Source organism: Rhodococcus sp. IEGM 1341, assembly GCF_030056895.1.
Taxonomy (GTDB): domain Bacteria; phylum Actinomycetota; class Actinomycetes; order Mycobacteriales; family Mycobacteriaceae; genus Rhodococcoides.
Map to the genome: position 1 here is coordinate 1 of NZ_JASHKV010000014.1, position 56,426 is coordinate 56,426.

Consider the following 56,426-nt stretch of genomic DNA (forward strand, 5'->3'; position numbering starts at 1 on the left):
GTCCGTCGCTCTGACTCGACAAAAGTTACGCCACCAACCACACCAACGCAAATCGGCAGGTCGACCCATGCTCTCGGCGTATTCGCGCAGCTCGGCCCCGGGGCGTCGGGTCATCGCGCCCACTACACGCTCCAGGGTGCGCGTGTGATGCCAGCCACAGTCCGAACCTTCACTGCGGCAACATCGTTCACCCCCGAGTCGCGTTCCGGCGCACACCGTCCACGTGCTCCGGCACCGCAATGTCCCCCGCGAGATCTGCGGCAGGTTCGGCGTCGCCGAGCGCCTCCCACACCGGAACAACTCCGGCCCATACGTCTCCCCGCTCGATGTCGAGGTCGTCGTCGACCGGTCCACCTGACCGCGACTTCACCGATGCCTCGTACATCGAAAGCGCCAGAACCGCGGTGGCTGCAAGCTCTTTCCGAGTATGTGAACGCAGGTGAATGCTTCTTCCGGGGACCACCTGGTCGACGATCGCGTCCAATGCTCGAATCCGTTCGTCGGTGTCCTCCACTCGGCGAGGTCGTCCGACCACGACGGCGCTTCGATAGTTCATCGAATGATGAAATGCCGATCGAGCCAGGACGAGCCCGTCGACGACAGTCGCAGTGACGCAGATGTCCTGATCCGGAGCGTCGATCATGCTGCGTGATGCCACTGATCCATGCAGATACAGCGTGCCTTCCCTGTCCGGACCGGCGGGATCCACGCCGAACACGGTAGGTACGACGCGCGGCACTCCATCCACGATCACGCCGATGTGGCATATGCGCGCCGAGCGCAGTACGTCGAGCAACGCTGCGCGTTCGAGGCCGGCGCGATGCCTCCCCCGCATCACTACCGTTCGCGCTGTCGGGGAAAGAGGCACGTCGTCGACTGTCATGGTTTCCAGGATGCGGGACGAGTGGCCTTTCGTCATGGTCCAATAGAGCTGCTTTTGTTCAGGCCACTTCGACGCGGATACCGAAAGAGACCACAACCCCATGCTCCCGATCTCCCTGTCGATCACCCTCGATCGCGCCGACGCTCGGACGTTGCCCGTCCAACTGGCGGATCGCATCCGGTCCGCAATCGACGACGGAGACCTGCAGCCCGATTCTCGATTACCCAGCACCCGAGCACTTTCCGTCGATCTTGGCATCGCGCGTGCAGTCGTGGAGAAGGCTTACGAACAGCTTGTCGCAGAAGGTTGGCTCGATGCCCGACGCGGTTCGGGTAACTATGTCCGACGCATCCCCCGCGCACCTCGATCGATTGCGATGGCGTCGAGCGCACACACCACACCACGAACACCCCCGCGGATATCTCTCCGTCCGGGAATCCCGTGGACTCCGCCCTCGGCATCCGATGCCTGGAAGCGCGCGTGGCGCGACGTCGGCGGCACACCGCCTCCCGGCGACTATCCCGATTCCGCCGGCACGCTCGAACTGAGGACTCGCGTCGCCGATCTACTCCGCCGCGCCCGCGGGCTGCACACCACACCGGCGTCGATCGTGATCACGACGGGCAGCATTCACGGCCTCGACCTGGCCCTGGGTGCGCTTTCCGCTGCCGAGTCGGTCGAACACGTTCTGGCACTGGAGAATCCAGGCTACAAATCCGCCGCTGCGCTCGCGACGCATCGCGGGTGGTCCTTGCACGACGTCCCCGTCGACCGCGATGGCCTGATCGTCGAACAACTCGACTCGACTCCCCCACGAACACCGGCCGTGTACGTCACGCCGTCGCATCAATATCCGACCGGCGCATTCATGCCCATCGGCCGTCGACGCGCGCTGGCGGACTGGGCTCGCAGCAACGATTCCATCATCATCGAGGACGACTACGACTCCGAATTCCGTTACGGCGTAGCACCTTTGCCCACCGTAGCCGAATTGGCACCCGACCGGACCGTGTACCTCGGCACCGTATCCAAGACCCTCGGCGCCGGGGTTCGTCTCGGCTGGATGGTTGCGCCTGAGTCGATGGTCGACCGCATCTCGACAATGCGCCGCGCGATCGTCGATCATCCCTCGGTTCCCGTCCAGCATGCGATGACGTCCATCTTGCGCGACGGCGAATGGGACAGAGCCGTCCGAACGGCCCGGCGGCTCTATCGAGCCCGCGACCGCCTGGTCGCGGCCGCGCTGGCCAGGTTCGGCGAACTTCGCGGAGTCGGAGCCGGCCTGCATACCGTGTTGATACTCGACACTGCCGCAGCGCGCGACGTCGCTACCTCTTGCGCCGCGAGGGGCGTGGACGTACCGACGCTCGAACACTCGACCCGCTCGCACACAGCCCGGGGTGGGATCGTCGTCGGATACGGGTCCGCCTCCAACGACGAATTGGACTATGCGATAAGCATATTGGTCGAGGCGCTGGAAGCTGTGCTACTCAGCTGACCCGCTCGATGCTGCCACCGAGTGCACTCAGGTTCTCCACGAATCGCGGATAACCGCGATCGATGTGGAAGACGTCGTGCACCTCCGTCGTACCGTCGGCCACCAGTCCCGCGAGAACCAAGCCGGCCCCGGCCCGAATATCGGAGGACCACACCGGTGCGCTGGACAGCTGTGGCACACCGCGAACCACGGCGTGGTGGCCGTCGGTGCGCGCGTCGGCCCCGAGCCTGATCATCTCCTCGACGAACCGGAATCGTGCCTCGAAGACGTTTTCGGTGATCATCGACGTACCGTCCGCGACTGTCGCAAGTCCGATTGCCATCGGCTGCAGGTCGGTCGGGAACCCCGGATACGGAAGCGTCGCAAAATTGACCGCTCGCGGTCGCTCGTGTTGCACGACGCGGAAGCCGTCGGGCTCGCTGGTGACCTCGGCGCCTGCGGACCTCAATTTGTCCAGCACCAACGACAGGTGCTTGGGGTTCACACCGCGGACTCGCACGTCCCCACGAGTCATGGCAGCGGCGATTCCCCACGTGGCGGCGACGATGCGATCGCCGATCACCCGATGGGTCGTCGGCTTCAGCGCGCTCACACCACGAATGGTCAAAGTCGAGGTGCCTGCACCTCGGACGTCGGCACCCATCTCGTTCAGCATGTTGCATACGTCGACGATGTCCGGCTCACGCGCGGCGTTGTCGATCACCGTCTCCCCGGTGGCCAGGACTGCGGCCATCAAGATGTTCTCAGTGGCACCGACGGACGGAAACGCCAGTCTGATGTTCGCGCCGCGCAATTCGTCTGCTTCCGCAACGACACATCCGTGTTGGATCTCGCTGCGTGCCCCGAGCAATTGAAGACCGGACTGATGCATGTCGAGGGGACGCGACCCGATCGCGTCTCCGCCCGGCAGTGCGACGACAGCTCTCTTGCACCGCGCAACCAGCGGCCCCAGCACGCACACCGAAGCTCGGAACTGGCGAACCGCCGCGAAATCGGCGTGATACTTCGGCATGGCCGGAGTGGTGATGTGAACGACCGATCCCTCCAACTCGACCTCACAGCCGAGCCCGCGCAACACCTCCGCCATCAGTGGCACGTCCAGGATGTCGGGGCAGTTGGTGATCGTGCTGGTGCCCTCTGCCAGCAGCGCTGCCGCCATCAATTTGAGGACGCTGTTCTTCGCACCACCGACCGCCACCTCACCGACGAGGCGATTTCCACCGTTGACCAAAAAGCGTTCACTCACCTCGACAGCGTAGCCAGCGGGACCGGCCGACACCCGCGCGGTACCGTAGCGCGCATGGCCGTCCACCTCACCCGCATCTATACGAGAACCGGCGACGACGGGACCACCGGGCTGAGTGATTTCTCGAGGGTGTCCAAGAACGACGAACGACTTGTTGCCTACGCGGACTGCGACGAGACCAACGCGAGTCTCGGTGTGGTTCTCGCCCTCGGCAACCCGCCCGAATCGGTTCATTCGGTGATCCGCACCATCCAGAGCGATCTCTTCGACGCGGGGGCCGATCTGTCGACTCCGGTCGTCGAGAATCCGCAGTACCCGCCTCTGCGCATCGATCAGAGCTACGTCGACCGGCTCGAAGGCTGGTGCGACGAGTTCAACAAGGATCTCCCCGCACTGACGTCGTTCATTCTGCCGGGCGGAACGCCGCTGGGAGCGTTGCTACACGTGTCGCGAACGGTGGCCCGACGGGCGGAGCGGTCGGCATGGGCTGCGGTGCACGCGAGCCCGGAAACAACGAGTGCATTGCCGGCGAAATACCTCAACCGGCTCTCGGATCTGCTGTTCATTCTGAGCCGATACGCCAACCCCGAGGGCGACGTCCAGTGGGTTCCCGGGTCGAGCCGCGCTTCGAGCGACCCGACTACCGGCGACAGCTGATCAGGCCGCCGGTCGGCGGCGACGCGATCGGCCGGAGGGACGAGATTCGACCCAGGACAGGAAAGCGGTCAACGCACTTCTGTCGAGGGCGATCTCGAAATACTTACCATTGTCGGACAGTTCCAACACGGCGATGTCCGGTGTCATGATGTCGAACTCGGTGTCTCGTGGGGCTCGTCGATCACCCACGTGAATGTCCTGCCTACCCAGCCGATGATCGGGGCCGGGGCGAAGACTGGACAGCTTGAAGAAAACGAGAGTGTTGTCTCCGTACCGAATGATGCCGTGACGCCAACCGGCACCACCGTCCGTCGGCAACACCCGCATGATCGCGGCGGTTCCCCCGCGCCGTAGAACCATCAGACGGTACGCAAAAGCCGCGACGAGCCCTGCGAGCAGCACAACCAGAATGATCAGAACAATCAATCCGTAGTGCATCGCAGGTCTCGTCGCGGCTTCTCGTGAACCTAGGACCGCTCGACAGCGCGGACACGACCCTTGGCCACAGCAATGGCCTCGAGGTCGTCGCCGTTCTCTGCCACTACAGCCCGTGCCGCCTCGACATCGATGTCGTCGGCGAAATCGGCCGATTCTGCCAGCACGGTGACCGTCTTGCCGGTCACCGACAGGAATCCACCGTGGACGGCTGCGATGAGCTTTTCGCCGTCCGTGGTCGTGATCGACACCGTGCCGCCCTCGATCAACTGCCCGAGGACAGGCTCGTGGCCCAGCATGATGCCGATCTCACCTTCGGTGGTCTGAGCGCTGACAATGGTCGCGGTACCGGACCACAGCTTTTGCTCCACAGCGACCAGGGAGACCTCCATGCCGCTCTTCTCGGAAGAAGTCACGTCGGTCTACTTTCCGGCCATCTTCTTCGCGGCTGCCTCGACATCGTCGAGACCACCACAGCTGTTGAAGGCCTGCTCGGGAAGGTGGTCGTACTCACCCTTGGTGACCTTGTCGAATGCCTCGATGGTGTCGGAGAGCGACACGACCGAACCGGCCTCGCCGGTGAACTTCTCGGCAACGATGAAGTTCTGGCCGAGGAACTTCTGGAGGCGGCGTGCACGGCCGACCAGAACCTTGTCCTCTTCCTGAAGCTCGTCCATACCGAGGATGGCGATGATGTCCTGCAGCTCCTTGTACTTCTGCAGGATCCGCTTGACCTCGTTGGCGACGCGGAAGTGCTCCGCACCGACGATGCCGGGCTCGAGGATGCGCGAGGTGGAGCTCAGCGGGTCCACAGCGGGGTAGATACCCATCTGCGAAATCGGACGCGAGAGCTCAGTCGTCGCATCGAGGTGCGCGAACGTCGTGGCCGGAGCCGGGTCGGTGTAGTCGTCGGCGGGAACGTAGATCGCCTGCAGCGAGGTGATCGAGCGTCCACGGGTCGAGGTGATTCGCTCCTGGAGCTCACCCATCTCGTCCGCCAGCGTGGGCTGGTAACCGACGGCCGACGGCATACGACCGAGAAGGGTCGACACCTCCGAACCTGCCTGCGTGAAGCGGAAGATGTTGTCGATGAACAGAAGAACGTCCTGTCCCTGAACATCGCGGAAGTACTCCGCCATGGTCAGTGCCGACAACGCCACGCGCATACGCGTGCCGGGCGGCTCGTCCATCTGGCCGAAGACGAGGGCGGTGTCCTGGAGGACGCCCATCTCTTCCATCTCGAGGTGAAGGTCGGTGCCTTCACGGGTGCGCTCTCCGACTCCTGCGAACACCGAGGTGCCCGAGAACTCGCGTGCGATACGGGTGATCATTTCCTGGATCAGAACGGTCTTGCCGACACCGGCACCACCGAACAGACCGATCTTTCCGCCCTTGACGTACGGGGTCAGGAGGTCGATGACCTTGATGCCGGTCTCGAGGATCTCGGTCTTGCCCTCGAGCTGATCGAAGGCTGGTGGCTTGCGGTGGATGCCCCACTGCTCGCCGTCGCGGCCGAGTCCGGGGGTGTCCAGGCAGTCGCCAAGGGCGTTGAACACGTGGCCCTTGACGACGTCACCGACGGGAACCGAGATCGGCTTGCCCGAGTCGATGACTGCAGTGCCGCGGACGAGTCCGTCGGTGGGCTGCATCGAGATGGTGCGAACCAAGTTGTCACCGAGGTGCTGTGCAACCTCGAGCGTCAGGGTCTTGGCCACGGTCGGCAGAGTGATCTCTGCGTTGAGGGCGTTGAACAGTGCGGGAATCGAGCCGCGCGGGAACTCGACGTCCACAACGGGGCCGATGACCCGAACGACACGGCCGGACTGAGTGTCCGCTCCGCTCGCGTTCTCTTGGGCTACTGCTGCGGTCATTGCTTAGTCACTTCCTGCGCTGTCGGCCAACGCGTTGGCGCCACCGACGATTTCGCTGATTTCCTGGGTGATCTGGGCCTGCCGAGCCTGGTTGGCCTGACGGCTCAAGGTCTCGACCAATTCGTTCGCGTTGTCCGTCGCTGCCTTCATGGCGGTACGACGCGCCGCGGACTCCGACGCTGCTGCATCGAGCAACGACGCATAGATCCTGGTGCTGATGTACTTGGGCAGCAGCGCCGAGAGCAGAGTTCCCGCTTCCGGCTCGAACTCGTACTGTGCCTGCACATCTGCGGTCGGTGAGTCGCTCAGCGCATCCGCACCCATCTCGAATTCCTCGTCTGTGTACGAGATTTCGAGCGGTGCCATACGGCGAACTTCGGGCTTCTGCGTGAGCATCGACACGAAGCGGGTGTAAACGATGTGCAACTCGTCCACGCCCTCGACGGTGCCTTCACCGTTGGGAGCCTCGACCTCGGTGCCCGAGCCGGCCATGAACAGTTCGACCAGGTGCCTACTGGCCTTGGCCGCGTCGGCGTATCCGGGCTCCTGAGAGAAGCCCGTCCAGGCACCCTTCACGTCCCGCTCACGGAATGTGTAGTAGCCCAGGCCTTTTGCGCCGAGGACATAGATGACCGGATCCTTGCCCTGGGAGCGGAGCAGCTGGAACAGCTCCTCCGTCTCCTTGAGCACGTTGGAGTTGTAGCCGCCGCACATACCGCGGTCGCTGGTCACGACCAGAACCGCGGCACGCTTGGGCTCGGGTCGCTCGTTGAGCAACGGGTGATCGAGCGAGCTCGATGCACTCGCCAACGCGGAGAGCACCTTGGTGATCTCTTCCGCATACGGCTTCGATGCGGCAACGCGGGCCTGAGCCTTGGTGATTCGCGATGTCGCGATCAACTCTTGTGCCTTGGTGATCTTCTTGGTCGAGTTGACCGACTTGATGCGGGAGCGAAGCTCGAGAATGCTTGCCATCTAGCTGTTCACGCTCCCTTCTGTGCTCGTCTTGGCATCTGTCATCGCAGGCCTACTTGCTGACTGTCTTGCGAGTGACGTTGACCTGCTCCTGGCTGACCTCGTCGGCGTTCAGTTTGTCTGCCTCGGCCTCGTTGACGACGCGGTTGCCGTCCGAGTCGACGAATCCGGCCTTGAACTTCTCGGTCGCCTCGGTCAGTGCCTTCTGGTTGTCCTCGTCGAGAGCCTTGCCACCGGCAATGCTGTCGTAGACGCCGCTGGCGTTGCGGTGCAGGTCCTCGAGCAGCTCGGTCTCGAAGCGACGCACGTCGCCGACGGGAACCGAGTCGTACGTTCCCTGCCCTGCGAGCCAGATCGAGACGATCTGATCTTCGACGGCAACCGGGGCGTACTGATCCTGCTTGAGCAGCTCGACCAGACGTGCGCCGCGCTCGAGCTGAGCCTTGGAGGCCGCGTCGAGGTCGGACGCGAACGCAGAGAAGGCTTCCAGCTCGCGGAACTGCGCGAGCTCGAGGCGAAGAGATCCGGAGACCTTCTTCATGCCCTTGGTCTGTGCCGCGCCGCCGACTCGGGACACCGAGATACCGACGTTGATCGCGGGACGGACGCCCTTGTTGAACAGGTCCGACTCCAGGAAGACCTGGCCGTCGGTGATGGAGATGACGTTGGTCGGGATGTACGCCGAGACGTCGTTGGCCTTGGTCTCGATGATCGGCAAAGCCGTCAACGATCCGCCACCGAGCTCGTCGGACAGCTTCGCCGAACGCTCCAGCAGACGGGAGTGCAAGTAGAAGACGTCACCGGGGTATGCCTCGCGGCCCGGCGGACGACGCAGCAGCAGCGAGATGGCGCGGTACGCCTCGGCCTGCTTGGTCAGGTCGTCGAACACGATGAGGACGTGCTTGCCCTGGTACATCCAGTGCTGGCCGATGGCCGAGCCGGTGTACGGGGCGAGCCACTTGAAGCCGGCCGAATCGGACGCGGGAGCCGCGACGATGGTCGTGTATTCGAGTGCGCCCTGCTCTTCGAGTGCAGCCTTGACGCCTGCGATCGTCGAGCCCTTCTGGCCGATGGCGACGTAGATGCAGCGAACCTGCTTCTTCTCGTCGCCGCTCTCCCAGTTGGCCTTCTGGTTCAGGATCGCGTCGATGCAGACCGCGGTCTTGCCGGTCTTGCGGTCGCCGATGATGAGCTGACGCTGGCCGCGGCCGATCGGGGTCATGGCGTCGATCGCCTTGATACCGGTCTGCAGCGGCTCCTCGACGGGCTGACGCTCGAGCACCGAGGCAGCCTGCAGTTCGAGGGCGCGGGTCTCGGAGGACTCGATGTCGCCGAGGCCGTCGATGGGCTTGCCCAGGGGGTCCACGACGCGGCCGAGGTAGCCGTCGCCCACGGGGACCGACAGCACGTCTCCGGTGCGCTTGACTTCCTGGCCTTCTTCGATGTGCTCGTAGTCACCGAGGATGACGGCACCGATTTCGGTGGCATCCAGGTTCAGCGCGACACCGAGGACTCCGCCGGGGAATTCCAGGAGTTCGTTGGACATCGCCGACGGCAATCCGGACACGTGAGCGATTCCGTCGCTCGTGTCCGTAACCGTGCCGACCTCCTCGCGGGAAGACTCCGGTGAGTAGCTCGCGGTGAAGTTATCGATCGCGCTACGGATCTCGTCGGAGGAGATCGTCAGCTCCGCCATAGTGTTTCCTGCTCTTCCTTCAAATGATCGCGGGGTGAAATGTCTCGAAAGTCGAGACGCTTCTTCTCGTTACTGTGTCCGTGTCGGACTATTTGAGCGTCTTTCGCAATGCAGCGAGGCGGCCTGCCCCGCTACCGTCGATGACCTCGTCGCCGATACGAACGACAAGTCCGCTGAGCAGTTCGGTATCGACCTCTACATGCACCGTGACCTGCTTGCCGTACGTGCGGGTCAAGGTGGCCGTCAGCTTCTCGAGCTGACTGTCGCTCAGTGGTGCTGCGCTGCGGACGTGGGCAACCGCGCGGTCGCGCTGCTCGGCGGCCAGATCGGCCAGTCCGTTCAGTACGTCGGCGGGAGCAGCCTTTCGCGGACGCGTCACAGCCTGAACTGCAAGCGCCTCGGTGACCGCGGTGACCTTGCCGTAGAGCAGGCGACCGAGCAGTTCACGCTTGGCCTGCGCGGGCTTCGAGCGATCCGAGAGGGCCTGCTCGAGCTGCGGGTTTCCTGCCACGATCCGCCCGAGGCGGAACAGCTCGTCCTCGACCGTGTCCAACTGATCCTGATCGGCCGCGGCGCGAAGCAGAGCTTCACGTCCCAGCTCGACCAGCGAGTTCAGCAGGTCGCGAGCGGTGGACCAGCTTTCGCCGGCAGCGGCCTTGACGATCGTCGCCGTTGCACTCGACACCTGGCCGGAGAAGACCTCTCCGGCCAGATCGCTTCGCCGAACGCCCTCGACCGACGAGTCGGCGAGAGCGGTACGCAACGTGCGCTGCGCGTCGAGGGTCTCGACGACGGCGAACAACTCGGCACCGGTCTGAGCAGCGACGGCTGTTGCCTCGCCTGCCGACGCGGACCCCAGAGCTTCGTGGGCAACCGACCGCGTGCGGGCGAGTGCCTCACGAGAAGTTGCGTACATGGTTCGACTCACTTTCCGGATGCGGAGTCCGCGGTGACGGAATCCAACTCGTTGAGGAAGCGATCGATCGAACTGGAACGCTTCGCGTCGTCGGACAACTGCTCTCCGATGACCTTCTCAGCGAGTTCGACGGCCGTGCGTCCCAGATCTCCCCGAAGTTCGGTGACGATCTGCTGACGCTGAGCAACGAGCTGATTGTGACCTGCGGCCACGATCCGGTCGCTTTCTTCCTGCGCCTTTTCCTTCATCTCGGCGAGAATCGCCTGCCCCTGGGTACGCGCTTCCTCACGGATCTGCGCGGCCTCGGAACGGGCGTCGGCCAGCTGAGCGTGGTACTGCTCGAGAGCAGCCTTGGCTTCTGCCTGTGCCTCTTCGGCCTTCTTGATTCCGCCTTCGATGAGCTCGGAACGCTCAGCGAGAACCTTGGTGAAGCGCGGCACCACGTACTTCCAGAAGAGGAAGCCGATTGCCGCGACACAGACGATCGACCAAACGATGTCGTAGGTTGCGGGCAGAAGAGGGTTGTACTCCTCCCCCTCCGCCGCCAGCAACGTAATCGCGTTTGTCATCGCGCTCTCAGAGAATGAAGCCGGCGACGAGGCCGATCAGGGCGAGGGACTCGGTGAATGCGATGCCGAGGAACATGGTGGTACGGAGCTGACCGGCCAGCTCGGGCTGACGAGCGGTTGCTTCCATGTTCTTGGCGACGACGAGGCCGAGGCCGATGCCGCCGCCGATGGCTGCGAGGCCGTAGCCGATGGCGCCGTATCCGCTTGCGGTGATTTCCTGCGCCTGGGCCAGAACTTCAAGGCTCATTGGGTTTTCCGTTCCCTTTCTTCGGTCCACATCCGGGTGTCGGAGGTGGCGGTGTAGCTGGTTCGGTCAGTTGGTCGGTCAGTGCGAGTCGGCGTGCAGCGACAGATCGATGTAGATCGCCGTGAGCAGCGCGAAGATGTAGGCCTGGAGGAAGATCACCAGCATCTCGAACATCGTGAACAGGAAGCCCATGATGAGCGAGGGTGCTGCGAAGATCTTCAGCCCGGCCGACGCCTCGAAGAGGAAGAACTGGGTCGCGCTGAAGAACAGCACGAGCATGATGTGGCCGGCCAGCATGTTGGCGAGCAGACGCACCGTCAGTGTGAACGGACGGAGTACGAAGTTCGAGACGAACTCCAGCGGGATCAGCAGCACGTGCATCGCCGGCGGAATGCCCGGGATGACGATGGTGCCCTTGACGAACTTCCCGACACCGAACTTCTTGACACCTGCGTAGATGAACGCGACGTACGCGACCGCAGCGAGCACGATCGGTAGACCGATGCGGGCATTCGACGAGATGTTCAGAAACGGAATGACAGCGCTCGCGTTCACCGCGAACACCGTGAAGAAGATGGTCATGATGACGGGCAGGAATCGACGACCCTGTTCTTTACCGAGCACATCTTCTGCGACGTGGATCCGAACGAAATCGAGAGCGATCTCGCCGACGTTCTGAAGACCACGCGGAACGATCTTCGGGCTGCGGAGGGCAACCACCATGAAGATGATCAGAATCGCCGACATCAGGATGCGGATGAGCATCAGCCTGTCGAGCTCGAACGGGGTCCCCTCGAACAGCACCGCGGGAGGAAAGAAATCGGATAGTGACGGCGGACTGTATTCCGCAGCCAGGGTGGTGACGCTCAGCGGTCTCTCCCGTGTTCGGGCCGCAGCCGGGTAACGACTGCGGTTCGATCGGACAATGACGATCTATCAAGTCGACGAAAATCGGCTCGCAATCGTCAGAGGCTGAGGCCCGGTCTTCATCGGCCAAGCGTCTGTCGGGTGTCGGCGACTCACGTCGACTCGGCAACTCTCAGGGCGGAACCTTACGTTGCCGAAGTCGATGACTCCGGGCCTACTGTAAGGAAGCTCACGCTGACTGCTACCTGCGGGGGTCCAGTCCAGGGAAAAAGTCTCTTTCGTCCCAGTCTTGCCCACCGCTTGATGCAAACTTTATCAACAGAACTACGACGTTGTGTAGGCGGCCCTCAGCTTAACCGATTACGACAGGCTGTCGTACTACCGATCGTCGGTCTTGTCCTCGGTGGGAACGCTGTCCACGTAGGCGACTTTCGTCTTGACGACCCCGAAGACCTCCGCACCGAGCACGACCACGAGCGCTCCCAGAATCGTCAGCCCCAAGGAATACCGGTTGTAGAAGTCGGCGTCCTTGAGTGCGACCAACACGATCAGCGCGATCACCATCTTCACCAACCAACCGCCGAGAAGCAGTGCTCCGACTGCCGAGGCCGGAAAACGCGTGGTGAGCGCCACCGACAACGCCGTCGTGATGACGAAGCCTCCGCCGATGGCAACACCGATGAGGGATCCCCACAGACCAGGTGTTCCGGCCGCCGCGACGGCGATTCCGACGCTCACCACCGTGAGCACCACCAGTCCGATGAGTCCGTATCGAACCGCGGCGCGAAGCGGGGCGAATTGGTCGGGCATGGACTGCGGAGTGAAGGTCACAGTTGTCGAGGGTACCCAGCACGCGTCCGCGAACAGCCGACAGGATCAGCCGCCCCGTCGAACGCTTCGCGGTTCCGAGCCCTGCGATCGGTCCACCCGCAGCGTCGGCACAGCAGTGACGACCAGCGCGAACACCAGACCTGCGGCAACCAGAAGCACCACTATTCGGCGGTCCAGCAGAGACGACCCGACCGCCCCGAAGGCGAGGACACCGACCCACAGGTAGATCACCAGCACCACCCGGCGATGCGAATGTCCGATCTGCAGCAACCGATGATGCAGGTGCATCTTGTCGGGGCTGAAAGGACTCCGTCCGGCCCGGGTCCGGCGAATGACAGCCAGCAGCAGGTCGAGGATCGGAATGAGCATCACGGCTCCGACCAGCAGAAGCGGCGACAGCAGACCCAGCAGATCGCGTGGGCCGTACGCCGTCAACGGGATCCGCCCGGAGGCACTGGTCGAGATGGTGGCAAGCGTCAGACCGATGAGCATCGATCCCGAATCGCCCATGAAGATGCGAGCGGGCTGAAAGTTGTGCGGCAGAAACCCCAGGCACGCGCCTGCCAATGCCGCCGCGATCAGCGCCGGTGGGTAGACACCGACGTCGCCGCCCTGCTCCTGCAGCAACCCCACCGAGAAGATGCAGATCGCCACCGAGGAGATGAGCCCCAGACCGGCCGCCAGCCCGTCGAGTCCGTCGACGAAGTTCATCGCATTGACGATCACGACGGTGATCAGAACGGTCACCAGTCCGGCTTGCAGTTGGTCGAGCACCAGGGTGCTGCCGGGTTGACCGGGCTCGCCTCCCCACGGCTGGTACAGCACGACCCAGCTCACGCCCATGATGACGAGGACCCCGGCCGCCGTCACCTGGCCGACGAACTTGGTCAGGGCATCCAGACCCCATCGGTCGTCGATGACGCCGACCAGCACGATCACGAAGCCGGCAACCAGTGCGGCCGGAATGTCGCGGTTGTAGGCGACGTCGAATCCGCGAGCCAGTGCAGGCAGCTGTGACGCGAAGAGCAACGCAGCCAGCATCCCCACGTAGATGCCCACTCCCCCGAGCCTCGGGGTGGCCTGCACGTGGACGTCACGATCACGGGGAACCGCGACGGCACCGAACTTGACGGCCGCCACACGAACACCGCCGGTGGCGAAGAACGTGACCACCGCTGCGGTGAGGAACACCAGGAGCAGTTCGCGAATCGGTACGCCTGCACCCAGATTCGACTGAGCGAGCACGTCGACACTTTCGTCAAGGATGCCTCCCCGAGTGACGCTCATGCGCGGAGGCGTGCGGGATGGACAGCCATGTCAGGACGCTCCCGGGACCAGGCTTTCGGCGGTGACACCGAGAACCTCGGCAATCTTCTCGGTGGGAATGGCACCGACCCGCAGAATTCGTGCTCGATCGCTTGTCAGATCGATGATGGTCGACGCCACCGCGTGGTCGGCCGGTCCCCCGTCCAGGTACACCGCGGCCGAGCCGCCGAGCTGATCTCGTGCCTCCATCACGGTGGTGGCGGGTGGACTGCCGGAGATGTTGGCGCTGGACACTGCGAGCGGGCCGACCTCACGCAGCAGCTCGAGCGCGACAGGGTGCAGCGGCATCCGCAACATGACGGTGCCCTGGGCGTCGCCCAGATCCCAGGCCAAGGACGGAGCCTGCTGCACGACGATGCTCAGCGCACCGGGCCAGAAGGCACGAATCAAATCTCGGGTGCGTGGCCGGACACTCTGAACCAAGCCGTCGATGGTGTTCCAGGAGCCGACGAGCACGGGAACCGGCATATCGCGGCCCCTGCCCTTGGCGCGCAGCAGATCCGTGACAGCGCTGCCGTCGAATGCATCGGCTGCAATTCCGTACAGGGTGTCGGTAGGCATGACGACCAGTCGGCCGGATTTGAGGGCACCGCGGGCAGCGGTCAATCCAGCAGTGCGCGCGTCGGCTTCACGGCAGTCGTAGACGGTACTCACGGCACCTATCCTTCCACTTTCGATAACGAAGTGATGTCAGGTGTCGCCCGCCTGCCGTTCCCGTCGTCAGGCCTGGGCCGGGTGCGCCCGTGCGGCGACGACGAACCGGGGCCTACCCGACAGATCCGGATGTGCGGTGACCTCGGTGAACACTCGTCGCCGAGACAGCAGCGCCACCACCTCGCCGCCATTGGAGTCGTCGTGTTCGATAGCGACGCCGCCGCCGATCCGAAGCCAGCGGGCGATGTTGCCGATCATCGGTTCGATGACGGACAGTCCGTCCGAACCGCCGAACAGCGCCATGTGCGGATCGTGATCGATCACTTCGGGATCGAGGTCTGCCCCCTCCGGGATATAGGGCGGGTTTGCGACGATCATGTCGACAGCGCCGTCGAGTTCGGTCAACAGATCTCGTGCCGTGACGTCGCCGTGGTGCAGCGTGATCGGGGTATCGCCGTGGCCGCTGCACAGGTCGGCATTGCGCCGGGCCCATGCCAACGCCGACGGGTCGAGCTCGACGGCGTGGACGACGGCATCGGGCCGGGCGTTGGCGATCGCCAGTGCCAGTGCCCCCGAGCCCGTGCACAGATCGAGAATCACCGGCGGATGGTGGTCGACGTTTTCGAGGAACGCGAGTGCCCAGGCCAACAACAGTTCGGTTTCCGGCCGGGGTACAAACACGCCCGGCCCTACTTCGACGTCGATGTTGCCCAGGGAGGTCGTTCCCGTGATGTATTGCAGCGGAATACGTTTCGCGCGCTGCTCGACGGTTCGGAAGTACGCCTCGACGACCTCGGGTTCGACGAGAGGAACCAGACCGAGACGGCCGCGGTCCACGCCGACGAGGTGTGCGGCGAGCAGTTCCGCATCGACCCGTGGGCTCGGCACACCGGCAGCGTCGAGCATCGACGTTGCTTCGAGGATGGCCAGGCGTAACGGCTTGCGGCTCATTCGAACAGCCTGCCACGAGGCACCGACAACCCGGTCACACGCGTCCCAGCAACTCCGACTTCTTGGCGTGGAACTCGTCGTCGGTGAGGAAGCCCTTCGCGTGCAGACCCGCGAGAGCCTCGATCGCAGCCGTGATGTCGGAGATGTCCACACCTGACGGGTTGCCCTGAGGCGAATGGTTCGAGGACTGCGAAGACTGGTGCGACGAGGACGGTTGCGCGTAGGTCTGCGGAGCGGGTTGCGGCGTCGACTGGTTCTGCGAGTTCGTCCCGCCCGACTGCTGATCGACTCGAGGCAGGCTGCCAGCAGTGAACGTGCCGTACTGGCTGGTGAACTCCAGCGAGCCCGGTCCACCGCCCTGCTGTTGCTGGACTCCGCCGATGGAGTGATCGAGAGTGTCGTACACGGCCAGTTCGCCGCCGACCAACACCGCGAGGCGTCGAAATCCCGGGAACACTGCGTACTGCGAGCCGTTCTGGCCACCGCTCGAGCTCGGCGCACCGAGGTCCGACGGCCACCACGAGCCGCCGCCGAACGAGTTGCCACCGAACGAGCTACTGCCGGTCTCCCTGGGCGGGTACACCTGATGCTGCGACAGCACCGCCGACAGGTCTCGGCAGAGGCCGTCGACCCGGCTCTTGAGTCCGTGGTCGAACATGTTGCCCACCATGGTCATTCCGCCGCGCATCCACTGCCCACTGCCGCCGAGCTCGGGGATGTTGAACTGAGCCATGCTGCCGCGGCCGTTGTTGACCGCGTCGAGCATCGTGCGGACGGCATCGGTCGAGATGCCGTAGCGCGAGGACAGCTCGGACACGGCGTTCTCGCCTGCGGGGGTCAGGGCCTGGTTCATGTCTGGTGTGCCTCTCGGGCGCTGTTGCGGGGTCGAACCTGGCCGCCAGGGTATCGCACCTTTCGGTGCAGCAGCCCGGCGAAATCTGTAAAGCTATGTGCCGCAGCTACTCTGCTTGCATGCGCGCGTCGCGGTCCGCCTTGGCCAGCGCGTCGAGCAACGCATCCATCTCGCCGTCCAGAAGTGAGTCGAGGTTGTGTGCCTTGAAGCCGATCCGGTGGTCCGTGATGCGGTTCTCGGGGAAGTTGTAGGTTCTGATCCGCTCCGAGCGGTCGACGGTGCGCACCTGGCTGGCCCTGCCTGCCGATGCTTCTTCGTCGGCCGCTTCTTCTGCTGCTGCCTGCAGGCGAGCTGCAAGTACCTGCATCGCGCGTGCCTTGTTCTGCAGCTGAGACCGCTCGTTCTGACAGGTCACCACGATGCCGGTCGGCAGGTGCGTGATTCGGACTGCGGAGTCGGTGGTGTTGACGCCCTGGCCACCTTTGCCGGACGAGCGGTAGACGTCGATGCGCAGATCGGTTTCGTCGATCTGAACCTCTTCCACCTCATCGGGTTCGGGGTACACCAGGATGCCGGCCGCGGAGGTGTGCACGCGCCCCTGCGATTCGGTCACCGGTACCCGTTGCACGCGGTGGACGCCGCCCTCGAACTTCAGCCGGGCCCAGACGCCGTCGAGGGGATCCCTGGTCTTGATCGACAGCGTCGCGTCCTTGTATCCGCCCAGGTCCGAGACGTTCGCGTCGAGCACCTCGACCCGCCACCCGCGGCGTTCGGCGTAGCGCACGTACATCCGCGCGAGATCGGCCGCGAAGAGCGCCGATTCCTCGCCGCCCTCCCCCGACTTGACCTCCATCACGATGTCGTCGCCGTCGTGCGGGTCGCGTGGTGCGAGCAGGTCGGTGAGGGTCTGCTCGAGGTGCAACACGGTCGCCTCCAGCTCGGGAATCTCGGACGCGAACGAGGAATCGTCGGCGGCGAGCTCACGCGCGGCTTCGAGGTCGTCCTGCGCGGAGGTCAGCTTGGTGTGCGCGGACATGATGGGGGCCAGTTCGGCGAACCTCTTGCCTGCTCTGCGGGCCGCGGACGGGTCGTTGTGCAGAGCTGGGTCGGCGAGTTGCTGCTCGAGTCCGGAGTGTTCGGCGAGGATGTCGTCGATGGCCGAAGGCTTGTCTGTTCTCGCCATGTTGATGACTCACTCTCGAACGCCGGTGCAACTGAATGTGGACACAAAAAAGCCGACGCCCGTCCTGTGATGCACAGGACGGGCGTCGGCGAAACAGCTAGCTGTCTGCGTCGGCCTTCTTGCCGGCGCGCTTGCCGTAGCGAGCCTCGAAGCGAGCGACGCGACCGCCGGTGTCGAGAATCTTCTGCTTGCCGGTGTAGAAGGGGTGGCACTGCGAGCAGACCTCGACGCTGATGCGCTCTTTGTCGGTGGTGCTTCGGGTCTCGAAAGTATTGCCGCAACCACAGACGACTGTCGTCAGTGTGTAGTCGGGGTGAATTCCTGCCTTCATGGTGTCCTTACCGTTCTCTCTAGTGGTCGCCGGGTCGTCTTCGCCGATCGAAGACGTGAACCGGAACCGGACTCGGCCGTTGATTATGCCAGAGCGTGCATCTGACCTGCTAATCGCCGGTACTTCTGTGCCGACAGATGCTTACAACGCGCGCACCTGTCGGCTTGTTCCCCGGACGAAAGATCCGGGAAACAATTGTCAGTCGTTCGCCCCGCCCGGCGCAGTCTTGGAGACTTCCATCAGGAACTCGAGGTTGTTCTTGCTCTTCTTCAGACGGTCGACCAGCAGGTCGATGGCCTGGTGCGAGTCCAGTCCGGACAGCACGCGCCGCAACTTGTGTACGACGGCGGCCTCGTCAGGAGCAAGGAGCAACTCGTCGTGGCGGGTGCTCGACGGGTTGATGTCCACTGCCGGGAACACGCGGCGTTCGGCGATCTTGCGATCGAGCTTGAGCTCGGCGTTGCCGGTGCCCTTGAACTCCTCGAAGATCACGGTGTCACCGGTGGATCCGGTCTCGACCATGGCCGTGGCGATGATCGTCAACGAACCACCGTGCTCGATGTTGCGAGCCGCGCCGAGGAACCGCTTCGGCGGGTACAACGCGGTCGAGTCGACACCACCGGACAGGATTCGGCCCGATGCAGGCGAGCTGTTGTTGTACGCACGTCCCAAACGGGTGATCGAGTCGAGCAGAACCACCACGTCCTGGCCGGCTTCGACCAGACGCTTGGCCCGTTCGATCGCCAGCTCGGCCACCGCGGTGTGGTCGCCCGGCGGCCGGTCGAACGTCGACGCGATGACCTCGCCCTTGACGGAGCGCTGCATGTCCGTCACTTCCTCGGGACGCTCGTCGACGAGGATGACCATCAGGTAGCACTCGGGATTGTTGATGGCGATCGCGTTGGCGATGGCCTGAAGGACGCTCGTCTTACCTGCCTTGGGCGGGCTGACGATGAGTGCGCGCTGACCCTTGCCGATCGGCATCACCAGGTCGATGATGCGCGTGGTCAGGATGTTCTGCTGAGTCTCGAGACGCAACCGCTGGTTGGGGTACAGCGGGGTGAGCTTGCCGAACTCCGGACGCTTGCGCGCGGCCTCGACCTCTCCCCCGTTGACGGTGTCCAGACGCACGAGCGGGTTGAACTTCTGCCGCTGGCTGGACTGCTCGCCCTCGCGTGCCACCCGAACCGCACCGGTCACCGCGTCGCCGCGGCGAAGGCCGTTCTTGCGAACCAGGTTCATCGACACGTAGACGTCATTGGGTCCGGCGAGGTAGCCGGAGGTACGGACGAACGCGTAGTTGTCGAGAACGTCGAGGATGCCGGCTACCGGCTGAAGAACATCGTCCTCGCGAATCTCGGTATCGCGCTCGCGGCCACCGCCACCGTCGTTGCCTTCGCCACGGTCGCGTCCGCGACGGCGCTCACGGAACCGACGTCCCCGACGTCCGCGGCCTTCGCCGTCGTCGTCCTGGTTGTTGTCGCGGTTGTCGCGCGGACCGTTGTTGCGATCCTCGTTGCGGTTGTCGTTGCGACCGTCGCCCTGGTTGCGATTGCGTCCGCCCTGATTACGACCGCCACCGTCGCGGTTGTCGCGGTCACCCTGATTGCGGTTTCCGTTGTCACGGTTACCGTTCTCGCGATTGGAGCCGTCCCGGTCGCCTTGATTGCGGCTTCCGGAGTCGCGGTTCGCGTTGTCGCGGTTGCCGTCGGCGTCACGGGGTTCGCGTTCCGACCCGTCCTGGCGGTTGCGGTCGCCGCGACTACGGCGTGGGCGCTCGGTGGCGGCGCTGTCGCCGGTCTCGTCCGGCTTCTCCGCCTGCGGCGCGACTGCGGGCGAATCGGTCGCCGCGGAAGCGGATCCGGCCGAATCGTTGCTGTCGTCGAGCGGGAGTTGTTCGGGAGCACCGGCTCGCCGACCTGCGGCGCGACGTCCGCGTGTTCGGCGGCCCGTCTCGGGCGCGGCATCGGCAGAATCGCCCGATTGCGCCGCCGGCGCGTCCGAGGACGGCGCTTCTGGAGCCGACTGCTTCGGTGCCGCCTCGGCTGCGGGCCGATCTTCGACGACCGGCGCGGATGCAGCGGCGCGACGCGACTTGGGTGCGTCGGATTTCGGTGCGTCCGTCTTGGCCGGTGCGCTACCCGATTGACGCTCGGAAATCGCAGCGATCAGATCGCCCTTGCGCATCCCGGAAACGCTCTTGATACCGAGTTCACCAGCGAGGCTGCGGAGCTCGGTAAGAACCATTCCGGACAGGCCAGCACGTCGGCGTGACGTTTCGGGCGCAGAGATAAGTTCCGTATCGGTCACGGAGGTCCTTTCCTTCCCTCGCTCGCTCGATGCGCAGCCGAGGGTTCGTTCCGCAGTTCGGCGTTCTGCCGAGCTCGGATATTGCCGTTCATGTTCGACGCACCCCGTCGGCGACACCATCGATCCGGACCGCAGAGAACCACGGGAAGGATCGAGTCAGGAGCGTCACATCACTCGGACGTTTGAATCCCCCGAATACAGCGACCTGAATGCCCTGACGAAACCGGCGTCTGAAGCGCACGATGTACGGACAGGGTTCACCATAGCGCCGTTGTCCCCACTCGGCAAGAACCCTACTGCCGCGTTTGTCACGCGACGGTGACTCCGTCGGCCACGTCCAGGTCGAGCACCCGCCACCCCTCGGCCGATGCGGCCTCGCGCAGATCGGCCGGAAACTCCTCGGTGCACAGCGCCATGACCGTCGGTCCCGCACCGGACACCACGGCCGCGATGGACCGCGCGCGCAAGGTGGTTATCCAGCGAGTCGTGTCGGGTAACGCCTGGGCGCGCTGACCTTGATGCAGCAGGTCCTCCGTAGCGGACATCAACAGATCCGGGCGCTCGGTCAGCGCCACCACCGCGAGTGCACTGCGGCTGACGTTGAACGCCGCATCACGGTGGGGCACCAACTCGGGCAACAGTCCCCGCGTGTGCGACGTCGACGAGCGTTCGGACGGTACGAGCACGACGACCTTGATGCTCGGGTGCACCTCCAGCCGCACGGCTGCGTACTTCCGCGCCGTGACACTGGCATTGGGCGGTTCGCTCCACGACACCACCGCACCGCCGAGGCAACTCGCCGACGCATTGTCGGGATGACCCTCGAATTCCGATGACAGCTGGACCAGCTGACCCTCCGACAGCGCGAGCGACCGATCCACTTTCGCGGCCAGTGCGTTGGCGGCAGCGAGGCCCCCGACCACAGCCGACGCCGAGGAACCGAGCCCCCTGGAGTGCGGAATCACGTTGCGGCAGTGGACATCCAGGCCGTCGGCCCACACTCCGGCAGCTTCGAGCCCCCGCTCGATGGCGCGTACGACCAGATGCGTCGGTCCCCACGGCACGTCCGCCGAACCCTCACCGTCGACGTGAATCCGCAGTCCCGACGCGGTGGTCGTGACCTCGATCTCGTCGTACAGCCCCAAAGCGATTCCGAGACTGTCGAATCCGGGTCCGATGTTGGCACTGGACGCCGGGACGCGCGCGGTGACCGTGAGCCCGATGGGGAGTGTCGTCGTCATGGCCGGAGATTCCGTCAACTCAGGCCAGCTCGAGCGCAGCCGCGACAGCGACGGGATCGACCGAAATGGGTTCTACGACAGGCATTCCCGACAGCGCTGTATCAGGATCCTTGAGGCCGTTTCCGGTGACCGTGCACACGACGGTCAGGCCCGGTTCGAGCCAGCCTTCCTTTCGAGCTGCGAGGAGCCCGGCGACGCTGGCGGCGGAGGCCGGCTCCACGAACACGCCCTCGGTCTTGGCGATCAATCGGTACGCCTCGAGGATCTCCTCGTCGGTCGCGGCGCGGAATGCTCCGTTCGATTCTTCCTTGGCGTTGACGGCACCGTTCCAGGATGCGGGCGAGCCGATCCGGATCGCGGTGGCGATCGTTTCCGGATCCTTCACCGGCGCACCGTGAACCAGCGGAGCAGCGCCCGCGGCCTGGACTCCGAGCATCCGCGGCTTGCGTGTGGTGAGACCGTCACGGAAGTACTCCGAGTAACCGCGCCAGTACGCAGTGATGTTGCCTGCGTTGCCGACCGGCAGTGCGTGGATGTCCGGTGCGTCGCCGAGGGCGTCGCAGATCTCGAAGGCCGCGGTCTTCTGACCTTCGATGCGGACGGGGTTGACGGAGTTGACCAGACCGATGGTCGGGAACTCGGCCGTGGTCTTGCGGGCCAGTTCGAGGCAATCGTCGAAATTGCCCTGCACCTGAATGATCTTGGCTCCGTGCATGACTGCCTGAGCGAGCTTGCCCATGGCGATCTTGCCCTGCGGAACCAAGACGGCACAGCTCATTCCGGCCTTGGCCGCGTAGGCAGCTGCGGAGGCCGAGGTGTTGCCGGTCGAGGCGCAGAGAACGGCCTCCTGACCTCGGGCGAGCGCGTCGGTGACGGCCATGGTCATCCCGCGGTCCTTGAAGGAGCCGGTGGGGTTGAGTCCCTCGACCTTGAGATGCACTGTGCACCCGGTCAGTTCGGACAGGTGCCCGGCCGGCAACAGCGGGGTGCCGCCCTCGCGCAGCGTGACGGTCTTCCAATCCGGGCCGATCGCCAGACGCGAACGGTATGCCTCGATCAGACCGGGCCAGGGGGTGTGGACGCTCATACGGTGGTGCCTTCCAATCGGAGAACGCTGGCGACGTGAACGACGACGTCGAGCTGCTCGAGGGATGCAACGGTGTCGGACAGTGCGGAGTCGGCCGCGAGGTGCGTAACGACGACGAGCCTGGCTCCGTCACCCGAGCCCTGCTGACGCACCGTGGAAATGCTGACGTCGCGCTTGGAGAACTCGGCCGCCACGGTGGCGAGAACGCCGGGCTTGTCGGCTACCTGCATGCTGACGTAGTAGCGAGTGAGGATGTCACCCATGGGGGCCACCTTGAGCTTGGCGTACTTGGATTCGAGTGGACCCCGTCCGCCGTAGAACTTGTTGCGCGCGGCCATCACCAGATCGCCGAGTACTGCGGACGCGGTCGGCGCCCCGCCTGCACCCTGGCCGTAGAACATCAGGCGGCCGGCGGCCTCTGCTTCGACGACCACGGCGTTGAACGCACCGTTCACCGATGCCAACGGGTGGTTCAGCGGAACGAGCGCCGGGTAGACCCGAGCGGAGATTCGCTCCTTGCCCTTGGGCGTGACGATCCGCTCGCAGATGGCCAGCAGCTTGATGGTGCAGTCCAGGGATTTCGCGGTCTCGAGATCGTCCGAGGTGATCTTGCTGATGCCCTCGCGGTAGACGTCACCGGCAGTGACTCGCGTGTGGAACGCGATGGACGCCAGGATGGCGGCCTTCGATGCAGCGTCGTAGCCTTCGACGTCGGCGGTCGGGTCGGCCTCGGCGTAGCCCAGACGCCCTGCCTCGGCGAGGGTTTCGGCGTAGTCCGCGCCCGTCTCGTCCATGGCCGAGAGGATGAAGTTCGTGGTGCCGTTGACGATGCCGGCAACCTTGTTCACACGGTCACCCGCGAGGGACTGCATCAGCGGGCGGACCACGGGGATGGCTCCGGCCACGGCGGCCTCGAAATACAGGTCGGCACGCGACTTCTCGGCCGCGTCGGCCAGTTCCCCGGTGTACTCGGCCAGCAGAGCCTTGTTCGCCGTGATGACGGATTTGCCCTTCTCCAGGGCGGAGAGCACCAGCTTGCGGGGAATGTCGATGCCGCCGAGAACCTCGACGACGATGTCGACGTCGTCGCGGCCCACGAGCTCGGCCGGATCGTCGGTGAGCAGCTCGGCCGGAACTCCACGATCGCCGTCGACCCGACGCACAGCGATGCCCCGAATCTCCAGTGGCGCACCTACTCTCGCCTCGAAGTCGTCAGCGTTCTCGGTGAGGATTCGAACGACCTCGCTGCCGACGTTTCCGAGTCCGAGTACGGCGACGCCTATCGGCTTCGATGTCATGGCTGAACCTCCAAGCTGAGCAGATCTTCGATGGTTTCCCGCCGCAGGATCAGGCGTGGGTGCCCGTCCTTGACCGCAACCACAGCGGGCCGCGTCAGCAGGTTGTAGCGACTGGACATGGAGTAGCAGTAGGCCCCGGTGGCCGCTACCGCGAGCAGGTCACCCGGCCCGACGTCTGCCGGCATCCATGTGTTCTTGATGACGATGTCGCCGCTCTCGCAATGCTTTCCGACGACCCGAGCCACGACGGCCTCGGCATCGCTCGTGCGCGAGACCAGCCGACAGTCGTATTCGGCCTGATACAGCGAGGTTCGGATGTTGTCGCTCATGCCGCCGTCGACGCTGATGTAGCGCCTACGCGTCGACTTGTCGACGGTGACGTCCTTGATCGTGCCGACCTCGTAGAGCGTGACGGTGCCCGGTCCGGCGATGGCGCGGCCCGGCTCGACGGCGATCGTCGGGACCGGTAGACCCACTGCGGCGGACTCGGTCTCCACGATGGTGGTCAACTTCGCCGCGAGCTGCTCCACCGGCGGAGGATCGTCACTCGGCACGTACGAAATACCCATGCCGCCACCGAGATCCAGAGTCGAGATCTGCGCGGTCTTGTCGACGCCGAACTCCGAGACGATGTCTCGCAGCAGGCCGATGACCTTGTGCGCTGCCAACTCGAAGCCGTCGACCTCGAATATCTGCGAACCGATGTGACTGTGCAGTCCGACGAGGCGAAGGTTGTCGGCAGCGAACACGCGGCGGACGGCGTCGAGCGCAGAGCCGTCGGCGAGCGAGAATCCGAACTTCTGATCCTCATGCGCGGTGGCGATGAACTCGTGCGTATGCGCCTCGACACCGACGGTGATGCGAATGAGAACGTCCTGCACCACACCGGCCGCACCGGCGACGCCGTCGAGACGGTCGATCTCGATGTTGGAGTCGAGCACCACATGTTCGACGCCTGCGCGCACGCCCGCCTCGAGCTCGGCTACCGATTTGTTGTTGCCGTGCATGGCAATTCGGTCGGCCGGGAATCCGGCGGCCAACGCGATGGCCAGCTCGCCTCCGGAGCAGATGTCGAGTGAGAGCCCTTCGTCGGCCACCCAGCGTGCGATCTCGCCGCACAGGAAAGCCTTGGAGGCGTAGTGAACTCGTTCGGGTGCCCCGAATGCGGCGGCCATCTCACGGCAGCGCGAACGGAAGTCGTCCTCGTCGATGACGAACAACGGTGTGCCGTACTGCTCCGCGAGATCGGTGACCGACACTCCGGCGAGGCGGACGGTTCCGTCCTCACCGCGCTCGGCATTGCGGGGCCACACCTGCTCGGGCAGCGTCGTCATCTCCGACGCGTCGGCCGGGCGATGGGACATCGACTGCTTCGCGGGGGCGTCGGCATGCTTGGGTCCTGCCGGATGTGCGCTCACATGCGCTCCGGTGCGCTGACCCCGAGCAGTTCGAGGCCGTTGGCCAGGACCTGCCGGGTCGCGTTCCCCAACGCCAGTCGTGCGGTGTTCACAGGTCCGGGCTCCTCGTCTCCTTGTGGAAGTACTCGACACGCACCGTAGAAACGGTGGTAGGCACCCGCCAGCTCTTCGAGGTAGCGGGCGATCCGGTGTGGTTCGCGCAGTTCGGCGGCGCTGGCCACCACGCGCGGGTACTCGCCGATCGTCCTGATCAGCTCGCCTTCCTGCTCGTGGGTGAGCAGGCTCAGATCCGGTTCATCAGCAACGATTCCCAGTTCGGCGGCATTGCGCGCGAGTGAGGCCAGGCGGGCGTGGGCGTACTGGACGTAGTACACCGGGTTCTCGTTGCTGGCGCTCGCCCACAGGGCGAGGTCGATGTCGATGCTGGAGTCGACGGACGACCGAACCATGACGTACCGGGAGGCGTCGACGCCGATGGCTTCGACCAGGTCGTCGAGGGTGATGACGGTTCCGGCACGCTTGCTCATCTTCACGGCCACGCCGTCGCGCACCAGGTTGACCATCTGGCCGATCAGCACCTCGACGGTCGCGGGGTCGTCTCCGAACGCAGCTGCGGCCGCCTTGAGCCGTCCGATGTATCCGTGGTGGTCCGCTCCGAGCATGTAGATGCACAGATCGAAGCCGCGCTGCCGCTTGTTCTGGAAGTAGGCGATGTCGCCGGCGATGTAGGCGGCGTTGCCGTCGCTCTTGATGACGACACGATCCTTGTCGTCGCCGTACTCGGTGGACCGTAGCCACCAGGCACCGTCCTCCTCGTAGAGGCTCCCCGAGCTCTTGAGGTACTCGACCGACTTCTCGACCTCACCCGAGTCGAACAGCGAATTCTCGTGGAAGTAGACATCGAAGTCGACGCCGAACTCGTGCAGATTGGCCTTGATCCGGTCGAACATCAGCTGGGTGCCGATCGCTCGGAACGTCTCTTCCTGGGCCTCGGGGGCCAGCGCGAGCGCTTCCGGCTCCTGCACCAGCACCTGCTCGGCGATCTCGGCGATGTACTCGCCTGCGTAGCCGTTCTCCGGAGCGGGTTCACCCTTGGCCGCGGCGATCAGGGATCGGCTGAAGCGGGCGATCTGTGCGCCGTGATCGTTGAAGTAGTACTCGCGAGTGACCTCTGCGCCATGGGCGGTCAGGATCCGACCGAGCGCATCGCCGACGGCTGCCCATCGGGTACCGCCGAGGTGCACCGGCCCGGTCGGGTTGGCCGAGACGAACTCGAGATTGACCTTCTTGCCCGTCATCGAGGAACCGCTGCCGAAAGCCGCGCCTGCGGCGAGCACGCGGGCAACGATTTCGCCCTGTGCTGCAGCGGCCAGCCTGATGTTCAGGAATCCGGGGCCTGCGACGTCGGCGTCGGCGATGGCTGCGTCGGCAGCGAGAGCCTCCGCGAGCCAGCCGGCGAAGTCGCGGGGGTTGGCTCCGGCCTTCTTCGCGACCTGGAGTGCCACGTTGGTCGCGTAGTCGCCGTGCTCGGGATTTCGGGGACGCTCGACGGTCAGCTTCGCAGGGAGGACTGATGCATCCAGGCCGCGGTCGGCAAGCACCTTCGCGGCGGTCGCGTGAAGCAGTTCGGCAAGATCGGCGGGAGTCACAGGTAGCTATCCTATTGGCTGGTGCGCGGCGTACTCGCATCCACTGCCCGTCTGCCGGCGAGCAACCTCGGACTGCGCGGTCCGCGCAGGCTCTGAGCACGCTCTCAGGCAGAGAACGTACAGTGAGGGCGCTCTGCGCTGATGGTCATCGGACGATGCTGTCACCAGCAGATACGCATCACCAGCGCAACCGAACACCACCTTTCCTCGACTGAGAGAGCAACTACAGCGATGCCAACGGGTCCCGACAAAGGCAGTCAGAACAAGTCGGCTGCGAAGGCAGACAAAGCCATCAATGCAGCCAACAAGAAGTCAGCTCGCAAGAAGAAGGGCGGCGTGCCCACCGCGACGGGCAGGCAGATTCCCTGGCTGACAGTTGCCGGTGTCGTTGTCGTTGTCGGTCTCGTTGCGGGCCTCGGGATCAATCTGTATCCGAAGTACCAGGACCGCGCCGAGGCGCAGAAGTTCGCGCCGAGCGAGGCCAATCAGGATCCGTCGACCGGCATCGAGGGTGTCGCGATCCAGGAGTACCCCGCGGCTCTGCACGTCGGGCGCACACAGCGGGTCGCCTACGACCAGTCGCCGCCGTTCGGTGGACCGCACGATGCTGTGTGGGCCACCTGCACGGGAATCGTGTACCCCGAGGCCATTCGTACCGAGAATGCCGTGCACTCGCTCGAGCACGGTGCCGTCTGGGTCACCTACAACCCCGACGATCTGAACGAGGACCAGGTCCAGTCGCTGGCCGATCGCGTCGACGGTGAAACGCAGATGATGATGTCGCCGTACCCCGGCCTCGATTCCCCGGTCTCGCTGCAGTCCTGGGGCCACCAGCTCAAGTTGGACAGTGTGGACGACGAACGCATCGGCCAGTTCATCTCCGCCCTGCGCCTCAACCGTTTCGCCTACCCCGAGGTCGGGGCCAGCTGCGCATCGGTGCCGGGAACCGGTGACAACGCCTTCGACCCGGACAACCCGCCCCTGTTCGACGCCTCTGCACCCGGCGCGGACGCGGTACCGATGGACGGTGCCGGCATCACCCCCGATGCAAGCGAGACCGGCGGGACCGGCGGAGTTCAGCTGCCGAGCGATCTTCAGGTCCCCACCAACTGATGACCGAGCCGACGACAACCGACAGCGCGGACGCCACCGCGTCCGCCACCAAGCCGAGCCAGCGCACCGCGCTGGTTGCGCTGGCGCTGATCGCCGTCCTGGCGATCGGTTTCGCGCTGGGCTTTCTGGTGCAGAGTCCGTTCCGGGACGACAACACCGCACCTGCTGCGGACTCGGTGGACGTCGGCTTCGCGCAGGACATGACCGTGCACCACAACCAGGCGATCGAGATGGCGGCGGTGGCGTTGACCAACGCGCCGGATCAGGCCGTCAAGAGCCTGGCGTTCGACATGCTCACCTCGCAGCAGAACCAGGTGGGACAGATGCAGGGCTGGTTGGCCCTGTGGGACCGAGCGCCGATCTCGACCGACGGCTACATGACCTGGATGGCCGAGGACGACTCTCGCGCTCACTCGATGGGCGGGATGTCCATGGATCCCGGATCCTCGGATCCCACCAGGGCCATGCCCGGCATGGCCAGTTCCGCTGAGCTCGCCGCGCTTCGCCAAGCCACCGGCTCGGATGTCGACGTGATGTTCCTGCAACTCATGCTGCGCCACCACGAGGGCGGCCTGGCGATGATGGAGTACGCGCAGACTCACGCGCAGTCACCGGCGGTGATCAATCTGGCGAACTCCATGGTCGCCACCCAGACCAGCGAGTCGACGCTGATGAAGCAGATGCTCGCCGAGAAGGGTGCGCAGCCGCTGCCCGAGGGGTGATTTCGGCTCGGGTCGCGGATGCGCTAGTCTTTCGTACAGCCCAACAGGCACACCGGTTAGTCCGGTGCGCCCCCGTAGCTCAGGGGATAGAGCGTTCGCCTCCGGAGCGAAAGGCCGCAGGTTCGAATCCTGCCGGGGGCACACATCTTTCACGCATGTCACCGTCGTACGGTGGCTGCTCGAACGAGACGGTGGACTTCGATGTCCGAGAATCTCCCCCGAGTCGAGACCGTCGTCGACGACCTGTACTCACTCCCTCCCGCTGATTTCGTCTCGCATCGTGCGGCGTACGTCACCCGGTTCAAGAAGGCTGGCGACAAAGCCGCTGCCACCCGAATCGGTGCCCTGCGCAAGCCCACGGTCGTGGCGTGGTTGGTGAACACACTGGCTCGACGAGACGAATCGGCTCTGGCGGAACTGTTCGATCTGGGTGAGCAACTCGAACGAGCACAGCAGCGCGGCGACGGCCCCCGACTGCGTGAATTGTCCACTGCCCGAAGCACTTCGATACGCGCCCTGACCGATCGAGCAGTCTCGCTCGGACGCGACCTCGGGGCGACCGTCGGCGACAACGCAGCCCGCGAGATCTCCAACACCCTGAACGCGGCGATGGCCGATGCGGAGATACGCGACCGCGTCCGCGCGGGCAGAACCGTGGTGGCCGAAACGTACAGTGGCTTCGGGCCTGCGCTGCTCTCGATCGTGCCGGACTCGCCCGACGATGACGACGCCACCGCCGATGACGACCCGGTTTCTGCCGAGGTCGAGGACGACCGGGAGAAAACCGACGAAGCCGAACGAAACCGACTGCTCGCCGAACTCGAGTCGGCCGAATCCGATCTCGATACCGCGCGAACCGAAGTCGACGAAGCCCAAGCGGACACCGAACGAAAAGCGTCCGAACTGCGCAGCGCTGCAGAAGAAGTCGAGCGAATCGAGACCGAGCTGAAGGCTGCCGGAGCCCGCGCGCAGGCTGCGCGAGAAGCACACGAGGCCGGTGTCGTAAAGGCGGAGTCGACGGCGGCGGCACTCGAGGCAGCCCGCGCCCGGGTCGTCGAAGCCCGGTCGGCTCTCGACTCCCTGACCTGACCTACCCTGGCGGGGTGACCACACGCTGGCAAGCCGAGAACTCCGCAGACGATTCCGCGCGCTACATCGAGCGATTCGACCGCCTGGCCGAACGCGGCGTGGATCTGCACGGCGAAGCCCGCATGGTCGACGCGGTGGTCTCGCCCGCGTCGAGCATTCTCGATGCCGGATGCGGGACCGGCCGACTCGGTGTCGAGTTGGCCCGCCGCGGACACCGTGTGACCGCAGTGGATCTCGATCCCGTTCTGGCCGAGGCCGCTCGAGCACACCCCGAACTCGACGTCCATGTCGCCGATCTGACGACGCTCGATCTGGGCCGGACGTTCGACGCGGCCGTGGCAGCGGGCAACGTACTCGTCTTCATGAAGCCCGGTACCGAACGCACTGCGCTCCAACGCATCTGGGCACACCTGACCGAAGGCGGAGTGTTCGTCACCGGATTCGCCACCGATCGGGAGTACACCGTGGACATGCTCGACGAGGATCTGGCGGCGGTCGGCTTCGACCTCGAGCACCGATTCTCGACGTGGGATCTGCGGCCGTGGCGCACCGACGCGGACTGGGCGGTCACCGTTGCACGAAAGCCGGCCCTGCTGGCCTGACACGGCCTGAATCGAGCGACGGGATTCGATACCGAGGGTTGATTCGGACGCCTACGGGAAGACTGTGCGTCATGAAGGAACACATGGCGAAGCTGCGGGAATCGTTCTGGTTCATTCCCGCCGTCCTCGGGGTTGTCGCACTCGTCCTCGCGCAGGCTCTGGTGAGTCTCGATCGCTATCTGCTCGATACCCGGGTCGATCTGACGGGTTCGCTGCTCTACCACGTGGGTGCCAGTGGCAGCCGAGACATCCTCGGCGCCATCGGCGGGTCCATGCTCGGCGTGGCTGCGACGTCGTTCTCCATCACCATCTCCGTCCTCGCCACCGCCAGTTCCTCGTACGGTCCCCGCCTGGTGCGCAACTTCATGGCCGATCGCGGCAATCAGGTGGTGCTCGGCATCTTCGGTGCCACGTTCCTGTACTCGCTGATGGTGCTGCGGTCGATTCGCTCGATCGAATCCGACGGCTCGGTCTTCGTGCCGGACATCGCCGTCAACGTTGCCGTCGCACTCGCGGTGGTCGACGTGGGTGTGCTCGTCTACTTCATTCATCACATCGCGCAGTCGATCCAGGTGGCGACGCTGTCCGGCCGCGTCCGCGACGAACTGTCGGAGTCCGTCGACGCGCTCTACCCGCCCGAGCAACCCACCGATGCGGCGTCGGCAGAGGGCGTCGTCAAGCCGCCCGTCTACACCACGGTGCTGGCCGAGGAGTCCGGGGTGATCATCGACATCGACGAGGACGCCGTGCTGAACATCGCTGCCGACACCGACACCGTGATCGATGTTCATCGAGTGCCCGGTGAACATGTCGTTGCCGGTGAACCGCTCGCCGATGTTCTGGCCGATCGATCGGCGAACATCTCCGCCGACGCGGTCGGACGGGTTCGAGGGTCGTTCGCCATCGGCACCAGTCGAACACCGCGGCACGACATCGCTTTCGCCGTCGAGCAGATGACCGAAATGGCTGTGCGCGCCCTGTCGACGGGCGTCAACGACCCGTACACGGCACGCAACGCCATCGACGATCTCACGGTCGGACTGGTCGCGGTCGTCCAGCGTCCCAGGCCCTCCCGTGCTCGGTGCGGCTCCGACGGCACCGTTCGGGTGATCACCCGCCGCGTCGCGGTTCCGTCACTGATCGACCATGCCCTCGATGCGGTGCGGATCTACGGCACCGGCAGCCCCATGGTGGTGCAGGCCGGAATTCGCCTCGCCGAGCGAGTGGGTCGTGCGGCACAGGATTCCGAGAACGTCGACGCCGTACTGACTCAACTGGACTTGCTGGACCGCGCGTTGGCCTCCGGCGACACCGATACCGCCCGCACAGCCGAAGCCCGCGAGGAGATCTCGCTTGCCCGCGCCGCGATCACGGATCGGGTTCCGCTCGCAGTACCTCGCGTCGTCATTCGGTAGACGCCGGAACCGGACACCGTGGGAGGATGGTCGGTATGCCTGCACCGTCTCCGCTTCCCCTCGATCCCATTGCAGAGGCACACCGCCAGTGGACCAAACACGGATGGTCCGACGCCGCCGACGGTATGGCCGCGGTGACCTCGTTGATGCGCGCGCAGCAGATCATGCTCGCCCGGGTCGAGGAAGCGTTGAAGCCGACGGGACTGACCTTTTCGCGCTACGAGCTGCTGACGTTGTTGACCTTCACCAAGAACGGGGCTCTGCCGATGGCGAAGGCGAGCGCACGTCTGCAGGTGCATCCCACGAGCGTGACCAACGCTGTCGATCGTCTCGAGTCCGTGGGATACGTTCGACGCATCCCACATCCGAGCGATCGGCGCACCACACTGGTCGAAATCACCGAGCAGGGACGCACATTGGCCGTCGAGGCCACCGAGCGGTTGAACTCACTGGTGTTCGCACGCCCCGGTCTGGCACGGGACAAATTACTGACGCTCGTTCGGATCTTGGCGGAACTCCGTTCGGATGCAGGCGATTTCGACAGTGACGAGATCACTACATCGTTCTGAGTTCGATCGTGACTCGTCACAAGACAATGGCACACCCGTACCGTTCGTGGTGCAATTGCTCCAGGAACAGGTCGGAGCCGATCTGCTGAAGGGCGGGGCGGGGTGCTGGTTTTGGGGGTCGGGGCGGGTGCGCACGGCGCACGCGCAATTCTGACGTATCTGGACAGCCCCCACCGCACACCCATCGTGTCCAGGACGGTGCGCCGAGCCCCGGGTCAGTCGCTGTCCACCACGATCGCCACCGGCGTCGACGCCATCCACTCCATCGCCGCGACGATGTCGCTCCCGGTTCAGTTCTCCGCCATCGCCTATCGGGTTGCCACCGATCCCGGCTCGGTCGCCACCAGCGGTACGGCCCGCACCGCCTCGCTCGTTCCGGAAACCGCTGCGCAGGTGCGCTATCTGCGCTTCATCGGGCTGGTGCCCAATCACGGCGTCACTGTGTTGTGCGATATCGGAAGCACCGGAACCACTGTCACCGTCATCGACCTGGCGTCCACTCGCACCCTCATGACGCGGCGCACTGCCACGTTTTGCGGCGACGATCTCGATCACTCGGTTCGACGGCTACTTTCGTCCAACGGTGTTCGTATCGGAATCGACGCCAGCCGGTCCATCAAGGAGCAGCTGAGCGTCGACTCCGTCGTCAGCACCACCGATCCATCCGGTGCCGCGCGGCATGTGCTGACCCGACGCGACTTCGACGATCTGATCGCCGGACCGGTGCGGTACGCGGGCATGTTGGTGGAGCAGACCATCGAATTGTCCGGTGCCAGACCGCAGTCCATCGTCGTGGTGGGCGGCGGCGCGAACATCACCTCGATCGCGCGGTCACTCGAGCTGCGAACCGGCCTGACGACGCTGGTGCCGTCGATGCCGGAGTTGGTCTCGGCCCGCGGGGCCGCCCTCCTGTCCCCCGACAGGTAGAGCGACCCACAAGGCGACGCTACCGGTGCTGGAAGTTCGGCGTTCGCTTCTCGATGAAGGCCGACATGCCTTCCTTCTGGTCCTCGGTGGCGAAGGTCGAGTGAAACACGCGGCGCTCGAACAGAACACCCTCGCGAAGGCTCGACTCGAACGATCGGTTCACTGCTTCCTTGGCCATCATGGCGACCGGCAGCGACATCTCGGCGATGGTGGTGGCGGTCGCGATGGCGTCGTCGAGGAGATCCGCGACCGGCACGATGCGCGAGACCAGCCCTGCTCGCTCGGCTTCCTCGACCTTCATGTTGCGACCGGTCAAGCACATCTCCATGGCCTTGGCCTTGCCCACTGCACGCGTCAGGCGCTGCGACCCGCCGATTCCCGGAATAACGCCGAGCTTGATCTCGGGTTGCCCGAATACCGCGGTGTCCGAGGCGATCAGAACGTCGCACAGCATCGCGAGTTCGCACCCGCCGCCGAGTGCATAACCGGACACCGCCGCGATCAACGGCGTTCGAGCCGATGCCAATCGGTCCCAGGCGGCGAAGAAGTCGTCGAGATACACGTCCATGTAGGACTTGGGCTGCATCTCCTTGATGTCGGCCCCGGCCGCGAAGGCCCGTTCGGAACCGGTGATGAGAATTGCACCGATGTCGGAGTCCGCATCGAGTTCCTCGACCACCGAGACGACCTCGCGCATCAACTGAGAATTGAGCGCGTTCAATGCCTTGGGTCGGTTGAGCGTGATGATGCCGACGCGTCCCCGACGTTCGAGCAGAATGGTCTCGTAGTCACTCACAGGTCTGCTCCGTTCGAGCGCTCGCGGATGTCGTTGATGATGCCGGAGAAGTCGACATCGGTGCCGCCCCCGGTTGTTTCCTTGAAGCGAGCGTACAACTCGGCCGCCCGTAGGCCCAGAACACCCTCGACACCGTTGTCGCGCAGTGCATTGGCGGCCAGGCCCAGATCCTTGTCCATGAGCGCCGCCGCGAAGCCGGGCTTGTACTCGTTGTTGGCGGGGCTCGTCGGTACGGGACCGGGCACCGGGCAATTGGTCGTCAGCGCCCAGCATTGACCGGATGCAGTCGAGGCCACGTCGAACAACGCCTGGTTGCTCAGGCCGAGTTTCTCCCCCAATACGAACGCCTCGCTGATGGCGATCATCGACACTCCGAGAATCATGTTGTTGCAGATCTTGGCGGCCTGGCCGTTGCCCGCTGCGCCGCAGTGCACCACCTTGCGACCCATCACGTCGAGAACTGCTGCAGCAGAGGCGAAGTCCTCTTCGGAACCGCCCACCATGAATGTCAACGTTCCCGCAGCCGCTCCCCCGACACCACCGGAGACCGGTGCGTCCAGACTGCGGTGGCCTGCCTCGTGCACCAGCTTGTGCGCGGTGTGCGCGTCGGCGACGTCGATGGTCGAGGAGTCGATGAACAACGTGCCCGGCGCGGCGGCAGGCAGCAGGTCCGCGTACAACCCGAGTACCAGTGTGCCGTTGGGCAGCATCGTGATGACGATGTCGGCATCGGCGACGGCGGCCACGGCCGATTCGACCACGGTGACGCCGTCCTTCGTGGCCTGCTCGAGCGCGGCGGGCACCAGATCGAAGCCCTGCACCGTGTAGCCGGCCGCAGCCAGATTGGCGGCCATCGGTCCACCCATGTGGCCGAGGCCGATGAAGCCGATCGTCTTCTCGCTCATGACTGCTCACCTTCTGTGTGTGCGTTCGACAGGCCCAGTTCCGCGTCCCCGAGAGGTGCGAAGTACCGGTCGACGTCCTCGGGCCTGACGTCTGCCGACGTACGCGGTTGCCATTGCGGGTTGCGGTCCTTCTCGACCACCTGTGCTCGAATTCCTTCGACGAGATCGTGACTGCTCAGGGATGCGACCGACACGCGGTACTCCTCGTCGAGCACTGACTCCAGCGTCGGCAGCGTGGCCGCCCGGCGCAGCGACCTCAGCGTCACGGCCAGCGACACAGGCGATTTGGACGCGATGTCCTCCGCGGACTTCTGCGCCTCCGGCACTGAGCTGGCTGCCAGAGCGTCGACGATGCCCTGGACGTCGTCGCCTGCATAGCACTCGTCGATCCATCCCTGCTGACCGGTAACCGTGGACTCCGGTGCCTGCTCGCTGAACGTCGCGACGGCCTCTCCGACGCTGACCGTCTCGAGTGCCGAGTAGAAGTCTTCCAGCTTGTCGGACGGGATGTAGTGATCGGCGAAACCGACTGCGATGGCGTCGCCGGCATTCATCCGCGCCGTGGTGAGCGCGAAGTGGGTGCCGATCTCACCCGGAGCACGCGAAAGTAGGTACGTACCACCCACATCCGGAACGAAACCGATTCCGACCTCGGGCATCGCGATCTTCGATCGCTCGGTGACGATGCGAGTGTTGGCATGTGCCGAGAGCCCGACGCCTCCACCCATGACGATGCCGTCCATGATGGCGACGAACGGCTTGGGGAATCGAGCGATCGCGGCGTTGAGGATGTACTCCTCGCGCCAGAAATCCTTGCTGCCGCTGCCACCGTCCTTGGCGTCGTGGTAGATGGAGACGATGTCTCCGCCTGCGCACAGTCCTCGCTCACCGGCTCCGGTCAGAAGGACGACATCGACAGCGTCGTCGGTTGCCCACTGCGCCAACGCCGGCGCGATCTCACGCACCATCGCATGATCGAGCGCATTGATCGCTTTGGGGCGGTTCAGGGTGATCCGACCGATTCCGCCGGAGACCTCGAGGATGACGTCGCTCATGCGGCACCCACGATCGAACGCGCCACAACCACTCGCATGATTTCGTTGGTCCCTTCCAGAATCTGGTGCACCCGAAGGTCACGAACGATCTTCTCGACGCCGTACTCGCTGAGGTAGCCGTACCCACCCAGCAGCTGCAACGCGCCGTTGGCGACCTCGAAACCGGTGTCGGTTCCGAAACGCTTGGCCATCGCGCACATCTCGACCTTGTCCGCAGCATCGTTCTGCAACGCGTCCGCGGCCCGCCACAGCAGCGTGCGGGCGGCTTCGAGTTCGGTCTTGAAATCGGCCAGTCGGAACTGGAGCGCCTGCGCATCGAGCAACCGTGCCCCGAACGCCTTGCGCTCGGCCAGGTACGCAACGGCCTTGTCGAGGGCGGACTGCGCTCCGCCGATCGAACACGCGGCGATGTTGATGCGTCCGCCGTTGAGTCCGTTCATGGCGATGCGGAACCCGTCGCCCTCGTTGCCGAGCAGATTATCGGCCGGAATGCGAACGCCTTCGAGAACGACCTGCCGGGTGGGCTGAGCGTTCCACCCCATCTTCTTCTCGTTGGCTCCGAAGGACAGTCCCGCCGAGTCCTTCGGCACGATGAACGCGGAGATGCCACGAGGGCCCGGTGCACCGGTACGCGCCATGACGACGTACACCTCGGAAGTGCCTGCGCCGGAGATGAATTGCTTGACGCCGTCCAAGACGTACTCGTCACCGTCACGCACCGCCTTGGTGCCGAGCATCGCGGCATCCGATCCCGCGCCGGGCTCGGTGAGGCAGTAGCTACCCAACTGATCCATCGTGCACAGGCCCGGCAGCCACCGCTGCCTCTGCTCGTCGGTGCCGTAGGTGTCGATCATCCAGGCGACCATGTTGTGAATCGAGATGTATGCCGCGATGGACGGGTCACCGGTGGCCAGCTGCTCGAAGATCCGCACCGAATCGACTCTGGTCAGACCCGATCCGCCCACGTCCTCTCCAATGTAGATGCCGCCCATTCCCAGTCCCGCTGCCTTGCGCAGTACGTCCACGGGGAAATGCTTGCTCTGGTCCCACTCGATCGCGTTCGGGGCCAGGAACTCGTCGGCGAATTCACGAGCGGTGTCGTTGATCGCTCGCTCGTCCTCGTTCAATGTGAACATCGCCGAATCAGTCCATGTTCGGAATGACGAAGTGATTCTGTGCTGCCGCCTCTTTGGTGCCCGACGGCCAGCGCTGCGTGACGGTCTTGGTCTTGGTGTAGAAGCGGATCGAATCGGGTCCGTGCTGGTTCAGATCACCGAATCCCGAACGCTTCCAACCACCGAACGTGTGGTACGCGATCGGTACCGGAATCGGCACGTTGACCCCGACCATGCCCACCTGGACGCGGGAGCAGAAATCGCGTGCAGTGTCGCCGTCACGGGTGAAGATGGACACGCCGTTGCCGTATTCGTGCTCGGTGGGCAGGCGCAGCGCATCCTCGTAGTCCTTCGCGCGCACGACGATCAGGACGGGTCCGAAGATCTCTTCCTTGTAGATCCGCATGTCGGTCGTCACTCTGTCGAACAGTGTTGCGCCCGCGAAGAATCCACCCTCGTGGCCTTCGAGGCTGAAACCGCGCCCGTCGACGACCAACTCGGCACCCTCGTCGACACCGATCTGGGTGTAGTCGTTGACCCGCTTCAACGCATCGCTACCCACGAGCGGGCCGAAATCCGCGTCCTCGTCGTCGGAGCGACCGATCTTCAGCTTCGCCACCCGCTCGGTGAGCTTGGCGACGAGCGCATCCGCGGTCTCTTCACCCACCGGAACCGCGACGGAAATGGCCATGCAACGCTCGCCCGCGGAACCGTAGGCGGCACCGAGAAGGGCGTCGGCGACCTCGTCGAGATCGGCGTCGGGCATCACCAGGGCGTGGTTCTTGGCTCCACCGAAGCACTGTGCACGCTTGCCGTGCTTCGCTGCGGTCTCGTAGATGTACTGCGCGATGGGAGTCGAGCCGACGAAGCCGATCGCCTTGACCCGGTCGTCGGTGAGCAGTACGTCGACGGCGGTCTTGTCACCGTTGACGACGTTGAACACACCCGGCGGGAGCCCTGCTTCGAGGAAGAGCTCGGCGAGCTTGAGCGGGACGGACGGGTCACGCTCGGAGGGCTTGAGGATGAATGCGTTTCCGCAGGCGATGGCCGGGCCGGCCTTCCACAGGGGAATCATCGCGGGGAAGTTGAACGGGGTGATTCCGGCTACGACGCCGAGCGGCTGACGCATCGAGTAGACGTCGATTCCGCCGCCTGCACCCTCGGTGTACTCACCCTTGAGCAGATGCGGGACGCCGACGGCGAACTCCACGACCTCGACGCCGCGCTGGATGTCACCCTTGGCGTCGGCGATCGTCTTGCCGTGCTCGGAGGACAGCAGGCGGGCCAGTTCCTCGGTGTCGCGAGTGACGAGCGCCAGGAACTTCATCAGGACTCGCGCTCGGCGCTGCGGGTTCCACTTGGCCCATTCACGTTGGGCCTGTTCGGCATCGGCGATGACGGCCTCGACCTCGGATACGTCGGCCAGCGGCACACGGGCCTGAACCTCGCCGGTGTTGGGGTCGAACACGTCCCCGAAGTTTCCGGAGGTGCCGGCGACATGCTTGCCGCCGATGAAGTGCGTGAGTTCGCGAGCCATGGAGTTTGTCCGTCCTCGAGCGTGGAAAGTGAAGTACGCCCATCCTATAGTCGGATGTCCACGTAAGTCCAGAAGTCGTCACATTCGGTCGTAGAACTGCCTCAGATCGGCACCGGCGCGACTGACCTCGGCCTCGGAGGAGCCGTCGGCGCGGAAGATTCGACGCAGGATCAACGGATCGAGATCGTCCATCGCGGGAGCGAACGACACCTGGGGAAGTTCGGGGAACGACGCGCGATCGCCGAACCAGTCATCGGGGTCGAACTCGTCGTCCCCGTCTCCGACGCCCTCGATCAGTTGATCGAGATCGACTCCACGCAGCGTCAGGATGGTGGCGGCGGATGCGTCGATGTGCTCGGCGGCGATGTACATCAGAGCCGCCGCGTGTTTGCAGGGCCACCCGTCGTCGGGGCACGTGCAGTCGAAATCGAGCTGCCCCTTGTCGTGCGGCAGCAACACCGACGCCAGCGCCTGCGGAATGGCGTTGGAGGCCAACTCGGCCAGCATGCCGGGGTTCGAACGCACCCGGCCGACCAGTGCGGCAACCTCACCCTGCGTGAGCGGGTCGACGGTGACCGAGGCCGAGAACGGCTCGAGCTGACTGCCCTGCACCTCGCCGTATATCTGCCCGCGCTCGACCCCGAGAGTGAGCACCTGCCCTTGGCGCGCATACGTTCTACCCCGAGCGATCCGGCCCGGATCCGCGAGGTCTTCCATGGCCGCCACGAAATGCCTGCCCCACCAGGTCTGTCCGAAGGCACCGCGCTTGTTTCTGGACTCGATGCCGCCCTTGGCTTTTCGGCGCTTGCCGTACTGCGAGAAGTCGACCATCACTCCCCCACCGCATCCTCACTGAGGCGGAACAGTTCCTGCAGCTCCGCGGTGTCCATCTCGGTCACCCAATTCTCGCCGGTGCCCACCGCCAGATTCGCCAGGTCCTGCTTGGAGACGAGCATCGAGTCGATCCGTTCCTCCACTGTGCCCACACACAGCAGTTTGCGTACCTCGACGTTCTTGCGCTGCCCGATGCGGAAGGCCCGGTCCGTCGCTTGATTCTCCACCGCCGGATTCCACCAACGATCGAGATGAACAACATGGTTGGCGGCCGTGAGGTTCAGCCCGGTGCCGCCGGCCTTGAGCGAGAGCATCATGATCGGCGGACCGTCGTCGCTCTGGAACTTTTCCACCATCTCGTCTCGCTTGGCCTTGCTCACCCCGCCGTGGAGGAACGGCACCTCGGTGCCGAACCGTTCGGCGAAGTAGGGTGCCACGAGCTCACCGAACTCCCGGAACTGCGTAAACAACAACGCTTTCTCGTTGTCGCCGAGAATCGAGTCGAGCATGTCCTCGACCAAGCCGATCTTGCCGGAACGATGCTGACCCCTCTTGAGCACCGGCGAGCCGTCGGACAGGAAATGGGCAGGGTGATTGCACACCTGTTTGAGACGAGTCAGCGCGGACAGCACCGCGCCCTTGCGCTTCATGCCCTTCGCGTCGGCGATCTGCGCCATCATCTCGTCGACGACCGCCTTGTACAGCGCAGCCTGCTCGGCCGTGAGGTTGGCGCGCACGGTCATCTCGTTCTTCTCGGGCAGGTCCGAGATGACCGTCGGATCGGTCTTGACGCGGCGCAGAATGAACGGCGACGTGATGGCGCGCAGACGGGAAACCGCGTTCTCGTCGTTCTCGCGCTCGATCGGAACCGAGAATCGCTTGCGGAAATCCGACGGCCTACCGAGCATGCCCGGATTGGCGAAGTCGAGAATGGACCTCAGCTCGTCGAGACGATTCTCGACCGGCGTTCCGGTGAGCGCCAGCTTGTGATCCGCGGGGATCGCGAGCGCCGCCTTGGCCTGCACGGTGCCCGAGTTCTTGATGTGTTGCGCCTCGTCGAGGACCACACGACGCCACGTCTGCTCCGCCAGCTGCGCGCGATCCTTGGCCATCAGCGCGTACGTGGTGACGATCAGATCGTGCTCGGCGATCGCCCGGTCGAGCTCCTCGTCGCGTAGTCGCGTCGGACCGTGGTGTACCAGAACCCGCAGTGCCGGAGTGAATTTCGCCGCCTCACGCTGCCAGTTTCCGACCACCGACATCGGTGCCACCAGCAGCGTCGGCGTCGCACTCTTCTCGTGCGCGAGCAGCGTGAGCACCTGCAGAGTCTTGCCCAGTCCCATGTCGTCGGCGAGCACGGCACCGAGACCGAGCCGGCTCATGAACGCGAGCCAGTCGAGTCCGCGTTGCTGGTAGGGCCGCAGAGTCGCGTTCACACCGTCGGGCACCGGGATGGTTTCCGGAACCGCCCCGGGTTCGAGCAACGTTGCCGCCCAGCCGGTGGCGCGGATGTCCTGGACCGGAGCAGGTGGCGGATCGGCCAACGTCATCTCGCGCATCAGCGTGCTGAGCGCAGTCCCGTCACCGTGATGCTCGGCGACGTACTTGGCGGCTCGCGCGAGCTGACCGCCGTCCGCGAGCACCCACTGACCGCGGAGCCGCACGAGATCGCCCTTCGAGACGGCGAGCCTGTTCATCTCCGCCTCGGTGAGCACCATGTCGCCGAGTTGGAGTTGCCAGTCGTAGGACACCAGTTCGTCCATGCCGACCGCCCGATCGGCTGCCGCTTTCGTCACCGCCGGTGAATCGACGCGCAATCTCATCGACGGATCGAGCCTCGTCCAGGCCCGGGGAAGCAGAACCGTGGTTCCGGTGGCCTGCAGTGCCGTCGCACCGTGTTCGACGAGATCGATGACCACCGACGTCGGAAGCAACAGATCCAGGGTGCCTTCCTGAGACGGCAGATCGCGCAGTCTCGGGTACGCCGCCACGGCCTCACCGAGCTTGCGGACAGCGATGGAGAGCAGCGTGGCATCGACCTTGCGGCTCATCGGAACCGGTCGCGGCGCTTCGCCGTCCGCGCGCAGACACACCTGCAGCGTCCAGTACGACTCCACCGCTTCCTCGGAGGAACTGTCGACGGCGTCGTCGTCATCGGGTTCGAGCAGCCGGAGCACCAGCGAGGGTTCGTCGACGGTGAGGCTTCCGCGCCACTTCTCGAGCAACGTCGACATCTGTTGGGTGCCATCGGCATACGGGTCGTCGCGAACCAGAGCCGACAACAGTGGATGCTCCGAGTCGGGTCTACCCAGAACCGATCTGACGATCGGATCGGTGAGCTCCTCCACCATGTCGTCGAGAATCTTCTTGGGCCGCTCACCTGCGCGCTGCACCGACGGCATCGCGACGGCGAGTTCGCTGAGCCAGGCACGTTGACGCTCGCCCCCGACCAGACGCCACCGTGGCCACCACTGCCCGTCCATCAACTTCAGGGCCGGAACGACGCGACCGCCGCGGACCCAGCGTTCGATTCCGCGGGCGACATGCGCCAGGTAACGGAGGTCACCGGAGATCGCCGCGTGGTCCGGCGGCGTCCGCAACAGCAGATCGGCTCCGTCGTGCGGGGCGAGTGCGATGGCCGGAACCTGCACCGGGGCCTGCGCGGTGGCGGCGCGTCCGGGTGCCGGAAACGACACCGCAGCACGGTGCCGAAACGTTCTGGTGAGCACGTGCGCGTGGGTCGGCGGCAAGTCGGGCTCATCCCCGGTGGTGATCTCGTCGTCCCACAGCATCAGCCCGGCACCGGGAGACCAGAGACCGTGCAGCATCGGTCCATCCAATCAGCAAGCACCGACAGACTTCAGGTGAGGCGCTTCGAGCGAGTCGCTGGGTGAGGCACAGTATGTACATGATCGCGTACGGCTTCAGTGAATACGGCGGACCCGACACCGAATACCTTCTGGACCTACCCGTCGCCGAGCCGGGATCTGGCCAGATTCTCGTCGCGGTCCACGCCGCCGGCGTCAATCCCGCGGATTGGAAGGTGCGGGCGGGCAATCGCAAGGACACCGTGCCGATCACCCTGCCTGCGGTTCTCGGCCGGGAAGTATCGGGCACGGTCGTGTCGGCCGGTGCCGGTGTGGCCGACTTCTCGGTGGGCGACCACGTGTTCGGAGCCACCGCGTCGGGATACGGAGGCTATGCGCAGTACACCGTGCTCAACGCGTCGAGCACAGCCCACAAGCCCGAATCCGTGTCCTGGGCGGCCGCAGCCACTCTGCCGGTGGCCGCCGGGACCGCATACGACGCGCTGGCGCGGCTCGCCGTGGGCGCGGGTGATTCCATCCTGGTGCTCGGCGCGGGCGGCGGCGTGGGTTCGACCGTTCTGCAACTCGCGCGAGCCGACGGTATCGACGTTCTCGCAGTCGCGAGTACGGGCAAGCAGGAGTGGATCGAGAGCCTCGGAGCCGAATTTCTCGCGTCCGGCGCCGATTTTGTCGACTCGCTGTCACGACCGGTGAACGGCATCATCGATCTCGTCGGGGGCGAGAGCTTGCGCGCCGCGGCGACCGCTGTGACGGCGGGGATACCGATTGTCAGCGTTGCCGACCCGGTGCTCGCGGCGCAGTGGGGTGGTTCCGGTGTCGATCGCGACCGCACCACCGCGGCATTCGCGCGGCTGGCAGACCTGACTGCGTCGGGCATCATTCGTCCGCGTATCGACCATGTGTTCCCGCTCGAGCGTGCGGGTGAGGCTCTCGCCCTGGTCGAGGACGGGCACGTGCTCGGCAAGGTCGTGGTCGAGGTTCGCTGATGCCGGGTTGGCGTGAGCGGAGAACTGTCGGTGCGTTCCGGCACACTGCTGTCACAAGGAACGACGACCGAGTACGAAGATCGACGATGGGGCGTGCGTGAGAAAGCTGTGGGTGGCGGTACTGCTGGTGATCGCTGCGGCCGTGATGGCTGTGTTCGGCTCGTGCGACCGGCCCGCCATCCCCGGTTTCTCCCCCGCCGAACCCGCTCCGGGTAGTCCCACTCGCACTCAGGTCGAGCAGTTGCTCGCGCAGGTTCGCGTGGTCGCCGCCAGGCCCGACGCCCTCGGCTACGAGCGCGGATGCAAGAGCGGCGAAGGGTGTGTGTTCGGCCCGGCGTGGACGGACGACTACGACGGGCCGGGTGGTCACGACGGCTGCGGTACCCGCGACAACGTCCTGGCGCTGTCGATGACGGAAGTCGAGTTCCGGGCCGGCACTCGCGACTGCGTCGTGCTGTCGGGTTCGCTCGCAGATCCGTACTCCGGTGAGCCGATGCAGTTCACCAAGGCCGATGCCGGAAAGATTCAGATCGATCACGTCTACCCCCTGTCCGCCGCGTGGGACATGGGCGCGAACACGTGGTTGCCCGACAAGCGAATTCGGTTCGCCAACGACGTGGCGTTCAATCTGCTCGCGGTCAACGGAGCCGACAATCAGAGCAAGAGCGACAAGACACCCTCGCAATGGTTACCGCCGAACGAGGCGTACCACTGCTTCTACGCGGGAAAATACCTGTCGGTCGCCGCCCAGTACGAGTTGCCGATCACCCAGGCCGATCAGGGTGTTCTCGCTTCGGTCGCCTCGACGTGCGCGGCGTAAAGTCTCAGCGATGGCACCAGCACACGCGCGCAGCTTCCTCGACCGTAAGACACAGCTCTGCATGTCTTTGTCCGGCCGACCGAGCAACATCGGAACACGTTTCCACAACTACCTCTACGACGAGTTGGACCTGAATTTCGTCTACAAGGCGTTCACCACCACCGACCTCGCCGCAGCGGTGGGAGGCGTTCGCGCGCTGGGCATTCGAGGCTGCGCCGTCTCCATGCCGTTCAAGGAAGATGTCATCGAATTGGTCGACGTGATGCACGAGTCCGCCAGCGCGATCGAATCCGTCAACACGATCGTCAACGAGAACGGCGTCCTGCACGCATACAACACCGACTACCAGGCCGTCGCGAACCTACTCGGCGCGAGTGGCTTCTCCACCGATTACTCGGTGGCGGTCACCGGCAGCGGCGGTATGGCGAAGGCTGTCGTCGCCGCACTGCGGGATTCGGGTTACACCCGGGGTACCGTCGTCGCCCGCAACTCGAACACCGGCCCCGCCCTCGCCGAGACCTACGGCTACGACTGGTCCGCCGAAGCGGTGGGCGCAGACCTGCTGGTGAACGTGACCCCGGTGGGTATGGCCGGTGGACCGGACGCTGATTCGGCACCGTTCACCGACGAGCAGATCGACGCGGCGAAAGCCGTGTTCGACGTCGTCGCCATGCCGTCGGAGACGCCCCTGATCGTCGCCGCTCGGGCCGCCGACAAACCCGTGATCACCGGCGCTCAGGTCATCGCCCTGCAGGCAGCAGAACAGTTCGTCCTCTACACCGGAGTCCGGCCGTCGGACGAACAGATCGCGCGCGCATCGGAGTTCTCGCGCAGGTGACTCACAGGTGCTGCCACCGGGGCTTGTTGGCGTAGGCGTACCGGTAGTACTCCGCGAGTGCGAGCGACGACGCCGCGGCCTCGTCCAACAGCACCGTTGCGTGCGGGTGCCATTGAATGGCCGACGCCGGACAGTACGCCGACAGCGGTCCCTCGACGGCCGCCGCCACCGCGTCCGCCTTCGACTCCCCCGTTGCGATCAACACGAGGTGGCGCGCCTCGTCGATGGTGCCCAGCCCCTGCGTCAGTACGTGATGCGGTACGTCCTCGGGAGAATCGAAGAACCGGGCATTGTCGACGCGAGTCTGTTCGGTCAGCGTCTTCACCCGCGTCCGCGATTTCAGTGAGGATCCGGGCTCGTTGAAGCCGATGTGCCCGTCGGTGCCGATTCCGAGGATCTGGACGTCGACGCCACCTGCGGCCGCGATCGCGGCGTCGTACCGCTGCGCCTCTGCCGCTATGTCGTCCGCTTCGCCGTCGGGCGAGAAGACCGCGGCGTCGTCCAGGTCGACGTGGTCGACGAAGTTGTCTCGAATGAACGAGAAGTACGACTGCTCAGCGGCTTTCGCCAGTCCGATGTACTCGTCGAGGAGGAAGGCGCGACAGTGCGCGAACGACAGGCCGTCCTCCCGATGCCGCCGCGCCAATTCGCGATAGGTGCCCACCGGGGTCGACCCGGTTGCGAGGCCCAGTACAGGAGTGGAGCCGGCGGAACGACCCAGGGGCGCAGGAGTGGAGCCGGCGGAACGGCACAGGTTGCCGGTGGAGCCGGCTCGTACTATTCGTTCGACGATGTCGGCGGCCGTTCGATCCACTGCGTCGACCCCCTCTAGGATCACTACCTCCATCTAGCTGTCCTCTCCGATTGCAGTTCCGCCTCTGATCACCTGTAGTGGCTCGAACGCCGCGTCGACCACCAGGACGTCGGCTCTCTTGCCCTGTTCGAGGCAGCCGATCTCGGAGTCGAGGCCGATCAATGCCGCCGGAGTCGACGATGCAGCCCGCACCGCCTCGACCAGGGGCACGCCGGCGTCCAGCACGGCTCGGCGCACCAGGTCCAGCACGGTAGCGGTTCCGCCCGCGATCGGAGCGGTCTCGTTGTCTGCGTCGCGGGACAACCGTGCAACCGCGTGGCGGACGGTCACATCCAGTGGTCCGAGTCGATAGCGACCGTCCGGCATGCCGGCTGCGGCCATCGCGTCGGACACCAGCGCGATCCGTGCGCCACCGACGAGATCGAACACCGCACGCACGGTCTCGTCGGCGAGATGCACTCCGTCGCCGATCAATTCGAGCACCATCACGCTGCGTGCCGCGGCCGCCAGGCACTCGCTCACCGGGCCCGGCGACCGATGATGCCAGGTCGGCATTCCGTTGAACAGATGTGTTGCAGTCATGGGGCCGTTCCCCAACGACTCGATACCGCGTCGGGTGGTGAGCGCGTCGGCGTCCGTGTGCCCGATGCTCGGCAGTATTCCGTTCTCCCGCAACATCTCTGCGATGACCGCGAACCCGTCGATCTCGGGTGCCAGGGTCATCGACCGCACCGCGTCGCGGCCCGCGTCCAGTAGGTCGCGGAGCAGTCCGGGATCTCCGCTGCGCAGCGAGGCCGGATCCTGTGCGCCGCAGCGTGCGATGGCGAGAAACGGCCCCTCGAGGTGGACGCCTGCGATGTCACCGGATTCGTACAGATCGGCCAACAGCGACGTCTGCGCGATCAGCCGATCCGGCGGTGCCGACACCAGTGACGCGAGCATCGTCGTGGTCCCGCGAGAGCGGTGATGCCGTACCGCCGTCATGAGATCGACGGCCGGTGAATCCGGAAACGACGCCCCAGCTCCACCGTGGCAGTGCAGATCGACCAACCCGGGGAGGATCGTCGAATTCGTTTGCGGTACGGCCTCACCGGGCCACGCCGATGTCGGCCCGACCCACGAGATCCGGTCTCCCGTCGATGCGACGACGCCGTCCTCGATCACTCGGTCGCGCGTGACGACCCGTCCGCGGTGCGTCGTCGCAGTGGATGCGGTCATGCTCGATCGGGTTCGAGCACGGCGTCGTCCTCACGTCCGGGGGTGCGCAGGTTCCACTTCTTGATGACGAAGCTGAACAGGAAGTAGTAGATCACCGCGTACACCAGGCCGATCGGAATGAGGAGCCATGCCTTGGTGGCGATTCCGTAGTTCAGCAGGTAGTCGATGCCACCGGCGGAGAAGAAGAAGCCGTCGTGGATTCCGAGGGCATTGGTCAACGCCATCGAGGTTCCGGTCAACACTGCGTGGATGATGTAGAGCGGCCAGGCCACGAACATGAACGAGTATTCGAACGGCTCGGTGATTCCGGTGACGAAGGCAGTCAGGCCGGTGGACAACATGATTCCGCCGACGATCTTCTTCTGCGACGGCTTGGCGTTGCGGTAGATCGCGAATGCCGCAGCGGGGAGGGCGAACATCATGATCGGGAAGAATCCGGTCATGAACACTCCGGCGGACGGGTCGCCGGCGAAGAACCGGTTCAGATCGCCGCGGACCAATTGACCGCTTGCATCCTGGTAGTCCCCCACCAGGAACCAGACGACGGAGTTCAGAATGTGGTGCAGCCCGGTGGGAATGAGCATGCGGTTGGCGAAGCCGTAGATTCCGCTGCCCACCACACTGTGGTCGGCGACGGTGTTGCCCACCCATTGTAGAGCGCTGTAGAAGAGTGGGTACACGAACGACATGATCACGGCGACGACGAGTCCGGTGATCGCCGTCATGATCGGCACCAGACGACGGCCGCTGAAGAAGCCGAGATAGTCCGGCAGCTTCTGGCGATAGAAACGCTGCCAGAGAATTGCCGAGAGCAGTCCGATGACGATTCCTGCCAACACGCCGTAGTCGATCACGGCCGGGTCACCGTTGGCATCGACCTCTCCGTCGAGCACGACCGGCGACATTGCCGTGAAGACGCCGTTCATCACCATGTAGCCGACCACCGCTGCGAGCGCGGTCGAACCATCGGACTTCTTGGCCCAGCCGATGGCGATACCGACCGCGAAGATGAGGGGAAGCCAGGTGAAAACCGACTGACCGGCGGCGGAGATGACCGCAGCAGTGGTCTCCAGTGCGCTGAATCTCCCCAGCAGGTCGTCCTGACCGAGCCGCAGGAGAATTCCGGCGGCAGGCAGAACAGCGATCGGCAGCATGAGGCTGCGACCGAACCGCTGCAGCCCGGCCAATGATCGTGATTCCTTCTTCGGCTCGGTATCGATCGAGTCCGTCTTCTTCGGGGTCATGGCGACCTTCTCTTCGAGGCTGGTCCTTCGAGGGCGATTTCGCTGTTGTGACCGGATGCCATCAGGGGTACTGTCCGGTCATTACCAGTTGTAGTTTGGCCAGGTGGCAGGCTCGTGTCAACCCGGCCGTGTGATCCACCCGACAGATACAAGCCGACAGAAAGCGAGAATCCACATGTCCAAAGCGGACGCGATCGTCGAAGGCCTCGGCGGTGCCGACAACATCGTCGAGATCGAAGCGTGCATCACTCGGCTGCGCACCGAGGTGAAGGACGGGTCGTTGGTGAACGAGGCGGCGCTCAAGGCGGCAGGTGCCCACGGCGTATTTCACAAGGGAACCGCCGTTCAGGTCATCGTCGGTCCCGAAGCGGACACGCTCGCCGAAGACATCGGCGACATCCTGTGAGCACAAGGACGATCCTCAGCCCGGTTGCCGGGCAGGTCATCTCGCTCGCCGACGTGCCCGACCCGGTGTTCTCGGCGCAGATGGTCGGCTCCGGTGTCGCGCTACGCCCGGCTCCGAGCGACGGGTCCGTCGAGGTTCGTTCACCGGTCGCGGGCACGATTCTCAAACTTCACCCGCACGCGTTCGTCGTCTTCACCGAGGACAAGGCGGGCGTGTTGGTGCACATCGGCATCGACACCGTGAAGATGAAGGGCGCGGGCTTCGAACTCGTTGCAGCAGAGGGCGATCGAGTCGAGGCCGGCGACCTCGTCGTCACCTACGATCCCGCAGCGATCGCGGCGGCGGGCTACTCGGATGTCGTTCCGGTGGTGTTGATGGATTCGAAGCCGGATTCGGTCACGAGTGCGAGCATCGACGACACCGTGGCAGTGGGCGACCTTCTGTTCGAGCTGCCCTGATCTCACCGACGCTGCGGGGTGCGTCGCCCGCCTTCGACTTCCATCGACAGTTGATACCGATCGCAGCGGTACCAGCTCTCGGTATGTTCGAGCGGCTCGTCGCCGCTGAAGGAGACACGGTCGAAGTACAGCACGGGGGCACCGCGCTTGGTGCCGAGCAGGGTGGCGGTATCACTGTCTGCTGCAGTGGCTTTGACGGTCTGCTCGGCCCGGTCGATGGTCAATCCGTAATGGATCTGCACGGCCTCGTACACCGATTTGCTCAGGTCGTGCTCGATGAGGCCGGGGAGCAGGGAGGCCCGGTACCACGCATCGTCGACGCTGACCGGTTCGGCGTCGGCCAGTCGTAGACGCTTGACGTGGTAGGTCTGTTCTCCGTCGGCCAGGCCGAGGGCGCGAGTCGTTGCCGCCGAAGGGCTTTCGAGCCGTGCGAACAGCACCACCGTGGTAGGCGTCAATCCTTGCGCGCGCATCTCCTCCGAGAACGACGCCAGGTGCAAACGAGACTGCACGGTGCGACTGGCCACGAACGTGCCCTTGCCACGCACCCGAACCAGGTGTCCGTCGTTGACGAGCTGGCCGATGGCCTCGCGGACGGTGATGCGGCTGACGCCGTAGTCCTCCATCAGTTTTCGCTCGCTGGGCATCAGATCGCCGGGCTGCAACTCCTTGGTGCAGCGGTGCAACAGAATCGCGCGAAGCTGTTCGTGCTTCGGAACCTGACTGTCCCTCAGATGTACGGGCATCACCACTGCGCCGGCCTTTCCGTCACTCGCCGACCCAGCGGTACGGACTGGTCCGGTCCAACCCAAAGACTACGTCACGTCGACCGTGCCCCGACAGCGTTCGGCCACCGACTCGGAGCGCCGACCCGGCTCGACGGGAAACGACGCGACAGGCGACGGCCCACAGTGCATCATCGTCAGTCGTGACCACTGCCGACGCCGCCGACAGACCGACGCCGCTCTCGACCCCCATCAGCGCGGGAATCGTGGCCTCACTGGTCGGCTTCACCAGCTCGTTCGCCGTCGTGCTGACGGGCCTGCGGGCGGTAGGGGCCAGCCCGACCGAGGCGGCCTCCGGATTGCTGGCGCTGTGTGTCACCCAGGCCGTGGGCATGATGTGGCTCGCGCGCAGATACAGACAGCCCATCACGCTGGCGTGGTCGACGCCGGGCGCTGCGCTGCTCGCCGGAACCGGCATGGTGGTCGGAGGGTGGCCCGCCGCAGTGGGTTCGTTCGTCACTGTTGGGGTGCTGATCGTCCTGACCGGCCTGTGGCCACGACTCGGCGCCGCGGTCTCGAAGATCCCGATACCACTCGCTCAGGCGATGTTGGCCGGAGTGCTGCTACCGCTGTGCGCGGCACCGGTCGTTGCATTTGCCGACTCACCCGCCCGGATAGCTCCGGTGGTACTCGTCTGGCTCCTGGTACTTCGATTCAACGCGCGATGGGCGGTTCCCGCTGCGTTCCTCGCGGCGGCTGCAGTCATCGCAGCGGACTTGATCGGCGGCGGCACACCCATCGCGGCATCCGATCTGATTCCTCGGATCGACTGGACGATTCCGCACTGGACGTGGCAGGCGACCGTCGGTATCGCGGTGCCGCTGTACATCGTCACCATGGCGTCGCAGAACATCCCGGGCACCACCGTCATGGCGTCGTTCGGCTACCGAATTCCTTGGCGTGCGTCGATGACCGTCACCGGAACCGGAACCGTCCTCGGGGCTTTCGCGGGTGGGCACACGATCAACCTCGCCGCGATCAGCGCTGCGCTCGCGGCGAATCCCGGTGCCCATCCGGACCCGAAGCGGCGTTGGGTCGCGGCTTTCTCCGCGGGCTCCTCGTATCTGGTGTTGGCGCTGCTGTCCGCGGCACTGGCAACCCTGGTTGCCGCAGCGCCTGCAGGCGTGGTCGAAACCGTTGCCGGACTTGCCTTGTTGGCAACTCTCGCGGCGTCGTTGTTCGGTGCACTCGAACATGCATCGGACAGGGAGGCGACCGTTCTGACGTTCCTCGTCGCCGCTTCCGGCCTGACATTCGCAGGAATCGGCTCCGCATTCTGGGCACTGGTGGTCGGGCTGGTGGTCCGTGCGATCCTGCGTCGTCGGTCCCCGGCGACGCCCGCTCCCGACGCCACTGGTTAGGGTCACGTTCATGACCGATCAGGTGAACCCAGGGCCGGAGTTGTCGCACGCATCGGACTTTCCGGCTCTGTGGCCCGTGACGACGCGATGGGACGACAACGACCACTACGGCCACGTCAACAACGTCACCTACTACGCGTATTTCGATACCGCCGTCAACGGTTGGTTGATGGAGACGACGGGACTCGATATCCGGACACTGCCGGCGATCGGAGTCGTCGCCGAAACCTCGTGCCGCTACCTGTCCGAGCTGAGCTTCCCGGATCGCCTTCAGGTGGGCTTGGCCGTCGAGAAGCTGGGCACACGAAGCATCGTGTACTCGCTCGGGTTGTTCCGCGAGGCCGGCGACGATGCGTTGGAGTTGGCGGCGAGGGGTCGATTCGTACACGTGTACGTCGATGGGGTCACCCGTAAGCCGGTGGCGATTCCGCCCGAAATCGAGAGCGCAGCGCGCACTTTGGTGATCGGGACCGCGTCGAGCTGACCGACTAGAGGCCGATCTCGTCGGCCGTACGCAATGCCCTGGTGACGATGTCGTCGATGAGCGTCGTGGTCGGCCCGCCTGCCACGGCCCGGTTTCGCGAGTCGGCTTCCATCCGCCGCATGACGCCTTCGGCGATGATCGAGAGCTTCCACAGCGCCAACACCTGCCAGAATCCGACGTCGGAGACGTCGCGCCCGGTGTGCTGCGCATACGACTCGACAAGCTCGGCCCTGGTTGGAAAGCCCGGCAGAGTCGACGCCATGAACGGACCGGCGACCCCGTCGTCGGCTTGCGGCCAGTAGGCCAGCAGACCGCCGAGGTCCGCCAACGGATCTCCGAGTGTGCACAGCTCCCAGTCGACGACCGCCGCGACACGGCCGTCTTCGCGGGCCGTGATGACGTTGCTGAGGTGGAAGTCGCCGTGCACCAGGGTCACCTCGTGCTGCGGAGGAATCCCCGCTGCCAATCGAGTTGCCAGCGAATCGATACCGGGTACGTCGCGAGTGCGCGAGGATTGCCACTGCTTCGTCCACCGGGCGAGTTGGCGAGCGGCGTACGGTTTGTGACTGGCCAGATCTGCCAGACCCGCGGAGTCGAGATCGACGCGGTGGATGTCGGACAGCGCCACCGTGAGGCCGAGTCCGATGCGGCGTCGGTGATCGGGGTCGAGTTGTTCGGCTGCCGCCACCGAGTCGACGACGATCCCGTCGACGAAACTCATCAGCACGAGCGGGACCTCGGACACCGAAGGATCCTCGGTGATCGCAATCATCTTCGGAACCGGCACCGCCGTGTTCTGCAGGCCGGACAGAATTCGATGTTCGCGCACGACATCGTGTGCGGAGGCCAGCAGATGCCCCAGTGGTGGACGTCGAAGCACCCAGTTACTGCCACCGGCGTCGCGGACGGCGTAGGTGAGATTGGACTGACCGTTGCCGATCCGCTGGAAGGTGAGGGGCGAGGTTGCGCCTATCCCCAATCCTGCGATCCAGGTCGATACTGCGTCTTCGTCCAGTCCCACTGCGCCCATACAGAACCCTCACTTCGCCGCGCGACACCGTTGTCGACTGCCGTCATCGGAATTCGACCGATAGTAGCGAAGCGGAACCTGCCCTGATGCGAAAGACTCCGGGCCCGGGACGAGTCAGCTGGCGCGCACGAACGCGGGGACCAGATCCGGTGCTGCGGCCGGCACCGCTGCGCCGCGCTTGGCGGCGATTTCGTCCACTTCACCGATCAGCATTGCGACCAGCGTCTCCGGTTGGGCCGCCCACACCGAGGAGATGTTGCGCACCTCGGCCGGAGCGAAGAGGCCGCTGTTGGTCAGCGCATCGATCCACTCGGCGACGGCCTCGGCGGTGGGCTCGGGCACCGTGGAACGGTCGAGAGAGTCCGCCTCGAACTCGTTGCAAAAGAAGGCGCGGACCATGTCGAGCTGTCCCTGAGACATTGCGGTCATGTTCTTCTCCTTCGAGTGTCCGGCGTCCGTAGTTGTCGAATACCCCGTGCCGACGGGTTACGACGGGTAGCACGGTCCGTTTCCAGATCGTTATCGTTCGGGCTGTAACGGTCGAATGCGGGTTTCCGATGCGGCTGAAACTACGCCTTCCCGGTGGGTCTCGCCCAGGGTGAACTGGACTATGTGAGTATCGTCACACAGATTTACCCATCCGATCAACGCTTTGCAACGAAGCCATAGTTCGCTTTACGAACTGCTGTGACGGGGAACAATGCGAGTACAAACGCCCAGCTGAGAGGGCCGAGGCCCGACCCGGGGTGCTGTTCGGCACTCGGACATGAGTACCACCGAATCGAATCCACTCCACTCCGTTGCAGGTCAGAGGATTGTTCGGACGCATGTAAACATGCTCGTGCACCTGCATTTGGCGCTGAAACAAACTTCTAGAATTTGACGAGGCGGACTCTGCCCCTCGACGATCCATGGTTCCGCACACGCGACCCGGTGTGATCGAATCGTTACCAGAGCAGTGATCAGCCGGTTCCCAAGTTCCTCACATCCTCCGTTCAGCAGGTTCTGGCACCGTGGCACCCATGCCACCACCGAGCCTGGACTCCGGACCGATTCGCGCGTCGACCGACGCAAAGACGACTGCGCTGCCGTCCAGCACCTCGAGCCGCAGACGCAGGCGCGCCGTCATCGCGCGCTCGGCCGTGTCAGGTGCCTCTGCGGTCCTGCTGCTGATTTTCCTGATGCGGGCACCGCACATCGCAACCACGACGTCCTGGGAATCGACCCCGGCCGCGGCACTGGCCGCTCATCTACTCGATGCGATCGATGTGACCGCGATGTTGATCGCCGTAGCCGCGCTCGCCGTCGTGGCGCTGATACGCAAGCTGCCGTACGGAATCGGGGTGGTGATCGCCTGCACCGTCGGTGCCGTCGTGACCAGTGCGATCGCTCGCGAGATCATGGGAGCGTCGATGCCGTCCGCAGACCTTCCTAGCGGCCAACTCGTCGCCGTGGCCTCGCTGCTCGGAGCTGCGTCCATGGTGGCGTCCGCGGCGTGGCGGCCCGTGATCCTCGGTCTGGGAACCGTCGCAACACTCGCAGTGGCGGCGGCCGCCCTGGTAATCGGATCCGCGTCCGTCACCGGCATCGTGAGCGCCGCATCGATCGTGTTCGTGTGGTGGCCGGCGTGCTCGATCGTCATGCTCTTCTCGCCCGATGCAGCTGCCCGTGAAGCCCGCAACCCGATCGATACGGCCGCTCTGGCCGTTCGACGCAAGACGGGGCGCTCCCGGTGACGAACAACCGGAGCGCCCCATCGGTACTGCTGACTGCCCGTGACTAGAGAGCCTTGAGCTCCTCGGTCACCTCCGAAACCGATTTCTTCGCGTCGCCGAACAGCATCGAGGTGCCCTCGGCGAAGAACAACGGGTTCTCGATGCCTGCGAATCCGGACGACATCGACCGCTTGAGAACGATGACCGACTTCGACTGATCGACGTTCAGGATCGGCATTCCGTGAATCGGGCTCGACGGATCGTTGCGCGCCGCCGGGTTGGTCACGTCGTTCGCGCCGATGACCAACGTGACGTCGGTACGGGCGAACTCGTCGTTGATGTCGTCCATCTCCTTCATCGCGTCGTACGCGACGTCGGCTTCGGCAAGGAGCACGTTCATGTGCCCGGGCATACGACCGGCGACGGGGTGAATGGCGTATTTGACCTCGACACCCTTCGATTCCAGCAGCTTGGCCATGTCCTTGACCGCGTGCTGCGCCTGCGCAACGGCGAGGCCGTATCCGGGAACGACGATGACCTGGTTGGCGTACGCCATCTGGATGGCAGCGTCGGCTGCGGAGGTGGCCTTCGCCGTTCCGCCGCCTGCACCCGCAGGACCTGCAGCAGCGTCGCCCCCGCCGAATCCACCGGCGACGATCGCCGGAATGGAACGGTTCATGGCCTTGGCCATCAGGTTGGTCAGGATCGTGCCGGACGCGCCGACGATCATGCCGGCGACGATCATCGCAGTGTTGTTGAGCGCCAGGCCTGCGGCCGCCGCAGACAGACCGGTCAGAGCGTTGAGCAGCGAGATGACGACCGGCATGTCTGCGCCGCCGATGGGCAGCACGACCGTCAGACCGAGAATTCCGGCGAGTACGAGAACCGCTACGATCCACCACTGCGACACCCCGCCGCCCGGAGTGGCGTTGATGCCGATGACCACGGCGGCGCCCACAGCACCGATCAGCAGCAGAGCATTGAGCGGCTGCTGCAACTTGCCGATGGTGATGGGCGAGCCGGGCAGGGTCTCCTGCAGCTTGAGGAACGCGATCAGCGATCCCCAGAACGAGATCGACCCGATGATGGCCGCGAACAGCGACCCGATGACGATGTGGACCGTCGGCGATTCACCGTGCTTGAAGTTCGAGAATCCCGACGTGTCGAGGAATTCCGCCCACGCGATCAGCGCAACCGTTCCACCGCCGACGCCGTTGAACAGGGCCACCAACTGTGGCATCGCGGTCATCTTCACTCGGCGAGCAGGCGGGATACCGAGCGCGACGCCGACGACCAGGCCGACGACGATCAGAATCCAGTTTTCGGTATCGCGAACAGAGATCAACGTCGCCACGACGGCGAGGAACATGCCGACAGCGGCGATCTGGTTGCCACGCACGGCTGTCTTCGGTCCGGTCAGACCCATCAGTCCGTAGATGAACATGCCGAAGGCGACGATGTAGAGAATGTTGACGAGATTGTCCATCAGGAGTCAGCACCCTTCGTGGCCTTGGCAGGAACGGGCTTGGACTTGAACATGCCGAGCATGCGGTCGGTGACCACGAATCCACCGATGACGTTGACCGTTCCGAACACGAGAGCGACGAACAGGATGACCTGCAGGCCGATGGACGGATCCTCGACCTTGCCGAGCACCACCAGGGCACCGAGCACGACGATGCCGTGGATGGCATTGGTTCCCGACATCAACGGGGTGTGCAAGGTGTTGGGCACCTTGGAGATCACCGCGAAGCCGACGAACCCGGAC

The 56,426-nt window shown here is 64.8% G+C and carries 56 protein-coding genes and 1 tRNA gene (1 of these 57 running past the window's edge); 18 read left to right on the forward strand and 39 right to left on the reverse strand.

Annotation, left to right across the window (positions count from 1 at the left end; translation table 11 throughout):
- Positions 1 to 187: 187 nt before the first annotated feature.
- Positions 188 to 883, reverse strand: a complete 696-nt coding sequence (locus QM615_RS21410; protein WP_149408021.1) for a pyridoxamine 5'-phosphate oxidase family protein — start codon at positions 881 to 883, stop codon at positions 188 to 190.
- Positions 884 to 983: 100 nt separating this feature from the next.
- Between QM615_RS21410 and pdxR the strand changes: the two genes are divergently transcribed.
- Positions 984 to 2,381: a MocR-like pyridoxine biosynthesis transcription factor PdxR gene (gene pdxR / locus QM615_RS21415; RefSeq protein ID WP_149408022.1), complete on the forward strand. Its 1,398-nt coding sequence runs from the start codon at positions 984 to 986 to the stop codon at positions 2,379 to 2,381.
- On the opposite strand, the gene murA is transcribed toward pdxR, so the two are convergent.
- On the reverse strand, positions 2,374 to 3,627 hold the full coding sequence (gene murA, locus QM615_RS21420; RefSeq protein WP_094614651.1) for a UDP-N-acetylglucosamine 1-carboxyvinyltransferase: 1,254 nt from the start codon (positions 3,625 to 3,627) through the stop codon (positions 2,374 to 2,376). The two genes, pdxR and murA, sit on opposite strands and share 8 nt — an antisense overlap.
- 54 nt (positions 3,628 to 3,681) lie before the next feature.
- Here murA and QM615_RS21425 point away from each other — a divergent pair, with 54 nt between their 5' ends.
- Positions 3,682 to 4,284 carry a cob(I)yrinic acid a,c-diamide adenosyltransferase gene (locus QM615_RS21425; protein WP_149408023.1) on the forward strand — a complete coding sequence of 201 codons (603 nt, stop codon included), beginning with the start codon at positions 3,682 to 3,684 and terminating at the stop codon, positions 4,282 to 4,284.
- On the opposite strand, the gene QM615_RS21430 is transcribed toward QM615_RS21425, so the two are convergent.
- The 22 genes from QM615_RS21430 to argS all read right to left on the reverse strand — a co-directional run bounded on the left by QM615_RS21430 (position 4,285) and on the right by argS (position 26,992).
- Positions 4,285 to 4,722, reverse strand: a complete 438-nt coding sequence (locus QM615_RS21430) for a DUF2550 domain-containing protein (RefSeq protein ID WP_068048245.1) — start codon at positions 4,720 to 4,722, stop codon at positions 4,285 to 4,287. It lies immediately after the preceding gene.
- A 29-nt stretch (positions 4,723 to 4,751) separates the two neighbouring features.
- Complete coding sequence (locus QM615_RS21435; protein ID WP_037193376.1) at positions 4,752 to 5,111, reverse strand: F0F1 ATP synthase subunit epsilon; 360 nt, start codon at positions 5,109 to 5,111, stop codon at positions 4,752 to 4,754.
- A gap of 30 nt (positions 5,112 to 5,141) precedes the next feature.
- Positions 5,142 to 6,590 carry a F0F1 ATP synthase subunit beta gene (gene atpD, locus QM615_RS21440; protein WP_094638681.1) on the reverse strand — a complete coding sequence of 483 codons (1,449 nt, stop codon included), beginning with the start codon at positions 6,588 to 6,590 and terminating at the stop codon, positions 5,142 to 5,144.
- A 3-nt stretch (positions 6,591 to 6,593) separates the two neighbouring features.
- Complete coding sequence (locus tag QM615_RS21445) at positions 6,594 to 7,565, reverse strand: F0F1 ATP synthase subunit gamma (RefSeq protein WP_149408024.1); 972 nt, start codon at positions 7,563 to 7,565, stop codon at positions 6,594 to 6,596.
- 52 nt (positions 7,566 to 7,617) lie between these two features.
- Positions 7,618 to 9,261: a F0F1 ATP synthase subunit alpha gene (atpA, locus tag QM615_RS21450; RefSeq protein ID WP_283347896.1), complete on the reverse strand. Its 1,644-nt coding sequence runs from the start codon at positions 9,259 to 9,261 to the stop codon at positions 7,618 to 7,620.
- Between the two features lie 88 nt (positions 9,262 to 9,349).
- Entirely contained in the window at positions 9,350 to 10,177 is an 828-nt protein-coding gene (locus QM615_RS21455; RefSeq protein ID WP_149408026.1) for a F0F1 ATP synthase subunit delta, read from the reverse strand.
- Positions 10,178 to 10,185: 8 nt separating this feature from the next.
- Positions 10,186 to 10,746: a F0F1 ATP synthase subunit B gene (locus QM615_RS21460; RefSeq protein WP_032393521.1), complete on the reverse strand. Its 561-nt coding sequence runs from the start codon at positions 10,744 to 10,746 to the stop codon at positions 10,186 to 10,188.
- A 7-nt stretch (positions 10,747 to 10,753) separates the two neighbouring features.
- Entirely contained in the window at positions 10,754 to 10,993 is a 240-nt protein-coding gene (locus tag QM615_RS21465) for an ATP synthase F0 subunit C (protein WP_008715092.1), read from the reverse strand.
- A gap of 78 nt (positions 10,994 to 11,071) precedes the next feature.
- Entirely contained in the window at positions 11,072 to 11,848 is a 777-nt protein-coding gene (gene atpB / locus QM615_RS21470; RefSeq protein ID WP_094632788.1) for a F0F1 ATP synthase subunit A, read from the reverse strand.
- Between the two features lie 390 nt (positions 11,849 to 12,238).
- On the reverse strand, positions 12,239 to 12,670 hold the full coding sequence (locus QM615_RS21475) for a Cg1360 family ATP-synthase-associated protein (RefSeq protein ID WP_188078865.1): 432 nt from the start codon (positions 12,668 to 12,670) through the stop codon (positions 12,239 to 12,241).
- Between the two features lie 66 nt (positions 12,671 to 12,736).
- The gene (locus QM615_RS21480) at positions 12,737 to 13,978 is read right to left on the reverse strand and encodes a glycosyltransferase family 4 protein (RefSeq protein WP_149408028.1); all 1,242 of its coding nucleotides are present in this window, start codon (positions 13,976 to 13,978) and stop codon (positions 12,737 to 12,739) included.
- A 30-nt stretch (positions 13,979 to 14,008) separates the two neighbouring features.
- On the reverse strand, positions 14,009 to 14,671 hold the full coding sequence (locus QM615_RS21485; RefSeq protein WP_149408029.1) for an L-threonylcarbamoyladenylate synthase: 663 nt from the start codon (positions 14,669 to 14,671) through the stop codon (positions 14,009 to 14,011).
- A gap of 66 nt (positions 14,672 to 14,737) precedes the next feature.
- Complete coding sequence (prmC, locus tag QM615_RS21490) at positions 14,738 to 15,622, reverse strand: peptide chain release factor N(5)-glutamine methyltransferase (protein ID WP_149408030.1); 885 nt, start codon at positions 15,620 to 15,622, stop codon at positions 14,738 to 14,740.
- A gap of 34 nt (positions 15,623 to 15,656) precedes the next feature.
- The gene (locus tag QM615_RS21495; protein ID WP_149408031.1) at positions 15,657 to 16,475 is read right to left on the reverse strand and encodes an SHOCT domain-containing protein; all 819 of its coding nucleotides are present in this window, start codon (positions 16,473 to 16,475) and stop codon (positions 15,657 to 15,659) included.
- 106 nt (positions 16,476 to 16,581) lie between these two features.
- Positions 16,582 to 17,658, reverse strand: a complete 1,077-nt coding sequence (gene prfA, locus QM615_RS21500) for a peptide chain release factor 1 (RefSeq protein ID WP_068048269.1) — start codon at positions 17,656 to 17,658, stop codon at positions 16,582 to 16,584.
- Positions 17,659 to 17,755: 97 nt separating this feature from the next.
- Complete coding sequence (rpmE, locus tag QM615_RS21505) at positions 17,756 to 17,989, reverse strand: 50S ribosomal protein L31 (protein ID WP_008715081.1); 234 nt, start codon at positions 17,987 to 17,989, stop codon at positions 17,756 to 17,758.
- Positions 17,990 to 18,187: 198 nt separating this feature from the next.
- Positions 18,188 to 20,419 carry a transcription termination factor Rho gene (rho, locus tag QM615_RS21510; RefSeq protein WP_410482266.1) on the reverse strand — a complete coding sequence of 744 codons (2,232 nt, stop codon included), beginning with the start codon at positions 20,417 to 20,419 and terminating at the stop codon, positions 18,188 to 18,190.
- Positions 20,420 to 20,607: 188 nt separating this feature from the next.
- Complete coding sequence (gene thrB, locus QM615_RS21515) at positions 20,608 to 21,540, reverse strand: homoserine kinase (protein WP_068048282.1); 933 nt, start codon at positions 21,538 to 21,540, stop codon at positions 20,608 to 20,610.
- Positions 21,541 to 21,559: 19 nt separating this feature from the next.
- On the reverse strand, positions 21,560 to 22,627 hold the full coding sequence (thrC, locus tag QM615_RS21520; protein ID WP_027497914.1) for a threonine synthase: 1,068 nt from the start codon (positions 22,625 to 22,627) through the stop codon (positions 21,560 to 21,562).
- Positions 22,624 to 23,925, reverse strand: coding sequence for a homoserine dehydrogenase (locus tag QM615_RS21525; protein ID WP_094669089.1), 1,302 nt, complete (start codon positions 23,923 to 23,925; stop codon positions 22,624 to 22,626). Before QM615_RS21525 ends, thrC begins: the two co-directional genes overlap by 4 nt.
- Entirely contained in the window at positions 23,922 to 25,343 is a 1,422-nt protein-coding gene (gene lysA, locus QM615_RS21530) for a diaminopimelate decarboxylase (protein WP_149408033.1), read from the reverse strand. The genes QM615_RS21525 and lysA overlap by 4 nt, the downstream gene beginning before the upstream one ends.
- Positions 25,340 to 26,992: an arginine--tRNA ligase gene (gene argS, locus QM615_RS21535; RefSeq protein WP_149408034.1), complete on the reverse strand. Its 1,653-nt coding sequence runs from the start codon at positions 26,990 to 26,992 to the stop codon at positions 25,340 to 25,342. Before argS ends, lysA begins: the two co-directional genes overlap by 4 nt.
- A gap of 231 nt (positions 26,993 to 27,223) precedes the next feature.
- Between argS and QM615_RS21540 the strand changes: the two genes are divergently transcribed.
- The 8 genes from QM615_RS21540 (at position 27,224) to QM615_RS21575 (ending at position 33,429) form a co-directional block, all read left to right on the forward strand.
- Entirely contained in the window at positions 27,224 to 28,105 is an 882-nt protein-coding gene (locus QM615_RS21540) for a thioredoxin-like domain-containing protein (protein ID WP_068048298.1), read from the forward strand.
- Entirely contained in the window at positions 28,105 to 28,827 is a 723-nt protein-coding gene (locus tag QM615_RS21545; RefSeq protein ID WP_149408035.1) for a DUF305 domain-containing protein, read from the forward strand. Before QM615_RS21540 ends, QM615_RS21545 begins: the two co-directional genes overlap by 1 nt.
- Positions 28,828 to 28,895: 68 nt before the next feature.
- A tRNA-Arg gene (locus tag QM615_RS21550) sits at positions 28,896 to 28,968 on the forward strand.
- Between the two features lie 60 nt (positions 28,969 to 29,028).
- Positions 29,029 to 29,916, forward strand: coding sequence for a hypothetical protein (locus QM615_RS21555; RefSeq protein ID WP_149408036.1), 888 nt, complete (start codon positions 29,029 to 29,031; stop codon positions 29,914 to 29,916).
- Positions 29,917 to 29,930: 14 nt separating this feature from the next.
- A complete protein-coding gene (locus QM615_RS21560) occupies positions 29,931 to 30,518 on the forward strand; it encodes a class I SAM-dependent DNA methyltransferase (protein WP_149408037.1) in 588 nt (195 codons plus the stop codon).
- Positions 30,519 to 30,589: 71 nt separating this feature from the next.
- Positions 30,590 to 31,933 carry a DUF2254 domain-containing protein gene (locus QM615_RS21565; protein ID WP_149408038.1) on the forward strand — a complete coding sequence of 448 codons (1,344 nt, stop codon included), beginning with the start codon at positions 30,590 to 30,592 and terminating at the stop codon, positions 31,931 to 31,933.
- 35 nt (positions 31,934 to 31,968) lie between these two features.
- Positions 31,969 to 32,502 carry a MarR family winged helix-turn-helix transcriptional regulator gene (locus QM615_RS21570; RefSeq protein WP_149408039.1) on the forward strand — a complete coding sequence of 178 codons (534 nt, stop codon included), beginning with the start codon at positions 31,969 to 31,971 and terminating at the stop codon, positions 32,500 to 32,502.
- A 102-nt stretch (positions 32,503 to 32,604) separates the two neighbouring features.
- Complete coding sequence (locus QM615_RS21575) at positions 32,605 to 33,429, forward strand: DUF7159 family protein (RefSeq protein WP_068048313.1); 825 nt, start codon at positions 32,605 to 32,607, stop codon at positions 33,427 to 33,429.
- A 19-nt stretch (positions 33,430 to 33,448) separates the two neighbouring features.
- Here the strand turns inward: QM615_RS21575 and QM615_RS21580 are convergent, their stop codons facing one another.
- The 7 genes from QM615_RS21580 to QM615_RS21610 form a co-directional block, all read right to left on the reverse strand.
- A complete protein-coding gene (locus tag QM615_RS21580) occupies positions 33,449 to 34,225 on the reverse strand; it encodes an enoyl-CoA hydratase (protein WP_149408040.1) in 777 nt (258 codons plus the stop codon).
- The gene (gene mmsB / locus QM615_RS21585; protein WP_149408041.1) at positions 34,222 to 35,130 is read right to left on the reverse strand and encodes a 3-hydroxyisobutyrate dehydrogenase; all 909 of its coding nucleotides are present in this window, start codon (positions 35,128 to 35,130) and stop codon (positions 34,222 to 34,224) included. Before mmsB ends, QM615_RS21580 begins: the two co-directional genes overlap by 4 nt.
- A complete protein-coding gene (locus QM615_RS21590) occupies positions 35,127 to 36,185 on the reverse strand; it encodes an enoyl-CoA hydratase/isomerase family protein (protein ID WP_149408042.1) in 1,059 nt (352 codons plus the stop codon). Before QM615_RS21590 ends, mmsB begins: the two co-directional genes overlap by 4 nt.
- A complete protein-coding gene (locus QM615_RS21595; protein WP_149408043.1) occupies positions 36,182 to 37,321 on the reverse strand; it encodes an isobutyryl-CoA dehydrogenase in 1,140 nt (379 codons plus the stop codon). The genes QM615_RS21590 and QM615_RS21595 overlap by 4 nt, the downstream gene beginning before the upstream one ends.
- A 7-nt stretch (positions 37,322 to 37,328) precedes the next feature.
- Positions 37,329 to 38,837 carry a CoA-acylating methylmalonate-semialdehyde dehydrogenase gene (locus QM615_RS21600; protein WP_149408044.1) on the reverse strand — a complete coding sequence of 503 codons (1,509 nt, stop codon included), beginning with the start codon at positions 38,835 to 38,837 and terminating at the stop codon, positions 37,329 to 37,331.
- A 78-nt stretch (positions 38,838 to 38,915) separates the two neighbouring features.
- Positions 38,916 to 39,668, reverse strand: a complete 753-nt coding sequence (locus QM615_RS21605; RefSeq protein ID WP_149408045.1) for an SWIM zinc finger family protein — start codon at positions 39,666 to 39,668, stop codon at positions 38,916 to 38,918.
- Positions 39,668 to 42,499, reverse strand: coding sequence for a DEAD/DEAH box helicase (locus QM615_RS21610; protein ID WP_149408046.1), 2,832 nt, complete (start codon positions 42,497 to 42,499; stop codon positions 39,668 to 39,670). Before QM615_RS21610 ends, QM615_RS21605 begins: the two co-directional genes overlap by 1 nt.
- A gap of 80 nt (positions 42,500 to 42,579) precedes the next feature.
- On the opposite strand from QM615_RS21610, the gene QM615_RS21615 reads away from it, so the two are divergent.
- From QM615_RS21615 to QM615_RS21625, 3 genes are all read left to right on the forward strand, one after another.
- Positions 42,580 to 43,485 (forward strand): NADP-dependent oxidoreductase, encoded by a 906-nt coding sequence (locus QM615_RS21615; RefSeq protein ID WP_149408047.1) that lies wholly within the window; start codon positions 42,580 to 42,582, stop codon positions 43,483 to 43,485.
- Between the two features lie 145 nt (positions 43,486 to 43,630).
- Positions 43,631 to 44,305 carry an HNH endonuclease family protein gene (locus tag QM615_RS21620; protein WP_149408077.1) on the forward strand — a complete coding sequence of 225 codons (675 nt, stop codon included), beginning with the start codon at positions 43,631 to 43,633 and terminating at the stop codon, positions 44,303 to 44,305.
- A 10-nt stretch (positions 44,306 to 44,315) separates the two neighbouring features.
- On the forward strand, positions 44,316 to 45,143 hold the full coding sequence (locus QM615_RS21625; protein ID WP_149408048.1) for a shikimate 5-dehydrogenase: 828 nt from the start codon (positions 44,316 to 44,318) through the stop codon (positions 45,141 to 45,143).
- A gap of 1 nt (position 45,144) precedes the next feature.
- On the opposite strand, the gene nagB is transcribed toward QM615_RS21625, so the two are convergent.
- Genes nagB through QM615_RS21640 form a run of 3 tightly spaced genes read right to left on the reverse strand, consistent with a single transcriptional unit; the run spans position 45,145 to position 48,419 of the window.
- Positions 45,145 to 45,990, reverse strand: a complete 846-nt coding sequence (gene nagB, locus QM615_RS21630; protein WP_149408049.1) for a glucosamine-6-phosphate deaminase — start codon at positions 45,988 to 45,990, stop codon at positions 45,145 to 45,147.
- A complete protein-coding gene (locus tag QM615_RS21635) occupies positions 45,991 to 47,175 on the reverse strand; it encodes an N-acetylglucosamine-6-phosphate deacetylase (protein ID WP_188078864.1) in 1,185 nt (394 codons plus the stop codon). It abuts the gene before it with no gap.
- Positions 47,172 to 48,419, reverse strand: coding sequence for a PTS transporter subunit EIIC (locus tag QM615_RS21640; protein WP_149408050.1), 1,248 nt, complete (start codon positions 48,417 to 48,419; stop codon positions 47,172 to 47,174). Before QM615_RS21640 ends, QM615_RS21635 begins: the two co-directional genes overlap by 4 nt.
- Before the next feature lie 175 nt (positions 48,420 to 48,594).
- Between QM615_RS21640 and QM615_RS21645 the strand changes: the two genes are divergently transcribed.
- Together QM615_RS21645 and QM615_RS21650 are read left to right on the forward strand one after the other, a co-directional pair.
- Entirely contained in the window at positions 48,595 to 48,825 is a 231-nt protein-coding gene (locus QM615_RS21645; RefSeq protein ID WP_032393491.1) for a PTS sugar transporter subunit IIB, read from the forward strand.
- On the forward strand, positions 48,822 to 49,283 hold the full coding sequence (locus tag QM615_RS21650) for a PTS sugar transporter subunit IIA (protein ID WP_149408051.1): 462 nt from the start codon (positions 48,822 to 48,824) through the stop codon (positions 49,281 to 49,283). The genes QM615_RS21645 and QM615_RS21650 overlap by 4 nt, the downstream gene beginning before the upstream one ends.
- 2 nt (positions 49,284 to 49,285) lie before the next feature.
- Here QM615_RS21650 and QM615_RS21655 read toward each other — a convergent pair whose 3' ends face one another.
- Positions 49,286 to 50,029, reverse strand: a complete 744-nt coding sequence (locus tag QM615_RS21655) for a GntR family transcriptional regulator (RefSeq protein ID WP_170945949.1) — start codon at positions 50,027 to 50,029, stop codon at positions 49,286 to 49,288.
- Between the two features lie 182 nt (positions 50,030 to 50,211).
- Here QM615_RS21655 and QM615_RS21660 point away from each other — a divergent pair, with 182 nt between their 5' ends.
- On the forward strand, positions 50,212 to 51,429 hold the full coding sequence (locus QM615_RS21660) for a benzoate/H(+) symporter BenE family transporter (RefSeq protein WP_149408052.1): 1,218 nt from the start codon (positions 50,212 to 50,214) through the stop codon (positions 51,427 to 51,429).
- Positions 51,430 to 51,439: 10 nt separating this feature from the next.
- The gene (locus QM615_RS21665) at positions 51,440 to 51,913 is read left to right on the forward strand and encodes an acyl-CoA thioesterase (protein ID WP_149408053.1); all 474 of its coding nucleotides are present in this window, start codon (positions 51,440 to 51,442) and stop codon (positions 51,911 to 51,913) included.
- A gap of 4 nt (positions 51,914 to 51,917) precedes the next feature.
- Here the strand turns inward: QM615_RS21665 and QM615_RS21670 are convergent, their stop codons facing one another.
- Positions 51,918 to 52,943, reverse strand: coding sequence for a phosphotransferase family protein (locus QM615_RS21670; RefSeq protein ID WP_094669475.1), 1,026 nt, complete (start codon positions 52,941 to 52,943; stop codon positions 51,918 to 51,920).
- A 114-nt stretch (positions 52,944 to 53,057) separates the two neighbouring features.
- Positions 53,058 to 53,372: a hypothetical protein gene (locus QM615_RS21675; protein ID WP_149408054.1), complete on the reverse strand. Its 315-nt coding sequence runs from the start codon at positions 53,370 to 53,372 to the stop codon at positions 53,058 to 53,060.
- Between the two features lie 593 nt (positions 53,373 to 53,965).
- Between QM615_RS21675 and QM615_RS21680 the strand changes: the two genes are divergently transcribed.
- Entirely contained in the window at positions 53,966 to 54,679 is a 714-nt protein-coding gene (locus tag QM615_RS21680; protein ID WP_149408055.1) for a hypothetical protein, read from the forward strand.
- Between the two features lie 43 nt (positions 54,680 to 54,722).
- Here QM615_RS21680 and QM615_RS21685 read toward each other — a convergent pair whose 3' ends face one another.
- Together QM615_RS21685 and QM615_RS21690 are read right to left on the reverse strand one after the other, a co-directional pair.
- Positions 54,723 to 56,144 (reverse strand): NAD(P)(+) transhydrogenase (Re/Si-specific) subunit beta, encoded by a 1,422-nt coding sequence (locus QM615_RS21685; RefSeq protein ID WP_149408056.1) that lies wholly within the window; start codon positions 56,142 to 56,144, stop codon positions 54,723 to 54,725.
- Positions 56,144 to 56,426 carry the 3' portion of an NAD(P) transhydrogenase subunit alpha part 2 gene (locus QM615_RS21690; protein ID WP_068048360.1) on the reverse strand. The gene runs 41 nt beyond the window's last position, so the window shows 283 of its 324 coding nt (coding positions 42-324); its start codon lies off the right edge, out of view; the stop codon is at positions 56,144 to 56,146. The genes QM615_RS21685 and QM615_RS21690 overlap by 1 nt, the downstream gene beginning before the upstream one ends.

Coding starts and splice junctions, on each gene's coding strand:
- QM615_RS21410 (WP_149408021.1), bottom strand. CDS start 883: ATGACAGTCGACGACGTGCCTCTTTCCCCGACAGCGCGAACGGTAGTG.
- pdxR (WP_149408022.1), top strand. CDS start 984: ATGCTCCCGATCTCCCTGTCGATCACCCTCGATCGCGCCGACGCTCGG.
- QM615_RS21425 (WP_149408023.1), top strand. CDS start 3,682: ATGGCCGTCCACCTCACCCGCATCTATACGAGAACCGGCGACGACGGG.
- QM615_RS21430 (WP_068048245.1), bottom strand. CDS start 4,722: ATGCACTACGGATTGATTGTTCTGATCATTCTGGTTGTGCTGCTCGCA.
- QM615_RS21435 (WP_037193376.1), bottom strand. CDS start 5,111: ATGGAGGTCTCCCTGGTCGCTGTGGAGCAAAAGCTGTGGTCCGGTACC.
- atpD (WP_094638681.1), bottom strand. CDS start 6,590: ATGACCGCAGCAGTAGCCCAAGAGAACGCGAGCGGAGCGGACACTCAG.
- QM615_RS21445 (WP_149408024.1), bottom strand. CDS start 7,565: ATGGCAAGCATTCTCGAGCTTCGCTCCCGCATCAAGTCGGTCAACTCG.
- atpA (WP_283347896.1), bottom strand. CDS start 9,261: ATGGCGGAGCTGACGATCTCCTCCGACGAGATCCGTAGCGCGATCGAT.
- QM615_RS21455 (WP_149408026.1), bottom strand. CDS start 10,177: ATGTACGCAACTTCTCGTGAGGCACTCGCCCGCACGCGGTCGGTTGCC.
- QM615_RS21460 (WP_032393521.1), bottom strand. CDS start 10,746: ATGACAAACGCGATTACGTTGCTGGCGGCGGAGGGGGAGGAGTACAAC.
- QM615_RS21465 (WP_008715092.1), bottom strand. CDS start 10,993: ATGAGCCTTGAAGTTCTGGCCCAGGCGCAGGAAATCACCGCAAGCGGA.
- QM615_RS21475 (WP_188078865.1), bottom strand. CDS start 12,670: ATGCCCGACCAATTCGCCCCGCTTCGCGCCGCGGTTCGATACGGACTC.
- QM615_RS21480 (WP_149408028.1), bottom strand. CDS start 13,978: ATGAGCGTCACTCGGGGAGGCATCCTTGACGAAAGTGTCGACGTGCTC.
- prmC (WP_149408030.1), bottom strand. CDS start 15,622: ATGAGCCGCAAGCCGTTACGCCTGGCCATCCTCGAAGCAACGTCGATG.
- QM615_RS21495 (WP_149408031.1), bottom strand. CDS start 16,475: ATGAACCAGGCCCTGACCCCCGCAGGCGAGAACGCCGTGTCCGAGCTG.
- prfA (WP_068048269.1), bottom strand. CDS start 17,658: ATGGCGAGAACAGACAAGCCTTCGGCCATCGACGACATCCTCGCCGAA.
- rpmE (WP_008715081.1), bottom strand. CDS start 17,989: ATGAAGGCAGGAATTCACCCCGACTACACACTGACGACAGTCGTCTGT.
- rho (WP_410482266.1), bottom strand. CDS start 20,419: ATGGTGTCGCCGACGGGGTGCGTCGAACATGAACGGCAATATCCGAGC.
- thrB (WP_068048282.1), bottom strand. CDS start 21,540: ATGACGACGACACTCCCCATCGGGCTCACGGTCACCGCGCGCGTCCCG.
- thrC (WP_027497914.1), bottom strand. CDS start 22,627: ATGAGCGTCCACACCCCCTGGCCCGGTCTGATCGAGGCATACCGTTCG.
- QM615_RS21525 (WP_094669089.1), bottom strand. CDS start 23,925: ATGACATCGAAGCCGATAGGCGTCGCCGTACTCGGACTCGGAAACGTC.
- QM615_RS21540 (WP_068048298.1), top strand. CDS start 27,224: ATGCCAACGGGTCCCGACAAAGGCAGTCAGAACAAGTCGGCTGCGAAG.
- QM615_RS21545 (WP_149408035.1), top strand. CDS start 28,105: ATGACCGAGCCGACGACAACCGACAGCGCGGACGCCACCGCGTCCGCC.
- QM615_RS21555 (WP_149408036.1), top strand. CDS start 29,029: ATGTCCGAGAATCTCCCCCGAGTCGAGACCGTCGTCGACGACCTGTAC.
- QM615_RS21565 (WP_149408038.1), top strand. CDS start 30,590: ATGAAGGAACACATGGCGAAGCTGCGGGAATCGTTCTGGTTCATTCCC.
- QM615_RS21570 (WP_149408039.1), top strand. CDS start 31,969: ATGCCTGCACCGTCTCCGCTTCCCCTCGATCCCATTGCAGAGGCACAC.
- mmsB (WP_149408041.1), bottom strand. CDS start 35,130: ATGAGCGAGAAGACGATCGGCTTCATCGGCCTCGGCCACATGGGTGGA.
- QM615_RS21590 (WP_149408042.1), bottom strand. CDS start 36,185: ATGAGCGACGTCATCCTCGAGGTCTCCGGCGGAATCGGTCGGATCACC.
- QM615_RS21595 (WP_149408043.1), bottom strand. CDS start 37,321: ATGTTCACATTGAACGAGGACGAGCGAGCGATCAACGACACCGCTCGT.
- QM615_RS21600 (WP_149408044.1), bottom strand. CDS start 38,837: ATGGCTCGCGAACTCACGCACTTCATCGGCGGCAAGCATGTCGCCGGC.
- QM615_RS21605 (WP_149408045.1), bottom strand. CDS start 39,668: ATGGTCGACTTCTCGCAGTACGGCAAGCGCCGAAAAGCCAAGGGCGGC.
- QM615_RS21610 (WP_149408046.1), bottom strand. CDS start 42,499: ATGCTGCACGGTCTCTGGTCTCCCGGTGCCGGGCTGATGCTGTGGGAC.
- QM615_RS21615 (WP_149408047.1), top strand. CDS start 42,580: ATGATCGCGTACGGCTTCAGTGAATACGGCGGACCCGACACCGAATAC.
- QM615_RS21620 (WP_149408077.1), top strand. CDS start 43,631: ATGGCTGTGTTCGGCTCGTGCGACCGGCCCGCCATCCCCGGTTTCTCC.
- QM615_RS21625 (WP_149408048.1), top strand. CDS start 44,316: ATGGCACCAGCACACGCGCGCAGCTTCCTCGACCGTAAGACACAGCTC.
- nagB (WP_149408049.1), bottom strand. CDS start 45,990: ATGGAGGTAGTGATCCTAGAGGGGGTCGACGCAGTGGATCGAACGGCC.
- QM615_RS21635 (WP_188078864.1), bottom strand. CDS start 47,175: ATGACCGCATCCACTGCGACGACGCACCGCGGACGGGTCGTCACGCGC.
- QM615_RS21640 (WP_149408050.1), bottom strand. CDS start 48,419: ATGACCCCGAAGAAGACGGACTCGATCGATACCGAGCCGAAGAAGGAA.
- QM615_RS21645 (WP_032393491.1), top strand. CDS start 48,595: ATGTCCAAAGCGGACGCGATCGTCGAAGGCCTCGGCGGTGCCGACAAC.
- QM615_RS21655 (WP_170945949.1), bottom strand. CDS start 50,029: ATGCCCGTACATCTGAGGGACAGTCAGGTTCCGAAGCACGAACAGCTT.
- QM615_RS21665 (WP_149408053.1), top strand. CDS start 51,440: ATGACCGATCAGGTGAACCCAGGGCCGGAGTTGTCGCACGCATCGGAC.
- QM615_RS21670 (WP_094669475.1), bottom strand. CDS start 52,943: ATGGGCGCAGTGGGACTGGACGAAGACGCAGTATCGACCTGGATCGCA.
- QM615_RS21675 (WP_149408054.1), bottom strand. CDS start 53,372: ATGACCGCAATGTCTCAGGGACAGCTCGACATGGTCCGCGCCTTCTTT.
- QM615_RS21680 (WP_149408055.1), top strand. CDS start 53,966: ATGCCACCACCGAGCCTGGACTCCGGACCGATTCGCGCGTCGACCGAC.
- QM615_RS21685 (WP_149408056.1), bottom strand. CDS start 56,144: ATGGACAATCTCGTCAACATTCTCTACATCGTCGCCTTCGGCATGTTC.